The sequence below is a fragment of the Burkholderia sp. 3C genome (assembly GCF_054589155.1).
The window spans coordinates 89,628-145,456 of the sequence record NZ_BAAILN010000044.1; the positions used below are offsets into that span (position 1 = coordinate 89,628).

At 68.8% G+C, this 55,829-nt stretch carries 55 protein-coding genes (1 of these 55 only partly in view); 29 read left to right on the forward strand and 26 right to left on the reverse strand.

Features of this window, described 5'->3' with window-relative positions; translation table 11 throughout:
* The first annotated feature begins 47 nt into the window (after positions 1–47).
* Positions 48–416 (forward strand): NUDIX hydrolase, encoded by a 369-nt coding sequence (locus tag ACYP33_RS06810; RefSeq protein WP_414444518.1) that lies wholly within the window; start codon positions 48–50, stop codon positions 414–416.
* A gap of 20 nt (positions 417–436) precedes the next feature.
* Here ACYP33_RS06810 and ACYP33_RS06815 read toward each other — a convergent pair whose 3' ends face one another.
* From ACYP33_RS06815 to ACYP33_RS06845, 7 genes are all read right to left on the reverse strand, one after another.
* Positions 437–1,117, reverse strand: coding sequence for a flavin reductase family protein (locus ACYP33_RS06815; RefSeq protein ID WP_414449907.1), 681 nt, complete (start codon positions 1,115–1,117; stop codon positions 437–439).
* A gap of 166 nt (positions 1,118–1,283) precedes the next feature.
* Positions 1,284–2,006, reverse strand: coding sequence for a class II aldolase and adducin N-terminal domain-containing protein (locus ACYP33_RS06820; protein WP_459620563.1), 723 nt, complete (start codon positions 2,004–2,006; stop codon positions 1,284–1,286).
* Between the two features lie 79 nt (positions 2,007–2,085).
* Positions 2,086–2,949, reverse strand: a complete 864-nt coding sequence (locus ACYP33_RS06825; RefSeq protein WP_459620565.1) for an amino acid ABC transporter ATP-binding protein — start codon at positions 2,947–2,949, stop codon at positions 2,086–2,088.
* Positions 2,950–2,963: 14 nt separating this feature from the next.
* A complete protein-coding gene (locus tag ACYP33_RS06830) occupies positions 2,964–3,626 on the reverse strand; it encodes an amino acid ABC transporter permease (protein WP_414444514.1) in 663 nt (220 codons plus the stop codon).
* A gap of 39 nt (positions 3,627–3,665) precedes the next feature.
* Entirely contained in the window at positions 3,666–4,316 is a 651-nt protein-coding gene (locus ACYP33_RS06835) for an amino acid ABC transporter permease (RefSeq protein ID WP_414449910.1), read from the reverse strand.
* A gap of 19 nt (positions 4,317–4,335) precedes the next feature.
* On the reverse strand, positions 4,336–5,163 hold the full coding sequence (locus ACYP33_RS06840; protein WP_459620567.1) for a transporter substrate-binding domain-containing protein: 828 nt from the start codon (positions 5,161–5,163) through the stop codon (positions 4,336–4,338).
* 136 nt (positions 5,164–5,299) lie between these two features.
* Positions 5,300–6,331, reverse strand: coding sequence for a LysR family transcriptional regulator (locus ACYP33_RS06845; RefSeq protein WP_459620569.1), 1,032 nt, complete (start codon positions 6,329–6,331; stop codon positions 5,300–5,302).
* 72 nt (positions 6,332–6,403) lie between these two features.
* On the opposite strand from ACYP33_RS06845, the gene ACYP33_RS06850 reads away from it, so the two are divergent.
* From ACYP33_RS06850 to ACYP33_RS06895, 10 genes are all read left to right on the forward strand, one after another.
* Positions 6,404–7,198, forward strand: coding sequence for a phytanoyl-CoA dioxygenase family protein (locus ACYP33_RS06850; protein ID WP_459620571.1), 795 nt, complete (start codon positions 6,404–6,406; stop codon positions 7,196–7,198).
* Positions 7,199–7,373: 175 nt separating this feature from the next.
* Positions 7,374–8,312 carry a LysR family transcriptional regulator gene (locus tag ACYP33_RS06855; protein ID WP_414444509.1) on the forward strand — a complete coding sequence of 313 codons (939 nt, stop codon included), beginning with the start codon at positions 7,374–7,376 and terminating at the stop codon, positions 8,310–8,312.
* Positions 8,313–8,413: 101 nt separating this feature from the next.
* Positions 8,414–9,568: an aromatic ring-hydroxylating oxygenase subunit alpha gene (locus tag ACYP33_RS06860; RefSeq protein ID WP_459620574.1), complete on the forward strand. Its 1,155-nt coding sequence runs from the start codon at positions 8,414–8,416 to the stop codon at positions 9,566–9,568.
* Positions 9,569–9,648: 80 nt separating this feature from the next.
* A complete protein-coding gene (locus ACYP33_RS06865; protein WP_459620576.1) occupies positions 9,649–10,836 on the forward strand; it encodes an ABC transporter ATP-binding protein in 1,188 nt (395 codons plus the stop codon).
* Positions 10,836–11,918 (forward strand): ABC transporter substrate-binding protein, encoded by a 1,083-nt coding sequence (locus ACYP33_RS06870; RefSeq protein WP_459620578.1) that lies wholly within the window; start codon positions 10,836–10,838, stop codon positions 11,916–11,918. The genes ACYP33_RS06865 and ACYP33_RS06870 overlap by 1 nt, the downstream gene beginning before the upstream one ends.
* 88 nt (positions 11,919–12,006) lie before the next feature.
* Positions 12,007–13,266 (forward strand): ABC transporter permease, encoded by a 1,260-nt coding sequence (locus ACYP33_RS06875; protein ID WP_459620580.1) that lies wholly within the window; start codon positions 12,007–12,009, stop codon positions 13,264–13,266.
* Positions 13,267–13,285: 19 nt separating this feature from the next.
* On the forward strand, positions 13,286–14,113 hold the full coding sequence (locus tag ACYP33_RS06880) for an ABC transporter permease (RefSeq protein ID WP_414449918.1): 828 nt from the start codon (positions 13,286–13,288) through the stop codon (positions 14,111–14,113).
* Between the two features lie 243 nt (positions 14,114–14,356).
* Positions 14,357–15,382, forward strand: coding sequence for a cell division protein ZapE (gene zapE / locus ACYP33_RS06885; protein WP_459620582.1), 1,026 nt, complete (start codon positions 14,357–14,359; stop codon positions 15,380–15,382).
* Between the two features lie 108 nt (positions 15,383–15,490).
* Positions 15,491–15,928, forward strand: coding sequence for a DUF2471 family protein (locus ACYP33_RS06890; RefSeq protein ID WP_459620584.1), 438 nt, complete (start codon positions 15,491–15,493; stop codon positions 15,926–15,928).
* 187 nt (positions 15,929–16,115) lie between these two features.
* Positions 16,116–17,375, forward strand: a complete 1,260-nt coding sequence (locus ACYP33_RS06895) for an MFS transporter (RefSeq protein ID WP_459620585.1) — start codon at positions 16,116–16,118, stop codon at positions 17,373–17,375.
* Positions 17,376–17,815: 440 nt separating this feature from the next.
* Here the strand turns inward: ACYP33_RS06895 and ACYP33_RS06900 are convergent, their stop codons facing one another.
* Positions 17,816–18,457 (reverse strand): GntR family transcriptional regulator, encoded by a 642-nt coding sequence (locus ACYP33_RS06900; protein WP_414444500.1) that lies wholly within the window; start codon positions 18,455–18,457, stop codon positions 17,816–17,818.
* A gap of 106 nt (positions 18,458–18,563) precedes the next feature.
* On the opposite strand from ACYP33_RS06900, the gene ACYP33_RS06905 reads away from it, so the two are divergent.
* Both ACYP33_RS06905 and ACYP33_RS06910 read left to right on the forward strand, forming a co-directional pair.
* On the forward strand, positions 18,564–19,040 hold the full coding sequence (locus ACYP33_RS06905; protein WP_459620587.1) for an OsmC family protein: 477 nt from the start codon (positions 18,564–18,566) through the stop codon (positions 19,038–19,040).
* Positions 19,041–19,140: 100 nt separating this feature from the next.
* Positions 19,141–20,088 carry a hypothetical protein gene (locus tag ACYP33_RS06910; protein WP_459620589.1) on the forward strand — a complete coding sequence of 316 codons (948 nt, stop codon included), beginning with the start codon at positions 19,141–19,143 and terminating at the stop codon, positions 20,086–20,088.
* A 22-nt stretch (positions 20,089–20,110) separates the two neighbouring features.
* Here ACYP33_RS06910 and dctA read toward each other — a convergent pair whose 3' ends face one another.
* Positions 20,111–21,472: a C4-dicarboxylate transporter DctA gene (gene dctA / locus ACYP33_RS06915; protein ID WP_459620591.1), complete on the reverse strand. Its 1,362-nt coding sequence runs from the start codon at positions 21,470–21,472 to the stop codon at positions 20,111–20,113.
* Positions 21,473–21,652: 180 nt separating this feature from the next.
* Positions 21,653–22,819 carry a mandelate racemase/muconate lactonizing enzyme family protein gene (locus ACYP33_RS06920; protein ID WP_414444496.1) on the reverse strand — a complete coding sequence of 389 codons (1,167 nt, stop codon included), beginning with the start codon at positions 22,817–22,819 and terminating at the stop codon, positions 21,653–21,655.
* Positions 22,820–22,917: 98 nt separating this feature from the next.
* On the opposite strand from ACYP33_RS06920, the gene ACYP33_RS06925 reads away from it, so the two are divergent.
* Positions 22,918–23,877 (forward strand): LysR family transcriptional regulator, encoded by a 960-nt coding sequence (locus tag ACYP33_RS06925; protein WP_459620593.1) that lies wholly within the window; start codon positions 22,918–22,920, stop codon positions 23,875–23,877.
* A gap of 36 nt (positions 23,878–23,913) precedes the next feature.
* Here the strand turns inward: ACYP33_RS06925 and ACYP33_RS06930 are convergent, their stop codons facing one another.
* The gene (locus ACYP33_RS06930; protein WP_459620595.1) at positions 23,914–24,876 is read right to left on the reverse strand and encodes a 2-hydroxyacid dehydrogenase; all 963 of its coding nucleotides are present in this window, start codon (positions 24,874–24,876) and stop codon (positions 23,914–23,916) included.
* A 290-nt stretch (positions 24,877–25,166) separates the two neighbouring features.
* Here ACYP33_RS06930 and ACYP33_RS06935 point away from each other — a divergent pair, with 290 nt between their 5' ends.
* From ACYP33_RS06935 to ACYP33_RS06950, 4 genes are all read left to right on the forward strand, one after another.
* Positions 25,167–25,937, forward strand: coding sequence for an SDR family oxidoreductase (locus tag ACYP33_RS06935; protein ID WP_459620597.1), 771 nt, complete (start codon positions 25,167–25,169; stop codon positions 25,935–25,937).
* Between the two features lie 105 nt (positions 25,938–26,042).
* Positions 26,043–27,329, forward strand: a complete 1,287-nt coding sequence (locus ACYP33_RS06940) for an MFS transporter (RefSeq protein ID WP_459621055.1) — start codon at positions 26,043–26,045, stop codon at positions 27,327–27,329.
* A 34-nt stretch (positions 27,330–27,363) separates the two neighbouring features.
* Positions 27,364–27,753, forward strand: a complete 390-nt coding sequence (locus ACYP33_RS06945; RefSeq protein ID WP_459620599.1) for a VOC family protein — start codon at positions 27,364–27,366, stop codon at positions 27,751–27,753.
* Between the two features lie 47 nt (positions 27,754–27,800).
* A complete protein-coding gene (locus ACYP33_RS06950) occupies positions 27,801–29,183 on the forward strand; it encodes a citrate synthase (RefSeq protein WP_459620601.1) in 1,383 nt (460 codons plus the stop codon).
* A 54-nt stretch (positions 29,184–29,237) separates the two neighbouring features.
* Here ACYP33_RS06950 and ACYP33_RS06955 read toward each other — a convergent pair whose 3' ends face one another.
* The 12 genes from ACYP33_RS06955 to ACYP33_RS07010 all read right to left on the reverse strand — a co-directional run bounded on the left by ACYP33_RS06955 (position 29,238) and on the right by ACYP33_RS07010 (position 42,070).
* Positions 29,238–30,359, reverse strand: coding sequence for an NAD(P)/FAD-dependent oxidoreductase (locus ACYP33_RS06955; protein WP_459620603.1), 1,122 nt, complete (start codon positions 30,357–30,359; stop codon positions 29,238–29,240).
* A gap of 226 nt (positions 30,360–30,585) precedes the next feature.
* On the reverse strand, positions 30,586–31,986 hold the full coding sequence (locus ACYP33_RS06960) for a dihydroorotase (RefSeq protein ID WP_459621057.1): 1,401 nt from the start codon (positions 31,984–31,986) through the stop codon (positions 30,586–30,588).
* A 37-nt stretch (positions 31,987–32,023) separates the two neighbouring features.
* Complete coding sequence (locus ACYP33_RS06965; protein ID WP_414444488.1) at positions 32,024–32,584, reverse strand: gamma carbonic anhydrase family protein; 561 nt, start codon at positions 32,582–32,584, stop codon at positions 32,024–32,026.
* Entirely contained in the window at positions 32,581–33,201 is a 621-nt protein-coding gene (locus ACYP33_RS06970) for a 6-pyruvoyl trahydropterin synthase family protein (protein ID WP_414451976.1), read from the reverse strand. Before ACYP33_RS06970 ends, ACYP33_RS06965 begins: the two co-directional genes overlap by 4 nt.
* A 131-nt stretch (positions 33,202–33,332) precedes the next feature.
* Positions 33,333–33,719 carry a Fur family transcriptional regulator gene (locus ACYP33_RS06975; protein WP_459620606.1) on the reverse strand — a complete coding sequence of 129 codons (387 nt, stop codon included), beginning with the start codon at positions 33,717–33,719 and terminating at the stop codon, positions 33,333–33,335.
* A 125-nt stretch (positions 33,720–33,844) separates the two neighbouring features.
* Positions 33,845–34,816, reverse strand: a complete 972-nt coding sequence (locus ACYP33_RS06980) for an alpha/beta hydrolase (RefSeq protein ID WP_459620607.1) — start codon at positions 34,814–34,816, stop codon at positions 33,845–33,847.
* A gap of 133 nt (positions 34,817–34,949) precedes the next feature.
* Positions 34,950–36,263 (reverse strand): Nramp family divalent metal transporter, encoded by a 1,314-nt coding sequence (locus ACYP33_RS06985; protein WP_414449935.1) that lies wholly within the window; start codon positions 36,261–36,263, stop codon positions 34,950–34,952.
* 115 nt (positions 36,264–36,378) lie between these two features.
* Complete coding sequence (locus tag ACYP33_RS06990; RefSeq protein WP_414449936.1) at positions 36,379–36,651, reverse strand: hypothetical protein; 273 nt, start codon at positions 36,649–36,651, stop codon at positions 36,379–36,381.
* Between the two features lie 110 nt (positions 36,652–36,761).
* Positions 36,762–37,742 (reverse strand): XdhC family protein, encoded by a 981-nt coding sequence (locus ACYP33_RS06995; protein ID WP_459621059.1) that lies wholly within the window; start codon positions 37,740–37,742, stop codon positions 36,762–36,764.
* 80 nt (positions 37,743–37,822) lie between these two features.
* Positions 37,823–40,303 carry a c-type cytochrome gene (locus ACYP33_RS07000; protein WP_459620610.1) on the reverse strand — a complete coding sequence of 827 codons (2,481 nt, stop codon included), beginning with the start codon at positions 40,301–40,303 and terminating at the stop codon, positions 37,823–37,825.
* Positions 40,293–40,796: a (2Fe-2S)-binding protein gene (locus ACYP33_RS07005; RefSeq protein WP_459620612.1), complete on the reverse strand. Its 504-nt coding sequence runs from the start codon at positions 40,794–40,796 to the stop codon at positions 40,293–40,295. Before ACYP33_RS07005 ends, ACYP33_RS07000 begins: the two co-directional genes overlap by 11 nt.
* A 122-nt stretch (positions 40,797–40,918) precedes the next feature.
* Positions 40,919–42,070, reverse strand: a complete 1,152-nt coding sequence (locus ACYP33_RS07010; RefSeq protein WP_414444481.1) for an FAD-dependent monooxygenase — start codon at positions 42,068–42,070, stop codon at positions 40,919–40,921.
* 288 nt (positions 42,071–42,358) lie between these two features.
* Here ACYP33_RS07010 and ACYP33_RS07015 point away from each other — a divergent pair, with 288 nt between their 5' ends.
* From ACYP33_RS07015 to ACYP33_RS07035, 5 genes are all read left to right on the forward strand, one after another.
* Entirely contained in the window at positions 42,359–43,111 is a 753-nt protein-coding gene (locus tag ACYP33_RS07015) for a maleate cis-trans isomerase family protein (RefSeq protein ID WP_414449940.1), read from the forward strand.
* 11 nt (positions 43,112–43,122) lie between these two features.
* Positions 43,123–43,959, forward strand: coding sequence for an alpha/beta hydrolase (locus ACYP33_RS07020; RefSeq protein WP_459620614.1), 837 nt, complete (start codon positions 43,123–43,125; stop codon positions 43,957–43,959).
* 47 nt (positions 43,960–44,006) lie between these two features.
* A complete protein-coding gene (locus tag ACYP33_RS07025; protein WP_414449942.1) occupies positions 44,007–45,047 on the forward strand; it encodes a 2,5-dihydroxypyridine 5,6-dioxygenase in 1,041 nt (346 codons plus the stop codon).
* A gap of 25 nt (positions 45,048–45,072) precedes the next feature.
* A complete protein-coding gene (locus tag ACYP33_RS07030; RefSeq protein ID WP_414449943.1) occupies positions 45,073–45,753 on the forward strand; it encodes an isochorismatase family protein in 681 nt (226 codons plus the stop codon).
* A gap of 82 nt (positions 45,754–45,835) precedes the next feature.
* On the forward strand, positions 45,836–48,115 hold the full coding sequence (locus tag ACYP33_RS07035) for a xanthine dehydrogenase family protein molybdopterin-binding subunit (protein WP_459620617.1): 2,280 nt from the start codon (positions 45,836–45,838) through the stop codon (positions 48,113–48,115).
* Between the two features lie 18 nt (positions 48,116–48,133).
* Here the strand turns inward: ACYP33_RS07035 and ACYP33_RS07040 are convergent, their stop codons facing one another.
* Positions 48,134–48,577 (reverse strand): MarR family winged helix-turn-helix transcriptional regulator, encoded by a 444-nt coding sequence (locus ACYP33_RS07040; protein ID WP_414444475.1) that lies wholly within the window; start codon positions 48,575–48,577, stop codon positions 48,134–48,136.
* 497 nt (positions 48,578–49,074) lie between these two features.
* Between ACYP33_RS07040 and ACYP33_RS07045 the strand changes: the two genes are divergently transcribed.
* Positions 49,075–50,382, forward strand: a complete 1,308-nt coding sequence (locus tag ACYP33_RS07045) for an MFS transporter (RefSeq protein ID WP_459620619.1) — start codon at positions 49,075–49,077, stop codon at positions 50,380–50,382.
* Positions 50,383–50,674: 292 nt separating this feature from the next.
* On the opposite strand, the gene ACYP33_RS07050 is transcribed toward ACYP33_RS07045, so the two are convergent.
* Both ACYP33_RS07050 and ACYP33_RS07055 read right to left on the reverse strand, forming a co-directional pair.
* Positions 50,675–51,001 (reverse strand): DUF4148 domain-containing protein, encoded by a 327-nt coding sequence (locus tag ACYP33_RS07050; protein WP_414449946.1) that lies wholly within the window; start codon positions 50,999–51,001, stop codon positions 50,675–50,677.
* A gap of 213 nt (positions 51,002–51,214) precedes the next feature.
* Positions 51,215–52,081, reverse strand: coding sequence for a LysR family transcriptional regulator (locus ACYP33_RS07055; RefSeq protein WP_459620622.1), 867 nt, complete (start codon positions 52,079–52,081; stop codon positions 51,215–51,217).
* 150 nt (positions 52,082–52,231) lie between these two features.
* Between ACYP33_RS07055 and ACYP33_RS07060 the strand changes: the two genes are divergently transcribed.
* The 5 genes from ACYP33_RS07060 to ACYP33_RS07080 all read left to right on the forward strand — a co-directional run.
* Entirely contained in the window at positions 52,232–52,666 is a 435-nt protein-coding gene (locus tag ACYP33_RS07060) for a VOC family protein (RefSeq protein WP_459620624.1), read from the forward strand.
* A gap of 58 nt (positions 52,667–52,724) precedes the next feature.
* The gene (pxpB, locus tag ACYP33_RS07065) at positions 52,725–53,537 is read left to right on the forward strand and encodes a 5-oxoprolinase subunit PxpB (RefSeq protein WP_459620625.1); all 813 of its coding nucleotides are present in this window, start codon (positions 52,725–52,727) and stop codon (positions 53,535–53,537) included.
* Positions 53,534–54,484 (forward strand): 5-oxoprolinase subunit C family protein, encoded by a 951-nt coding sequence (locus tag ACYP33_RS07070; protein WP_459620627.1) that lies wholly within the window; start codon positions 53,534–53,536, stop codon positions 54,482–54,484. The genes pxpB and ACYP33_RS07070 overlap by 4 nt, the downstream gene beginning before the upstream one ends.
* On the forward strand, positions 54,474–55,268 hold the full coding sequence (locus tag ACYP33_RS07075) for a LamB/YcsF family protein (RefSeq protein WP_459620629.1): 795 nt from the start codon (positions 54,474–54,476) through the stop codon (positions 55,266–55,268). Before ACYP33_RS07070 ends, ACYP33_RS07075 begins: the two co-directional genes overlap by 11 nt.
* Before the next feature lie 61 nt (positions 55,269–55,329).
* On the forward strand, positions 55,330–55,829 hold the 5' portion of the coding sequence (locus ACYP33_RS07080; RefSeq protein ID WP_459620631.1) for an MFS transporter. The gene runs 832 nt beyond the window's last position; 500 of the gene's 1,332 nt are visible here — the first part of the coding sequence; its start codon is at positions 55,330–55,332; its stop codon lies beyond the right edge, outside the window.

Below are 55,829 nucleotides of genomic sequence, written 5' to 3' on the forward strand. Positions count from 1 at the left end.
GCCGAATCTACCTCGCCGGCCACCGTCGCCAGACCAAACGAACAACGATGAAAGAACGCGCCACCGTCTTGTGCCGCCGCGCCAACAAGATCCTGCTGGTCACCCGCCCGCGTTCGCGCTGGGCCTTGCCCGGCGGCACGATCCACGCCGGCGAGAGCCCGCTGGACGCCGCCGCCCGCGAGCTGTACGAGGAAACCCATCTCGACGGCCTGGTGCTGCACTACGCGTTCCAGTTCGGCGGCCTGAACAAGCGCCATCACGTCTTCATCGCCGACGTGCCGCGCGGCCGCAAGGCCATCGCCAGCAACGAGATCACCGGCGCGCGCTGGTTCGGCCGCACCCGCTTCGCCTCGCTCGCGGTCAGCGTGCCGACCCGCAAGATCATCGAACTCGTGCAGAAGATGTCGGTGCGCTGAACGCGCCGCTCAGTTGCCACTCAATTGCCGCTGTGCCCGAACGCCTCGCCCATCTGCTCGGCTTCCTCGGGCGACTGCGGGCGCAGCAGCTCGAACATCGAGGCCGGCTCGATCACCGCGTAATCGCCCGGCCCGCCCGCGCGCAGCACCGGCCGTGCCTCGGCGGTGCGATACACGCCGTCGCGCAGCAGCTCGCGGCGGATATGCACCGCCACCACCTCGCCCAGCACCAGCCACGTGCCCAGCTCGCCGCCGGCCGCATCGGCCAGGCGCACGATCTGCGTCTTGCGGCATTCGAAATGCACCGGGCTGGCCGCCACGCGCGGCGCCCGCACCCGCTGCGACGGCGCCAGTTCGAGCCGCGCCACGTCGGCCTCGCTCACGCCGCGCGGCAGCGGCGCGCAGCTGATGTTCATCTGCTCGACGAGCGCGCGGGTGGTCAGGTTCCAGACGAACTCGCCGGTCGCGTCGATATTGGCGACGCTGTCCTTCCAGCCGAGGCTGGCGAAGCCGACGATCGGCGGGCGGTAGTTGAAGCCGTTGAAGAAACTGTACGGCGCGAGATTCGGGCGGCCCTCGGCGTCGACGCTGGAGATCCAGCCGATCGGGCGCGGCCCGACGATCGCGTTGAACGGATCGTGCGGGAGGCCGTGGCCCGAGGCGGGTTCGTAATAGTGGTAGGAATCGTCGGAGGCGGACACGGAAGCTCCTGGCAAGGATGGCGGTGAGGGATGGCGGTAACATCGGCGGCGGCCGGATGGCCGTCGCACAGTTGACCGCAACACTACCGGAATCGCCGCCGGCCTGCAGCGCCCGCCACCGTCTCCGTCCCGACGTCCGCTGGCCCCCCCCCTCGTCCCGTCGCCCTCAATCGCGGTAGGACGGCGCTTCGTCGTCGAGGATCTTCTTCATCTCCTCGAAATGCGCGATCGAGAAATCGCGGATGCCTTCCCAGTCGCGCGCCGTACGCTCCGCCACCGCATCCGACAGCACGTTGATCGGCCGGCCGGTCGCATAGGCGTGCACGAGGATCTGGCAGGCGCGTTCGAGCGTGTACAGGTCGTCGAACGCCTCGCCGATCGTCTCGGCCGTGACCAGCACGCCGTGATTGCCCATCATCAGCCGCGACTTGCCGTCGAGCATCGCGACCAGGCGCGCGCCCTCGTCGTCGGAATCAGCCATGCCCGAGAACGAGGTATCGAGCGCGACGCGCCGGAAATAGCGCGCGGTGTTCTGCTCGATCGGCAGGATGGTCGGATCGGCGAGCGTCGCGATCGCGGTGGCGTAGATCGGATGCAGGTGCATCGCCACCCGCACCTGCGGCAGCCGCTGGTGCAACTGGCCGTGGATCGCCCAGGCCGTGGGATCGACGCTGCCGTCGGCCACGCAGGACGGATCGTCCGCGTCGAGCAGCACCAGGTCGCTGGCCTTGATCCGCGAAAAATGCTGCCATTTGCGGTTCATCAGGAAGCGGCGGCCGTCGCCCGAGACGGCGACGCTGAAATGATTGGCCACCGCCTCGTGCATGCCCAGACGGGCGAAGCAGCGGAACGCGGCGGCGAGATCGATACGGAGCTGGGTTTCGGTCATGACGGGGGGCTCGGTGGAATCGAGAGAATCGAGAGAATCGGGGGATTCGGAGGAATCGCCGAAGCCGGCGCCGCGCTGCTCAGGCGCCATCGGCAACCGCCGCAACAGCGGGCGCCGCCTCGTCGCCGGACCAGAACGCATTGCGATCGACGTAGTTCTGCAGGAACTGGCGCAGCCGCGGGTTCTCCGAGCGGCGGAACAACTCGCGCGGATGGCCCTGCGCGGCGATGCGCCCCTGGTCGATGAACACGACGGTATCGGCCATCTGCGCGGCGAAGCCCATCTCGTGCGTGACGACGGCCATCGTCATGCCGTCGCGCGCGAGCTGCTTCATCACCTGCAGCACCTCGCCCACCAGTTCGGGATCGAGCGCCGAAGTCGGCTCGTCGAACAGCATGATGGTCGGCTCCATCGCCAGTGCGCGCGCGATCGCCACGCGCTGCTGCTGGCCGCCCGACATCTTCGACGGGCGCGCGTCGGCACGATGCGACAGCCCGACCATCTCGAGCATCGCGGCGGCGCGGCGCGCGGCCTCGTCGCGCGACAGGCGCCGCACGCGCAGCAACGCCTCCTGCACGTTGCCGAGCGCGCTCATGTGCGGCCACAGGTTGAACTGCTGGAACACCATCCCGACGTTGCGGCGCACGCGGTTGATCTCGGCCTGCGAGGCGCGCACGCGCACACCGTCGCGTTCGGTGTAGCCGAGCAGCTCGCCCTCGATCCGCACCGCGCCGTGGTCGTAGGTTTCGAGCCCGGCCAGGCAGCGCAGCAGCGTGCTCTTGCCGGAGCCGGACGGCCCGACGATGCAGACCACTTCCGATTTCGCGATGCGCAGATCCACGCCGCGCAGCACGTCGGTGTGGCCGAAGCGCTTGTACAGGCCGTCGACGGCGATCGGCGGCGCGGCCGCGTCGGGCGGGGAACACTCATCGGGTACGCGCATGCGTGCCTCCGGGGTCAGGCGAACATCCGGCCGATACGCCGCTCGGCGAGCGCACCGGCCCACGTCGCGAGTTCGACCAGCAACAGATAGCAGACCGACAGCGCGAGCAGCGTCTCGACGAACGCGAAGCTCGCCGAACCGATGCCGGTCAGCACGAAGGTCAGCTCGGGCACCGTGACGATCGACAGCACCGCCGTCTCCTTGCTCAGCACGATCGTCAGGTTGGTCAGCGCCGGCAGGATCAGCGCGAGCATCTGCGGCAACTGAATCCGCACGATCGCCTGCCAGCGCGTCAGGCCCAGGCAGGCCGCGGCCTCGAGATGCCCGGGCGGAATCGCGGCGAACCCCGAGCGGAACGCCTCGGTGAAATACGCGCCCGCGTACAGCGCAAGGCTCGCGATGCCGGCCGGCAGCGGATCGAGCGTGAGCCCGAAGGCCGGGCCGCCGTAGTACAGCAGGAACAGTTGCACGAGAAACGGCGTGCCGCGAAACAATTCGATGTACACACGAATCGCGGCACGCGCGCCGCGCCCGCCGAGCTGCTGCGCGAGCGCCGCCGCGAAGCCGAGCGCCAGGCCGATCGCGACGCTCGCGATCCACGCGCCCACCGTGATCGCGAGGCCGCCGCCGATCTGCGGCAGGTTGTGGGTGATGACGGCGGGGTCGAACGTCGACATGCGCGAGCCTCCGTGGCGTGGGGTGGCGTGACGCGGCGTTCAGCCGGCGCGCAGGCGCCGCTCGGCGCCATGCGCGACCAGCGCGAGCGCGCCGCACAGGATGAAATAGATCAGGCCGGCGGCCGCATAGGCCTCCAGCGGCTGGTAGGTGCTCGCGGCGATGTTCTGCGCGGTGCGCGTGATCTCGGCCACGCCGACCACCGAAATCAGCGAGGAGGCCTTGATCAGCAGCACCATCTCGTTGGTCAGCGAAGGCAGCGTGAGACGCACCACCTGCGGCACCTGGATGCGCCAGAGACGATCGGCGGCCGACATGCCGAGCATGCGCGCGGCCTCGATCTGCCCCGGCGGCAGGTTCTCGAAGCCGCCGCGCAGGATCTCGGCCACGTAGGACGCCGCGCACAGCGAGACGGCGCTGACCGCCGCCACGCCCGGCGACACGTTGATGCCGACGAACGGCAGCAGATAGAACACCAGCAACAGTTGCACGAGCAACGGCACGCCACGGAAAAAACGCACGTACACCGTGCCCGCGATCCGCAGCGCGGCCCACGGCGCGAGCCGCGCGCAGCAGACGGCCAGCCCGATGAAGAAGCCGAGCACGAGGCCGGCGGCCGACACGCCGAGCGTCATCAGGGCCGCATGCGCCAGCAGCGGCAGCCCCGCGAGGAAGGTGGTCAGGCTGAACATGGCGGGCCGTCCGTCGCGCTCAGAAGCTCGGCGTCGGCATCGTCGACGGCAAGTCCACCGCCACCCCGAACCACTTCTTCTGCAGCGCTGCGAGCGTGCCGTTCTGGTTCAGCGTGACGAGCGCCGCGTTGAAGGCGGCGTTCAGCGGCGCGCTGTCGGCATCCTTGCGCATGCAGTAGGCGAAGTAGACCTTCGCGCCGAAGGCCGGCTGCACCACCGCGAACATCGCCGGGCGCTGCTTGGCGACATAGGCGACGTTGGTCAGCGAATTCGCGACGGCCGCGAGACGCCCGGCGGCGAGATCCGCGTAGGCCTGGTTGTTGTCGACGTACTCGCGCACGGTCGGCGGTTTCGGCAGCGTCGCCACGTAGGCCTTCAACTGATCGAGCTGCGCGCTGCCCTTGCCGGCGCCCACCACCTTGCCGGCGATATCGGAGGACTGCTTGAGGCTGCCGTCACCCGCGCGCTTGAGCAGCGCGTCGGTGCCGTCGGCGATCGGCAGCGTGAACGCGTAGCGGCCCATGCGCGCCTTCGTCACCGTCAGCGGCCCCGCCACCATGTCGAACTTGCCGGCGTCGAGCCCCGGCAGCACGCTCTCCCACGGCAGATCGACGAAGCGCACCTTCACGGCCATCAGCTTGCCGACCTCCGCGAACAGATCCTTGTTGAAACCGGCTTGCTGGCCGTTCTCGAGAAAATCGAACGGCGCGAACTGCATCTCGGTGCCGACCACCAGCTCGCCGTGCTGCTTCACGCGGGCCAGCAGATCGTCGGCATGCGCGGCGACGGCGCCGGCGCTCAGCGTCAGCGCGAGCAACAGCGATTTCCAATGACTGAAACGAAACATGAGACGCTCTCCGAATGAATTGGACGAAGGCCGCGGCACGGTGCGCCGGCACCGGCCCGTGTCGACCGCGAGACCAATTTATTCGGCCAATATCCCGAGAAAAATATGGTTTTTCGATGTAGGCGCAAGCTTTTGGCTATGCAGCCTCGACGCTCGCCAGCGCGGCGCCCTCGCCTTGCGGCGCGTCGTCATGCCCGGCCAGCGCCTGCGCGCAGTACTCGATGAAGGCCTGCGTGAGCGGCGTGGGCGGCGCGCCGGCCAGCGTCGCGGCCACGATCGTGGTGGACGCGAGACGCCCGGCCAGCGGCCGCGCCACCACGCGCCGGCCGTCGTAGGTGAGGTCGGCGGCCGGACGCGTGACGAGCAGCGCGAAGCCCGCGCCGTGCCCGACCAGGCCGCGCACCATCTCGATCGACGGCGAGGCGAACGCCACCGTCGGCGCGAGCCCCGCCGCCTCGAACAGGCCGAGGAAATAGCGGCGGCTCGGCTCGACGTCGAGCAGGATCATCGGCGCGTCGCACAGTTGCGCGAGCGTCAGCATGGGGCAGGCGGCGAGCGGATGATCGGCCGCGAGCAGCACGTAGGGCCGCCCGCTCGCACGCAGCGGGGTGCGCACGAGATCGTCGCCGAGCGCCTGGTCGTAGACGATCGCGAGGTCGTAGCGGCCCTTGCGCAAGGCCTCGACAAGCTCGGGCTGTTCGCCGTCGCCGATCCGGAACCGCACGCCCGGATGCCGCGCGCGAAACCCGGTGATCAAACGCGGCAGCAGCCACGGCGCCATCGGCTCGTAGCAGCCCACGCTGATCTCGCCGCCCGCCAGTTCGTGCCCGGCCAGCGCGTTCTGCTCGAACGCGTGCACGCTGCGCAGCAGCGCCACCGCGTCGCGATGAAAGCGCTCGCCGGCCGGCGTCAGCGTGATGCCCTGCGCGTGGTGGCGGATGCACAGCTGCACGCCGAAGCGTTCCTCCAGCCCGCGAATCGCGCTGGCGATCGACGGCTGTGCGATGAACAGCCGCCGCGACGCCTGCGCGGCGCCGCCATGCTCGACCGCCGCCACGAAGTAGCGGAGCTGGCGCAGCGTGAACTTGGCGCCGGCCGCCACCCAGGGCCCGGCCGCGGCGTCGATCGGCAAGCCATGATTTTCTTCGTCATCGCGGATAAATTTCATCGTCGTTTCTCCCGAATGTTCCGTGCCACGATCAGCCTCACCGATCACCGTCCTTCTTGTGGAGCAACCCCGATGCCGACCGATGAAACCCGACAGGCCTTTGCGCGCGACGGCGCCGTGGTGGTGCGCGGCGCCTTCTCCGACTGGATCGACACGCTGCGCGACGGCGTCGCGCAGAACGAGCGCGAGCCCGGCCCGTATTTCCGCAACTATTCGCCGGGCCGGGAGCACGGCCGCTTCTTCGGCGATTACTGCAACTGGCAGCGCATCGCGCCGTTCCGCCGCTTCGTCGAAGCCGGCCCGGCGGCGGCCGTGGCGCGCGCGTTGATGGGCTCGCGCCGCGCGCGGATCTTCCACGAACACGTGCTCGTCAAGGAAGCCGGTTCCGAGCGCATCACGCCCTGGCATCACGACGAACCGTATTACTGCGTGAGCGCCGCGCAGTCGGTCAGCCTGTGGATTCCGCTCGACCCGGTGCCGCGCGACACCTGCGTCGAGTTCGTCGCCGGCTCGCACCGCTGGGGCAAGCTGTTCCGGCCGCGCAAGTTCAGCGGCGTCGATTACGACCACGATTCGGCGCGGCTCGAACCGATGCCCGACATCGACGCCAATCGGGACGCCTACACGATTCTCGGCTGGGATCTGGAGCCGGGCGACGCGATCGCATTCGATTTCCATACCGTGCACGGCGCGCCCGGCAACGCCTCGTCGCAGCGCTCGCGGCGCGTGGTGTCGTGGCGCTGGCTCGGCGACGACGCGGTGTATGTCGAGCGCGGCGGCGAAACCTCGCCGCCCTATCCGGAACTGGCGGCCACGCTCAGGCACGGCGATCCGCTGCCCGAACAGGCGTTTCCCTTCGTGGGCTGAACCGGCCCGCCCGTCATGCCGGCCGCCTCGCGAAAAAATGTACGTCGCGGCCTTCCCGGACGAAAACACATTTCAAATATGCACCGCATGGTTTTTGGCTATGCAGAATGACGCTGTCGCCGCACGGTCGGCGCACCCTCTTCCCGTAGATCGTGGTCCGACCGGAGCCGGCGTCATGGAAACCATCTCGTTGCGGTATTCGCTGCGCCAGTTGCGCTATTTCGTCGTGACGGCCGAAATGCTGTCGTTTACGGCCGCCGCACGGCAACTGCATATTTCGCAACCGTCGATCTCCACCTCGATCGCCGAGCTCGAAGCCTCGTTCGGCGTGCAGTTGTTCATCCGGCACCATGCGAGCGGCCTGTCGCTGACGCCCGCCGGCCGCGACATGCTCGGGCAGGCGCGCAATCTTCTAAAGAATGCCGAGGAGCTGCAAACCACCGCGCGCGAGATGGATGGCGGCATGTCGGGCACCATTTCGCTCGGCTGCCTGGTGTCGCTCGCGCCGCCGGTGCTGCCGGCGATCATGAGCCGCTTCGTGGCCGACAACGCGGGCATCGGCTTTCGCACCTCGGAGGCGCATCAGGACGATCTGCTGAACGCGCTGGCCGACGGCACGCTCGACATCGCGCTGACCTACAGCCTCGATCTGACCGACGACATCGCCTTCACGCCGGTCGTCTCGCTGCCGCCCTATGCGCTGCTGCCGCCGCAGCACCGGCTCGCGCGCGGCCGGCAGGTCGCGCTGGCGGACCTGCTCGACGAGCCCTATGTGCAGCTCGACCTGCCGCACAGCCGCGAATATTTCGCCGCGCTGTTCGATCCGCTGGGCCGCCGCCCGGTGCCGACCTACCGCTCGGCGCAACCCGAAGTGGTGCGCGGGATGGTGGCGAACGGGCTCGGCTTCAGCATCCTGAACTTCCCGCTGCGCTCGACCAGCACCGTCGACGGCGCCACCTTCGTGATCCGTCCCTTCCGCGACACCGTGATGGCGACCACGCTCGGCATCGCCATGTCGCGCAGCATGAAGCCGCGCCAGCTCATCACGCGCTTCGCTCAGTTCTGCGAACAATGCATTCCCGAATTGCATGGCCAGGTGCCCGTCGCTGCATAGGAAAAAACTGGCTGTTACATCCAAAAAGAATATTTTGGCTGTCAATTTGACTTGTTAGATTCGTGACCATTGCATAGCGCCGCAGCCGCTTCGGAGGTCAGATGAACCGCACCACGCCCGCCCCCGGCCCGTCCAGCCTCGACGAGATCGTCCGGAACCTGCGCGCGAACTGCGAGCGCGAGTTCGGCGACGCACGCGCGATGCCGCCCGCCGTCTACACCTCGCCGGCCTTTCTCGACCGCGAGCAGGAAGCCATCTTCCGTCACGACTGGCTCTGCGTGGGCCGCGCCGGCGCGCTGCCGAACCCGGGCGACTATCTGACGGCCGACATCGGCGGCCAGCCGGTCGCGGTGCTGCGCGGCGAGGACGGGACGCTGCGCGCGATGTCGAACGTCTGCCTGCACCGGATGTCGGTGCTGCTCGAAGGGCGCGGCAACACGCGCCGCATCGTCTGCCCCTATCACGCCTGGAACTACGACCTCGACGGCGCGCTGCGCGGCGCGCCCCTGATGGATCGCCAGCCCGGCTTCTGCAAGGATCAATACCGGTTGCCGGCGGTGCGCTGCGAGGTCTGGCAGGGCTGGATCTACCTGACGCTGAACGCCGGCGCGCCGGCCGTGGCCGAGCAGTTGAAGGAACTCGACGCACTGGTGGCCGACTACGACATGAGCGCCTACGTCGAGACCTTCTACGAGGAGCACACCTGGGACACCAACTGGAAGATCCTCGCGGAAAACTTCATGGAGAGCTACCACCTGCCGATGCTGCATCGGGCCACGGTGGGGCCGCATTCGAAGCTCGAGGAAATGGAATGTCCGCCGGGGCTGCCGGCCTTCAACTACCACTGGATCACCAAGGAAGCGTCGCTGCCGATCGGCAACGCGCATCCCGACAACACGCGGCTCGAAGGCCACTGGCGCAAGACCACCGCGCTGCTGGCGATCTACCCGACCCACCTGATCACGCTGACGCCCGGCTATTTCTGGTACCTGGTGTTGCAGCCGCTCGGCGTGGATCGCGTGCAGATCCGCTTCGGCGGCGGGCTCGCGCCGGAATTCATCGCCGATCCGAAGGCCGGCGAATACATGGCGACGCTGAAGGCCCTGCTCGATGAAGTGAACGCCGAGGACCGGCGCGGCGTGGAAGCGGTGTTCCGCGGCGTCCATGCGCCGCTCGCGGCGCCGGGCCACCTGAGCCACCTCGAACGGCCGAACTACGACTTCGCGCGTTACCTCGCCTCGCGCGTGGCCGCCTGAAGCGGCGGCACGGCAAACGAGAGGTCCCGATGAACCCCGGCCGCGCGCAAGCGAGGCCGTCCAGCCCTCACAGTCAGACGATGGCCAGCCAACCCTATATTTCGTTCGTCGGCGTCAGCAAATCCTACGACGGCCTGCAATCCGTGGTGGACGGGCTCGATCTCGACATCGCGCGCGGCGAATTCGTCGCGCTGCTCGGGCCGTCCGGCTCCGGCAAGACCACCACGCTGATGATGCTCGCCGGCTTCGAGACGCCGACCGACGGCTCGATCCTGCTCGACGGCCGCCGCCTCGACGACAAGCTTCCGCACCAGCGCGACATCGGCATGGTGTTCCAGAACTACGCGCTGTTTCCGCACATGACGATCGCGCAGAACGTGGCGTTTCCGCTGTCGGTGCGCAAGGTCGGCCGCGCCGAGCAGAAGGCGCGCACGCTGCGCGCGCTCGAAATGGTGGAGCTGTCGCATCTGGCCGCGCGCCGGCCCGCGCAATTGTCGGGCGGCCAGCAGCAGCGCGTGGCGCTGGCGCGCGCGCTGGTGTTCGAGCCGAGCGTGGTGCTGATGGACGAGCCGCTCGGCGCGCTCGACAAGCGGCTGCGCGAAACCATGCAGTACGAAATCATGCGGCTGCATCGCGAACTGGCGCTGACGATCGTCTACGTCACGCACGATCAGGCCGAGGCGCTGACGATGTCGAACCGCGTCGCGGTGTTCTCCGACGGACGCATCCAGCAGGCCGCCTCGCCCAGCGAACTCTACGAAGATGCCCAGAACGCGTTCGTCGCGAACTTCGTCGGCGAGAACAACGGCCTGACGGGCCGGGTGGCCGCCATCGACGGCGGCTTCGCCACGCTTGCGCTGGCCGACGGCACCGCGATTCGCGGCCGCTGCGGCAGCGGCGTCGAAGCCGGCGACACGGCGATGCTGGCGCTGCGCCCCGAACGCGCCCGGCTGGCCGACGCGGCCACGCTCGCCACGCCGCCCGACGATACCAACGTGGTGCTCGCGAACGTGCACGAAGTGGTGTATTGCGGCGACCACCACCGGATCCACGCGCGCACGCCCGACGGCCAGATGCTGGTCGTCAAGGTGGCGAACACCCGGCTCGTCGATCTGCCGCCGGTCGGCTCCGCCGCCGCGATCGCCTGGCGCCGCGACGACTGCAAGGTGCTGGCCGCCGCGGCCGCGCCGCGCCAGCCCGTGGCCGACGCCGCCGCCGCGTCCCCGTCTTCTTCCCCTGCCCTGCCCCTCGCTCCCGGAGTCAACTGATGAAAACCACACGCACCGTTGTCCGCAGCCGCCTCGCCGCGGCCGCCGCCGTCGCCGCTGTCGCTGCTGTCGCCGTTTCCGCGCTCGCCACCGTGCCGGCGCACGCGGCCGACACGCTGTCCGTCGTCACCTTCGGCGGCGCCTACGAATCGGCCGCGCGCCACGCGTGGTTCGAGCCGTTCACGGCCAAGACGGGCACGCAGTTCACGACCGAGTCGTACGACGGCGGCCTCGCCAAGCTGCAGGCGATGGAGCAGGCCAAGAACCCGACCTGGGATCTGATCGACATGGAAACCAACGATGCGATCAACGCCTGCGACGAAGGCCTGCTCGAAAAGTTCGACAGCAAGACGATCGGCAAGACCAGCGACTTCCTGCCCGGCTCGCTGCGCGAATGCGCGGTCGCGGCGATGGTGTGGTCGACCGTTTATGCCTATGACACGAGCAAGCTGAAGACGCCGCCGACCAGCATCGCCGATTTCTTCGACCTGACGAAATTCCCCGGCAAGCGCGGCCTGCGCAAATCGCCGAAGGTCACGCTCGAATGGGCGCTGATCGCCGACGGCGTGGCGCCGAAGGATGTCTACAAGGTGCTCGGCACGCCGGCCGGCGTCGATCGCGCGTTCAAGAAACTCGACACCATCAAGTCGAGCATCGTCTGGTGGGAAGCCGGCGCGCAGGCGCCGCAGTTGCTGGCGGACGGCGCCGTGTCGATGGTGCAGGCCTACAACGGCCGGATCGACAGCGCCGTGCATCAGGACAAGAAGCCGTTCAAGATCGTCTGGGACGCGCAGTTGTACGACTACGAATGGTGGGCGGTGCCGAAGGGCGCCAAGCATGCGGCGCTGGCCAAGCAGTTCATCGTGTTCTCCTCGCAGCCGAAGGCTTATGCGGACCTGACGAAGTACATCGCCTATGCGCCGCCGCGCAAGGATTCGCTGCCGCTGATCGACAAGGAGCGGCTGGCCGACATGCCGACGGCGCCTGCGAACTTCAAGCGCCCGCTGCAGATCGACGCGAACTTCTGGGCCGACAACGGCGACGCGCTGAACAAGCGTTTCCAGGTCTGGCTGACGCAGTAAGCGAGATTCCGCCGACGGTGTAACACGGCGCGTCGCGGTTCGTCCCATTTCGTCTCGTTTGGTCGCGCGACGCGCAGGAGTCCCAACCATGAAGCTATCCCCGCAGCCGACGACACCGGCCGGCGCCCCGCTCGCGGCCGGCCGCGTCGAGAAATACCGGCAGGCGCGCCGCAAGGCCGCCTTGCAGGCGCTGCTGCTCGCGCTGCCGCTGCTGGTGTTCCTGCTCGCCACCTTCATCGCGCCGATCGCGATCCTGCTCGCGCGCGGCGTGCGCAACCCCGAGGTGCCGCACGCGATGCCCGCGCTCACCCAGGTGCTCGACCGCTGGGACGGCCAGGGCGTGCCCGGCGAGCCGGCCTTCGCGGCGCTGGCGGCCGGGTTGAAATCGGCCTCCGAGAGCGGCAGCCTCGGCGAAGTAGCGCGGCGCATGAATTTCTATCAGCCGGAATTCCGCAGCCTGCTGCTGAAATCGGCGCGCCATGTGAAGGAGAACGAAACGGTTGCCGCCTGGAAACCGGTGCTGCTCGACGCCGACGAACGCTGGGGGCAAGCCGAGACCTGGCGCCTGCTCAAGCGCGCCGCTTCCGCCTGGACGCCCGACTATCTGCTCAACGGCATCGACGCGCAGGTCTCGCCGTCGGGCGCCGTCACCCACGTACCGGCCGACAGCGCCGTGTACCGCGCGGCGTTCCTGCGCACCGTGTCGATCAGCGCGACCGTCACGCTGCTGTGCCTGCTGCTCGCCTACCCGGTGGCGTGGATGCTCGCGAACCTGCCGCCGAAGCAGGGCAACCGGCTGATGCTGTTCGTGATCGTGCCGTTCTGGACCTCGCTGCTGGTGCGCACCACCGCCTGGTACGTGCTGCTGCAGCCGAGCGGCGTGGTCAATCAGGTGCTGCTGTCGCTGCACCTGATCGACGCGCCGCTGCAACTGATCTTCAACCGCGCCGGCGTGCTGATCGGCATGACGCACGTGCTGCTGCCGTACATGATCCTGGCGATCTATTCGGTCATGAAAAGCGTGCCGCCGATCTACCTGCGCGCGGCGCAATCGCTCGGCGCACATCCGGTGGTGGCGTTCGTGCGCGTGTACATGCCGCAGACGCTGCCCGGCGTGGGCGCGGGCTGCTTCCTGGTGTTCGTGCTGGCGCTCGGCTACTACATCACGCCCGCGCTGCTCGGCGGGGCCGGCGACGAGATGATCAGCCAGTTGATCGCCTCGCAGACCAACGACCTGCTGAACTGGGGCCTGGCCGGCGCGCTGTCGGCCTACCTGGTGATCTTCACGGCGGTGTTCTATTTCATCTTCAACCGGCTGGTCGGCGTCGACCGGCTGCGCTTCGGTTGAACGCCCACGGAGGCCCCTCGTGCAACTGACGAACAGCATTCCATCGGTGCGACTCGCGAAGCTCGGCACGCGCCTGCATTGCGCGCTCGTGCTGGCGTTTCTGGTCGCGCCGATCCTGGTGATCATCCCGCTCTCGTTCAATTCGGGCTCCTACTTTTCGTACCCGATGGAGGGCTTCTCGCTGCGCTGGTACGCGCAGGCCTTCGGCAGCGCCGACTGGCAGCGCGCGTTCGCCAACAGCATCGGCATCGGGATCGTTTCGACGCTGATCGCCACCAGCCTCGGCACGCTCGCCGCGCTCGGGCTGGCGCGCGAGAATTTTCCGCTGCGCTCGCTGATCATGCCGCTGCTGATCTCGCCGATGATCATCCCGATCGTGGTGGTGGCGGCCGGCTTCTACCTGATCTTCGCACCGCTCGGCCTGGTCAATTCCTATACCGGCGTGGTGCTCGCGCATGCGGCGCTCGGCACGCCGTTCGTGGTGATCACCGTGACCGCCTCGCTGCTGTCGTTCGACCAGAGCCTGCTGCGCGCCTCGGCCGGGCTCGGCGCGCCGCCTTGGGTGACGTTCCGGCGCGTGACGCTGCCGCTGATCCTGCCCGCCGTGGCGACCGGCGGCGTGTTCGCGTTCGCCACCTCGTTCGACGAGGTGATCGTGATCCTGTTCATCGGCGGCCCCGACCAGCGCACCGTGCCGCGCCAGATGTGGAGCGGCATTCGCGACCAGATCGACCCGTCGATCCTGGCCGTGGCGACCGTGCTGATCGTGTTCGCGATCGCGCTGTTCTCGTCGATCAACTGGCTGCACGGGCGCGCGCGGGCTTCGGCGGCGGCGGCTGTGGAGTAAGCAAGGCTCGGAGGGTTCGGGGACGGCGGGGACGGCGGAAGCTTCGGTGGCTTCGGTGGCTTCGGTGGCTTCGGTGGCTTCGGTGGCTTCGGTGGCTTCGGTGGCTTCGGTGGCTTCGGTGGCTTCGGTGGCTTCGGCGGCTTCGGCGGCTTCGGCGGCTTCGAGCAGGCCTCGCCGCCGCCGGCTGTGGCAGACTGTCGGCCGTTTTCCACACGCGTGCGGCCCGAGCGGCCGCCGACCTTCATGCCGACGCTGCCCGCCTGGCTCACCGCCGAACTCGCCCGCCGCCGCCTGACGCTCGACGCCGACCAGTCGGCCGCCGCCGCGCATCTCGACGCGCTGCTCGCGGGCCGGCTGCCCGAGGCGACCATCGGCGCGTATTGCTACGGCCCGCCCGGGCGCGGCAAGAGCCTGCTGGCCGCGCTGTTCCATGAAGCGTGGCCCGGCCCGCGCGTGCGCACCCATTTCCATGCGTTCCTGCGCGACGTGAACCGCCGGCTGGTGGCCGCGCCGCCGTCCGACGACAAGCTCGGCGACGTGCTCGCGCAATGGCTCGGCGAGAGCCGCCTGCTGTGGTTCGACGAGTTCCACGTGCACGACATCGCCGACGCGCTGATCCTCGCCGCGCTGCTGCGGGTGGCGATCGCGCGGCGCGTCTATCTGCTGTTCACGTCGAACCAGCCGCCGGCCGGGCTGCTGCCCGACCCCGAGTTCCATCACCGCTTCGAGCCGACCATCGCGCTGCTGAACGCGCACTGCCTGATGCTGCCGTTCGAGGGCGCGGTCGATTACCGGCGCGTACGCGAGCCGGCGGGCGCGGCGGCCGCTGAAACGGCCGCGTCGGCATTCACGCACGACGACACCACCATCGCCGCGCTGTTCGCCCGCCACGGCGATGCGGTGGCCGCGTGCGACACGATCGTGCCGATCGCCAACCGCCCGCTCGCGGCCCGTGCGGCCGGCGCCCACACGCTGTTGTGCAACTTCGACGCGCTCTGCGCGCAAGCCCGCTCGCATCTCGACTACCTCGACATGGCCGCGCGCTACCGCGTGCTGATCCTCGACGCCGTCGCGCTCGACGCAGAGACGCCGCGCGCCGTGCTGCAACGCTTCGTCTGGCTCGTGGATATCGTCTACGACCACCAGGGCCTGCTGGTCTTCCTGCACGACGCCGATTTCGAACCGCGCACCGGCGCGCGGCCCGACGTGCACGGCATCGAACGGATGTGGTCGCGCATCAGCGAAATGCGCGCCACACGGAACGCCTGACTCCGGCCCCATCTTCGTCAACGCTTGCCGGATAAATCGCCTCCGCGATTGCAAGCGCCAAAAAGACTGTATATATTCACAGTACCCGATCACCCGAAGAGGGCTTTCATGACGACGATGTCCGACCTGAGCCAAGCCAGCCAACCCGCCGCACGCCCCGATTCCGACTGGCTGGTCGACGATTACGAACTCGAGCAGATGGAATCGCTGCGCCTGCGCCATCGCGCCACGCAGGATCTCCAGCAAGTGCTGGTCGCGCTCGCGCGCCGCGCGTTCGGCCCGCGTCGCGGCAGCCCGTTCGGCGAGCTGCGCGGCCCGAGCTGGGCGATGCTGCTGGCCATCGAGGCGCGTGCATTCAACGATCCGGGCCTGCGCGCCCGCCACGATCCGGCCCTGCTGGCCTCGCTGCCGCGGCTGGCCGCGCGGCGCGGCATCGAGGAAGCACTCGACGCCGAAGCCAACCTGCGCAGCGACGACGAGGACACCCCGTTCGTGATCGGCGTGGCCGCCGCGCTGCTCGGCGCGAACGAGGAGATGGCCGACTGAGGCGGCCCGCGTCGTATCGATGGCCCCGCTGCCCCGCCTTCACGCAGGCAGGTAGTGCCGATACCGGTATCCCCGGACGTCTGTTTGCGCGCCGCCACGCGGCGTAGGATCGTCAGCGCGTTGCCGCCGCCCACCCGCGGCGGCCCGCCACGACGTCCACCGACTCCCACGATACCGAGGCACCGCGATGAGCCGTTCCGTTCCCCCCGCCGCGCCGGCGCCCGCCGAAGACGGCCACGCGCACTGGCGCCGCAATCTCGCCGTCTGCGTGTTCGGCTCGTTCACCACCATCGTCTCGATGACGCTGCTGCTGCCGTTCCTGCCGCTCTACGTCGAGCAGCTCGGCGTGCACGACCCGGCCGCGATCGTGCAATGGTCGGGCGTGGCGTACGGCGCCACGTTCTTCACAGCCGCGCTCACCGCGCCACTGTGGGGCCGCCTCGCCGACCGCTACGGCCGCAAGCTGATGCTGATCCGCGCGAGCCTCGGCATGACCATCGTGATGTCGCTGATGGGCATCGCGCACGACGTCTGGCAGCTCGTGGCGTTGCGGCTCGCAGTCGGCCTGCTGGGCGGCTATGCGTCGGGCTCCACCGTGCTGGTCGCCACGCAGACGCCGAAGGCGCGCTGCGGCTGGGCGCTCGGCGTGTTGTCGTCCGGCATCATGGCCGGCAGCATCGCCGGCCCGCTGCTCGGTGGCTGGCTGCCGTCGGTGATCGGCATCCGCGCCACGTTCCAGTTCTCCGGCGCGGCGATCGGCGTGGCGTTCCTCGCCACCGTGTTCCTGATCAAGCGCGACCGCCCCGCCGCAGCCGGGCGCGGCGCGGCCGACAAGCCGGGCTGGGGCGCGCTGCCCGATAAACGGCCGGTGGTGGCCATGCTCGTCACGGGCGCGCTGCTGATGCTGGCCAACATGTCGATCGAGCCGATCATCACCGTGTACGTCGCGCAACTGGTGCCCGCGCAGCAGGTCACGTTCGTCGCCGGCCTCGTGATGTCGGGCGCGGCGCTCGGCAGCATCCTGTCGGCCTCGCGGCTCGGCAAGCTGGCCGACCGCATCGGCCACTGGAACGTGATCGTCGGCTGCCTCGCGGCGTCGGCCGTACTGCTGATTCCGCAGGCGTTCGTCACGCAGGGCTGGCAGCTCGTCGCGCTGCGCTTCGCGATGGGCATCGCGCTCGGCGGCCTGCTGCCGTGCGTGGCCAGCGTGATTCGCCACAACGCGCCGCCCGCCGTGGCCGGCACCATGCTCGGCTATTCGACCTCGTCGCAATACGTCGGGCAGGTGGCCGGGCCGCTCGCGGGCGGCTACTTCGGCGGCCATTACGGCATGCGCTCGACGTTCTTCGCCACCGCCGCGATCATGGCGGCCGGCGCGATCGGCAACGCGATGATGCGCACGCGCGTGACGCGCTCGGGCGACGCCACGGAAGCGGCGGTCGAATGAACGGGTGGCGGCTGCGTTCGCTTGCAGCCGCTCGCGTTCAGGACACCGCCACTACCCCGCAGCACGAAACGGGTGGCGGCCCTGTTCACTCGCGACCGCCCGCGTTCAGGACACCGCCACCACCCGCAGCACGAAACGGGCGGCGGCCATGTGCGCTCGCAGCCGCCCGCGTTCAGGACGCCACCATCACCCGCAACACGAAACGGGCGGCGGCCATGTTCGCTTGCAGCCGCCTGCGTTCAGGACGCCACCATCACCCGCAAGACGAAACGGGCGGCGGTCATGTTAGCTCGCAGCCGCCCGCGTTCAGGACGCCGCCACCATCCGCAGCACGAAACGGTCGGCAGCCATGTTAGCTCGCAGCCGCCCGCGTTCAGAACGCCACCATCACCCGCAAGACGAAACGGGCGGCGGTCATGTTAGCTCGCAGCCGCCCGCGTTCAGGACGCCGCCACCACCCGCAACACGATCGCCTTGGCCGATTCGAGATGCGCAGCCGTCATCGCGCGCGCGCCGCGCGCATTGCGCTCGCGGCACGCCTGCAAAATCGCCTCGTGTTCCACCTGGAACGACGGCGTTTCGGCCAGCAGCCGGTTCTGCAAGCGCTCGTAGCGCTCGACCTGGCCGCGTAGTGCACGGATCGCCTGCAACTGGCGGCCGTTGCCGCAGCCCGCATACAACAGTTCGTGGAACTCGCGATTCAACTCCCCCTGACGCAGCGCGCTGCCGGCCTCGCCCAGCAGCCGGTGCACCAGCTCGGCACGCGCCAGCGCTTCGTCGTCGGCGCGCTTGACGCTGCGAAAGATCGCATCGCCTTCGAGCAGCACGCGCAGCCCGTAGATTTCCTCCACGTCGTGCGCATCGAGCATGCGCACCACCGCGCCGCGATTGCGGAAACTTTCCACCAGCCCTTCGTGTTCGAGCTGCTGCACGGCCTCGCGCAGCGGAATCCGGCTGATGCCGAAGCGCTCGGCCAGATCGCGCTCGACCAGCCGCGCGCCGCTCGCCAGCTCGCCGCTGTTGATCAGTTCGCGCAGCGACGCCGCAATCACGTCGGCGGTCGAATCGAGTTTCGCTTCCATCCTGGCTCCGGGTTCAATTTGGAATAATGGTATACCAAATGGGATTCCGGTGACACAATGACGCCGATTCGGACACCATGGCTTTTCAACCCGGCGAGAGGATTCGATGGCATACGGCAAGCACCATTACCGCGTGGCGGTGCAGTGGACAGGCAACCGCGGCAGCGGCACCTCGGGCTATCGCGACTATGGCCGCGATCACACCATCCGCTCGGGCACGAAGCCCGAGATCGCGGGCTCGGCCGACGCGGCGTTTCTCGGCGACGCGGCGCGCTGGAACCCGGAGGATCTGCTGCTCGCATCGGCCTCGGCCTGCCACAAGCTCTGGTATCTGCATCTGTGCGCGGATGCCGGCATCCGCGTGCTGGCTTACGAGGACGACGCCGAAGGCACGATGCTCGACAGCCCCGAGCAAGGGCGCTTCACCGAAATCGTGCTACGCCCGCGCGTGACGATCCGCGCCGGCGACGATGCCGAACGCGCGCACGCGCTGCATCACGCGGCGCATGAGAAATGCTATGTGGCGAACTCGGTCAATTTCCCGATCCGGTGCGAGGCGACGATCGAGGTGGCGGCACAGTGAGCGCCGAGTGAACGCAGGCCGGTAACGGCAAGCGAAGCGGCGCGCATCGCCGGCATGCATCGCATGTCACAATCGCCGCTCCTTCCCTTCGCCTGCCGCCATGCTCCGTCCGATCCCGTCGCTCGCCGCCCTGCTCGTGTCCGCCACGTTCTCCGTGATGGCCCACGCCGACACGCAGTATTTCCACAAGACCCTGGCCGGCCAAATCGGCGGCCGCTACGCGTTCACGATGGATCTGAAGAACGTCGACGGCACGCTGACCGGCAATTACCACTACGCGGGCAAGCAAAACAACCTTTACCTGAACGGCAAGATCGACGCGGCGGGCAACGTCACGCTCGATGAAACGCCGTCTTCAGGCAAGCGCAGCGGCACGTTCACCGGCAAGCTGAACGGCGGCACGTTCGACGGCACCTGGACCTCGGCCGACGGCGCGCGCCGTCTGCCGGTGAACGCGCATCAAACCGCCGAAACCGTGATCGGCTCGAAACGCGAGCTGCTGACGCAGGCGGTCGGCACCTATCCGCTCGACACCGTCAGCGGCTCGGGCGGCGCCAACAGCATGTGGGATACCTGGCGCGCGAAAGGCGGATGGACGTCGAACGTCTCGGGCATCGAGAACGCGCGTCGTGCATTCTCCACCGTCAAGCTGACGGCGGCGGACCGCAAACGCCTCGACAGCATGACGATCACCGTCGATGCCGCGCTCACCACGCGCCTGAACGTCGACGGCAAGACGGTGCTGACGATTCCGTACCGCGACGCCGGCATGCAGTACGACATCGGCAAGCCGCACGACGGCACGGCGGCCGACGACCTGAAGGGCCTGTCGCCCACCACCACCGTGCACGACGAGCATCTGTACCTGCTGGCCAGCGACCGGCCCGACTGGCTGCCCGCGCTGTCGGGCAGCTTCAATGCCTACGGCGACGATGTCGCGCTCGCGACGGTGAACTACGACGTAATCGGCAAGACGTTCCAGGTGTTCCTGCGCGACAGCCTGTGCTGCGGCGGCACCGGCTTCACGTTCGCCCGAAAACCGCACTGACCGCGCCGCAGCGAGGCATCGCTCAATGCACGCCGTGATGCGCCGCCGGCAAACCCGGCGTGCCGCGTCCGGCTTCCGCTTCGCCCGGCTCGGCGGCCGATGCTTCGGGCTCCTCTTGATAGCGCCGGTCGAGCACCGCGCGCGCCCGGTCGAGATCGAGCGCGCCTTCCCAGCGCGCCACCACCACCGTCGCCACGCCGTTGCCGATCAGGTTCGTCACGGCGCGCGCCTCGTTCAGGAAACGGTCCACGCCGAGCAGCAGTACGAGCCCCGTGACGGGAATCTGCCGCATCGTCGCCAGCGTCGCGGCCAGCGCCACGAAGCCCGCGCCGGCCACCCCGGCCGAGCCCTTCGAGGTCAGCAGCAGCACGCCGAGCACCAATAGCTGATCGCCGAGCGACAGGTGGATGTTCATGGCCTGCGCGACGAACAGCGCGGCCATCGTCAGGTAGATCGCCGTGCCGTCCGCGTTGAACGTATAGCCGGTCGGCAGCACCATGCCGACCACCGGCCGCGCACAGCCCAGGCGCTCCATCTTCATCAGCATCTGCGGCAGCACCGCCTCGGTGGAAGCCGTGCCGAGCGTGATCAGCAGCTCGTCCTTGATGTAGCGGAGATACTTCCAGAGCGACAGCCCGCACAGCCGCATCACGAGGCCGAGGCCCAGCGCGACGAACAGAACGGACGTCAGGTACAGGCACAGCATCAGTTCTCCGAACGATGCCAGCGTGCCGATGCCGTACTTGCCGATGGTGAACGCCATGCCGCCGAACGCACCGATCGGCGCGGCCACCATGACGATCCGCACCACGCCGAACATGCCCTGCAGGAACATGTCGAGCATGTCGACCAGCGGCGCGGTGCGCGGGCCAAGCTTGGCCAGCGCGATCGCGAAGATCACCGAGAAGAAGATGATCGGCAGGATTTCGCCCTTGGCGAACGCGCCGACGATGCTGCCCGGCACGATGCTCATGAAGAATTCGAGCATGCCGTGCTGTTGCGCCGCGTGGGTGTAGGTGGCGATCGAGGCGGCGTCGAGCTGCGCCGGATCGATGTTCATGCCGGCGCCGGGCTTCACGACATTGACCACCACCAAACCGATCAGCAGTGCGAACGTCGAGGCCACCTCGAAATAGAGCAGCGCCTTCACGCCGACCCGCCCGGCCACGTGCAGGTCGTTCATGCGCGCGATGCCCACCACCACCGAGGCGAAGATGATCGGCGCGAGCGCCATGCGGATCAGCTTGATGAACAGGTCGCCGAGCGGCTTCAATTGCGCGCCGATGTCGGGATAGAAGTGGCCCACGATCACGCCGGCAACGATGCCGATCAGGACCTGGACATACAAACGCGATAGCGACTTGCGGATTCTCGTTACGAGCATGGCTGTCTCCTGGGCATGCCGTCGTCTGACTGGGTCGGGCACACGCGCGATGACGCCGTGCGCCGCTGGTGTTGTTTTCGTATTGTTATCGTCGCGAGGGGCCGCCGCCGTGGCGCACCCCTCGCGATGTGCTGCATGAATCGCCGCGCTTGCCGCGCGGCGCTTGCCCGGTGGCTGCGCTTACTCGGCCAGCTTGCGCATCTCGACGATCAGGTCCGCCTTGCCCTCGAAGCCGATGCCCGGCAGGTCCGGCATGGTGATGTAGCCGTTGTCGACCTTGACGCCGTCGGGGAAGCCGCCATAAGGCTGGAACAGGTCCGGATACGATTCGTTGCCGCCGAGGCCGAGGCCGGCCGCGATGTTCAGCGACATCTGGTGGCCGCCGTGCGGGATGCAGCGCTTGGCCGACCAGCCGTGCTGATGGAGCATCTCCAGCGTGCGCAGGTATTCCACCAGGCCGTAGCTCAGTGCGCAGTCGAATTGCAGCCAGTCGCGGTCGGCGCGCATGCCGCCGTAGCGGATCAGGTTGCGCGCATCCTGCATCGAGAACAGGTCTTCACCGGTGGCGATCGGCTTGTCGTAGTAGTTGCGCAGCGTGGCCTGCAACTCGTAGTCGAGCGGGTCGCCCGGCTCCTCGTACCAGAACAGGTCGTATTGCGACAACGCCTTGGCGTACTGCACGGCGGTGTCGAGATCGAAGCGGCCGTTGGCGTCCACCGCCAGCTTCTGGCCGTCGCCGAGCACGCTGAGGATCGAATCGATGCGGCGCAGGTCCTCGTCGAGCGACGCGCCGCCGATCTTCTTCTTGACCACCGTGTAGCCGCGGTCGAGATAGCTGCGCATCTCGTCCTTCAGCTTGCCGTGATCCTGGCCCGGGTAGTAATAGCCGCCGGCCGCGTACACGAAGATCTTGCGATCGGGCTGGCCGTTGCCGTAGCGGTCGGCCAGCAACTGGAACAGCGGCTTGCCTTCGATCTTCGCCACCGCATCCCACACGGCCATGTCGATCGTGCCGATCGCCACCGAGCGCTCGCCGTGGCCGCCCGGCTTTTCGTTCTGGAACATCGTGGCCCAGATCTTGTGCGGATCGAGGTTGTCGCCGGCGTCGTTGACGAGCGAGGCCGGATCGGCTTCGAGCAGGCGCGGAATGAAGCGCTCGCGCATCAGCGTGCCCTGGCCGTAGCGGCCGTTCGAATTGAAGCCGTAGCCGATCACCGGCTTGCCGTCGCGGATCACGTCGGTCACCACCGCCACCAGGCTCAGCGTCATCTTGCTGAAATCGATGTAGGCATTACGGATGGGGGAGCTGATCGGGACGGTTTTTTCCCGGATTTCGACGATTCTCATGCGGATGTCTCCTGGCAGGCACGAATAACGGACGACGCATCATAGCGCCGCCGTCGCGCGCTAGAATTCACCCTGTTTCATTTCATCATTCACCTAAAGTGAAAACCGATTCCACCTCCGATTTCGCGTTCTTCGTGCAGCTCGCCAAGCTCAGGAGCCTGTCGGGCGCGGCGCGCTCGATGGGCCTGACGCCGCCGGCCGCCACCAAGCGGCTCGGCATCATCGAGGAACGGCTGGGCGCGCGGCTCGTGAACCGCACCACGCGCAGCGTGAGCCTGACCCCGGAAGGCGAAACCTACGCACGCTACGCGGCGCGCATTCTCGATCAGGTGCGCGAAATGGAGGACGCGATCGCCGGCACGCCGGCCGATCCGCACGGGCGGCTGCGCGTGAACGCCACGCTCGGCTTCGGGCGCACCACCATCGCGCCGCTCGTCTCGGAGTTCGCCAAGCGCTATCTGCACGTGGACGTGCAGTTCGTGGTGACGGATCGCCCCGTCGATCTGGTGGAAGGCGGCTTCGACATGGCGATCCGCTTCGGCGAGCTGCCCGACAGCCGGCTGCGCGCGCGGCGGCTGATGAGCAACCGGCGCTTTCTGTGCGCCTCGCCCAAATACCTGGAGCGCTGCGGCACGCCCACCCGCAAGGAAGACCTGATCGCGCACCGCTGCATCATTCACACCCAGAACGACGATGCCTACGGCGTGTGGAAATTCATCCAGGACGATCATCTGGAAGCGCTGAAGGTGAACGGCTCGCTGTCGAGCAACGACGGCGACATCGTGCTGCGCTGGGCGCTCGACGGGCACGGCATCCTGATCCGCTCGGAATGGGATCTGGCCAAGTATCTGCAAAGCGGGCGCCTGCAACTGGTGCTGCCCGAGCTCGTGCTGCCGTCGGCCGATCTGTACGTCTACTACCCGGGCCAGCGCAACGAAACCACGCGGGCGCGCGCGTTCATCGATTTCCTCGTCGATCACTTCCAGGCGCCGTTCGTGCCGATCGAACTGGCGCAGATGCGCGCCGAGGCCAGGAAACCGGCGCGCAAACGGAAATAGGCCGCACGCGCGGCCCATCCCGATGCCTGGAAGTCCTTACAGCCGGTTCGGCGCGGCGCGGCCGTCGAGCACGGCGGCCACGTTGTCGAGCGCGGTGTAGCCCATCTGGTCGCGCGTCTCGATCGTGGCGCTGGCCATGTGCGGGGTCAGGAACACGTTGTCGAGCGTGGCGAAGCGCGAGTCGATGTTCGGCTCGTTGTGGTACACATCCAGCCCCGCGCCGAACAGATGCCCCGAAACGAGCGCAGCGTACAGCGCATCCTCGTCCACCAGCCCGCCACGCGCCGCGTTGACGAACACCGCGCCCTTCGGCAGCAGCGCGAACTCGCGCGCCGTCATCAGCGGCGCGCCGCCGCCCGGCACGTGCAGCGTCAGCACATCGCAATGCGGCAGCATCGCGTCGAGGCTCGGATAGAACTGCGCGCCCGCCTCCACCGCCGCATCGGCCTGCCGCATGTCGGTGTAGGCGATATGCATGCCGAAACCGCGCGCGCGTTTCGCCATCGCGCGGCCGATCCGGCCGAAGCCGGCCACGCCGAGCGTCTTGCCGTTCACGCGCATGCCGAGCATCTCGGTCATGCCGAACGACTTGCCCCAGCCCTGCCGCACGATCCGTTCGTACTCCGATGCGCGCCGGCACGCGGCCAGCACCAGCAACATCGCGAAATCGGCCGTGCATTCGGTCAGCGCGTCGGGCGCATTGCTCACGGCGATGCCGCGCGCGAGCGCCGCCGCCACGTCCATGTGATCGACGCCAGCGCTGGCGTTGGCGATGATCTTCACGCTCGGCGGCAGCGCGTCGATGTGTTCCTTCTGCAATCCTGATTTCTTGCCGATCAGCACGGCGGGCGTCTGATACCGGGTGCAGAAATCGACGACCGAGGCGGCATCCATGTCGGAGTCGGTCACGAATGCGTTGAACTCGGTGCGGGCGCGATCGGCCACGGCGGCCGGCACGCGGCGGGCGACCAGCAGCTTCGGGTTGGGTTGGGCGGACATGGTGTTTTCCTTTGGTCGAAATCCGGGCACAGCCTACGAGGCCGGTTCGGCGAAGGTCAATGTTGATTCTATCGATCAACATCTGGGCGATATGCCGTGCACGGAACCCGCCGTGGCGCGGCACCGCCCGACTGCAAGCCCTGCACGCCCGCCTCAAGGCTCAGGAAAACCCTGATGACGGCACGCCCCGGCAAGCCGCAGCATGTTGATTGGAAGAATCAAGATTGCCGGTGCTTCCGGGCGGATGCAATTCTGTTCTCGTCCCTACCGACCATCGACGAGATCGCGACATGCACCCAGACACGCAAGCCCGCCCCCGTATCGCCGCCGTCACCGGCGCCGGCTCCGGCATCGGCCAGGCCGCCGCCGTGGCGCTGGCCCGCGCCGGCTTCACGGTCGCCCTGCTGGGCCGCCGCGCCGAGGCCCTTCAGGAAACCGAAGCATTGATCGACGCGGCCGGCGGCCGGGTGCGGGCGTTCCCCACCGACGTGGCCAACGAAGCCTCGGTCGAGCGCAGCTTCACCGCGATCGCCGCCGAATTCGGCCGCCTCGACGTGCTGTTCAACAATGCGGGCCGCAACGCGGGCGCCGTGCCGCTCGACGACTACACGCTCGAATTCTGGAACGACGTGCTGGCCACCAACCTGACGGGCGTGTTCCTGTGCGCCCGCGCCGCGTGGCGCCTGATGAAACAGCAGGACCCGCAGGGCGGGCGCATCATCAACAACGGCTCGATCTCGGCACACTCGCCGCGCCCGAACACGATCGCCTACACGTCCACCAAGCACGCGGTGCTCGGCATCACCAAGTCGCTCGCGCTCGACGGCCGCCCGTATCGCATCGCCTGCAGCCAGATCGATATCGGCAACGCGGCCACCTCGCTGACCGAGCGCATGAACCAGGGCGTGCTGCAGGCCGACGGCCGCGTCGCGCCCGAGCCGCGCCTGGACGTCGTGCACGTGGCCGATGCCGTGGTGCAGATGGCGAAGCTGCCGCTCGAGGCGAACATTCTGAACATGACGATCATGGCCAGCGCGATGCCGTTCGTCGGCCGCGGCTGAACGGCGCGCAGCGAAGCCAAGCCTCAAAGCCGGACCCACGACAACAAGATCCGGCTCACGAACAGGAGACACGACATGAAGACAGCCGAGGACGCACCGGTGGCGATGCACGACTACGCCAGCCGCACGAGCGCCGCGAAACGCACCAAGGTCCGCTATTCGATCCTTTCGATGTTGCTGGTGGCCACCATCCTCAACTACGTCGATCGCTCCGCGCTCGGCATCGTCGCGCCGGCGCTCTCGAAGGATCTCGGCATGACGCGAATCCAGATGGGCGAACTGTTCGCCGTGTTCGGCGCGGCCTATTCGTTCGCACTGCTGCCGGCCGGCATCCTGGCCGACGTGCTCGGCTCGCGCGTGGCCTATGCGCTGTCGCTGTTCGGCTGGTCGCTCGCCACGCTCACGCAGGGCTTCTCGAACGGCTACCGGATGCTGCTCGGCGCGCGCCTGGCGATGGGCGCGCTCGAAGCGCCGGCGTTTCCGTCGAACGCGCGCGCCGTCACGCTGTGGTTCCCGGTGCAGGAGCGCGGCTTCGCCACCAGCGTCTACGTGATGGGCCAGTACATCGGCACGCCGCTGTTCGCGGGCCTGCTGCTGTGGATCTCGACAGCCTTCGGCTGGCGCGCCGTGTTCTTCGTGACGGGCGGCTTCGGCATCCTGTTCAGCGCGATCTGGTATCGCATCTATCGCGATCCGGCGCGGCACGGCTCGGTCAACGCGGCCGAACTGCAACACATCAACGAAGGCCGCACGGCGCAGCCGCCGCGCACGCGCTTCGACTGGCGCATGGCGCTGCGCCTGCTCGGCTACCGGCAGATCCTCGCGATCTGCCTCGGCAAGTTCTGCAACAACACGCTGCTGGTGTTCTTCACGACCTGGTTCATGACCTATCTCGTCGAGGAGCGCCACATGTCGATGATCAAGGTGGGCTTGTTCCAGGCGCTGCCGTTCGTCGGCGCGACGCTCGGCATCCTGATCGCGGGCTTCCTGTCGGATTTCTTCATTCGCCGCGGCGTGTCGATGTCGGCCGCGCGCAAGGCCCCGCTCGTGATCGGCACGTTCCTCGGCGCCTCGGTCGCGCTGGTCAACTTCGTGCATTCGAACGAAGTGGTGATCGCGATCCTGACCGTGGCGTTCTTCGCGCAGGGCATCGGCTCGATGTCGTGGGCCGCGGTGTCCGAGATCGCGCCGAAACAGTATGTGGGCCTGACCAGCAGCATCACCAGCCTCGCGGCCAATATCGCGGCCGTCACCACGCCGCTGATGATCGGCTATGTCACGCAGCACACCGGCAACTTCTTCTGGGCGCTGAACCTGATGGGCGCGATCTGCCTGCTCGGCACGCTGTCGTACTCGCTGCTGCTCGGCAAGCTCTCGCGCATCGAACTCTGATCCTTATCGTCACTCTCACGACCTGCTCCGCACCATGATCGAATTCAAGTGGGACCACCTCCAGCTCGCGTCCACCGACGCCGAAGCCACCGCCGCCTGGTTCGCGCGCTGCCTGAGCGCCGAGATCGTGCGCCGCCCCGGCCGCGTCGACCTGCGCCTCGGCGACATCAACCTGTTCATCACCAAGCTCGCGCAAGCGGCCGAGAGCGGTGCACCGGGCGCGGCGCGCGAGGGCATCGATCATTTCGGAGTCCGGGTGGATGATCTCGATGCCGCGTTCGCGCACCTGCTGGCCGAGGGCGCGGAGATCGTCGAGCCGATCAAGCAGATCCGCGCCGGCGTGCGCGGCTGCTTCGTGAAGGCGCCGGGCCAGATCGTGGTGGAGATTCTCGAACGCCGCCCGGCGGAAATGACATTCAACTGAGAGCGGTCTATAGTCGGGCGCATCCTCTCAAGCCTCTGCACACCGCCATGTCGAACTGGATCACGCTCGCCGAAGCGACCCGCCAACTCGGCGTGCGGGCGCAAACCGTCTACGCCTACGCGAGCCGCGGCAACATCGCCGTCATGCAGGACCCGCACGATCCGCGCCGCAGCCTGTACCGGGCCGAGGACGTGATCGCGCTGTGCCGCAAGAAGCAGGTCGGACGCAAACGCGCGGCGCTCGCGGCCGGCACCATCTTCGGCGCGGAGCCGTGCATCTACAGCGGCCTGACCACGTTCTCGCGCGGCCGGCCGTGGTATCGCGGCCGCGACTGCATTCAACTGGCCGACAGCGCCACGCTGGAAGACGCCGCCGCGCTGCTGTGGAATTCGCCGTCCGCCGTGTCGTTCGCGTTCGACGATGCGGCGCTGCCCGACGGCGAGCGCGGGCGGCGCTGCGCGTTCACCACGCTGGCCGCGCTGGCCGCCAACGGGCATTCGACGCTGGGCCGCCTCGACAGCGCGCTGCATGCCGAGGCGGGGCGCCTGGTGGCGATCGTGTCGCTGGCGTTCGGCGCCAGCGCGGGCGCGGGCGCGGGTGCGGGCGCGGGTGCGGGTGCGGGTGCGGGTGCGGGTGCGGGTGCGGGTGCGGGTGCGGGTGCGGGTGCGGGTGCGGGTGCGGGTGCGGGTGCGGGTGCCGATGCCGGTGCCAAGCGCGGCGATGGCAACGCATCGGGCCGGACCCACGAACGGCTCGCGGCGGGCTGGGGGCAGGACGCGGCCGGCGCCGACCTGATCCGGCGCGCGATGGTGCTGGTGGCCGATCACGAGATCACCAGCTCGGCGTTCGCCGCGCGCATCACGGCATCCACCGGTGCGCCGCTGGCCGGCTGCCTGCTGACCGGGCTGACCACGCTGTCCGGCCCGCTGCACGGCGACGCGTCGCGGCGCGTGCGGGCCGTGTTCGACGACGTCGAACGGCTCGGCGCCGAACACGTGGTGGGCCACCATCTCGGCTCGGCGATTCCGGTGCCGGGCTTCGGCCATCATCTCTACCCCGACGGCGACCCGCGCGCCGAAGCGCTCCTGAGCCGGCTCGATCCGCCGCGCGAACTGGGCGCGTTCATCGACAAGGTCACGGCGCTGACCGGCCTCAAGCCGAACATCGACGTGGCGCTGGCGATTCTGTCAGCACAACTGAAGTTGCCGGCCGATGCCGCATTCGGGCTGTTCTCGATCGCGCGCAGCGTGGGCTTGCTCGCGCATTGCATCGAGCAGTTGCGGGTGGGCAAGGTGATCCGGCCGCGCGGGCGTTATACGGGGCCGGCGCTGGAAGACGAGCACCTGCGCCCTGCCGCCGTCGACGACAAGGCCTATACGGCCGGCACGCTGGAGAAGAATCGCGTGTTCAAGCTGAAGACGGCGGGCTGAGGGCGGAAGATTGCTTCGGTACCCTTACAACTGGTGCACCGACCTCACGCTGCATCACGCCGCATCGAGCCGCGCCAGCACCTCGTCGGCGATCGCGAGCGAAGCGGTCAGCCCCGGCGATTCGATCCCGTACAGATTGACGAGGCCGGGCACGCCGTGTTCGCGGGCCGACTGGATCATGAAATCGGCGCTGCCGCCGTCGGGCGCGTCGAGCTTGGGGCGAATGCCCGAATAGGCCGGTTGCAGCGCCGCATCGGGCAGCGCCGGCCAGTAACGTCGGATCGCCTCGTAGAAGCGCGCGGCGCGGCCCGGATCGACGCGGTAATCGATCGTGTCGATCCATTCGACGTCCGGCCCGAAACGCGCCTGGTTCGCCAGATCGAGCGTCAGATGCACGCCCAGGCCGCCCGGCTCCGGCACCGGGTAGATGAGCCGCGAGAACGGCGCGCGCCCCGACAGCGAGTAATAGTTGCCCTTGGCATACCGCGCGCGCGGAATCGATGCGGGTGGCAGGCCGTGCAGCGCCCCGGCCACCGCCTGCGCATACAGGCCGGCCGCATTGATCACGCGCCGCGCGCGCAGGCGCATCGGTTCTGCGCCGCCGGTTTCGAGTTCGATCAAGGAGTGGCCGCCATCATGCAGCACCTGCCCGCCGATCACCGGCGAGCAATACGCGATCGCGGCACCGGCGCGCTCGGCGTCGCCGAGCAGCGCGAGCATCAGCGCATGGCTGTCGACGATGCCGGTCGACGGCGATTCGAGCGCGGCCACGCAGTGCAGCGCGGGTTCGAGCGCGCGCGCTTCGGCGGCATCGATGCGGCGCAAATCGGTCACGCCGTTGGCGCGCGCGGCGGCCTCGACGGCGGCCAGCGCGCCGCGCTGCGCGTCCCGGGTGGCGACGATCAGCTTGCCGCAACGGCGGTACGGCACCTGCCGCGCCTCGCAATACGCATACAGCAACCGCCGCCCCTCGACGCACAGCCGCGCCTTCAGCGATCCGGCCGGGTAATAGATGCCCGCGTGGATCACCTCGCTGTTGCGCGAACTCGTGCCGGTGCCGATCGCCGTCTCGGCCTCGACGATCACCGTTTCCCAGCCGCGTTCGGCGCAGGCGCGCGCTACCGCCAGCCCCACCACGCCCGCGCCGATCACGACGCACTCCACCGTCTCCGTCATTCCGCCCGCTCCCGGTTCGTCCCGCTCCGGCCCGCGCCTGCGCGTCGCTCACCCGCAGGCAGGGCGGGCGGCGCAGGCGTGACAGTCGGGCCGGCATTTCGTTATCGGCAGACAGGAGGATAGCGCAGCACCGCCGTGCTTCGGTGCCGTGCCGAAAAACGGAAAGCACTGCGAAAGGAAAAACGGGTGCCGCCTGAAAGGCGACGCCCGCCGGCCGGCATGGCGGTCAGCCGGCGTGCTGGTCGAGAAACTTGAGCGGCTGGCCCGCAGGCGTGCCCACCAACACCTCGTCGCGCATCACGGGCTGGCCGCGCAGCACCGTTGCGACCGGCCAGCCCTGGCACGCCATGCCATCGTAAGGCGTCCAGCCCGAAACGCTGGCGATCCAGTCGTCGCGAATCGTGCGGCGCGCACCGAGATCGACGATCGAGAAATCGGCGTCGTAGCCGAGCGCGATGCGCCCCTTGCCCTCGATGCCGAACAGCCGCGCCGGCCCGGCGCCGGTCAGATCGACGAGCCGCTGCAGGCTCAAGCGCCCATGCGCAACGTGATCGAGCATCACCGGCAGCAAGGTCTGCACGCCGGTCATGCCGCTCGGCGAGCCCGGATACGGCCGCGCCTTTTCCTCTAGCGTATGCGGCGCGTGATCGCTGCCGATCACGTCCACCACGCCGTCGCGGATCGCCTGCCACAATGCTTCGCGATGCGAAGCGTCGCGCACCGGCGGGTTCATCTGCGCGAGCGTGCCGAGCCGCTCGTAGCAGCCCGGCGCTTCGAGCGTCAGGTGATGCGGCGTGACCTCCACGCTGACGCGGCGCTTGTGCTGCGCGAGAAACGCCATCTCCTCGGCCGTCGACACATGCAGCACATGCAGCTTGCGGCCGGTTTCGGCGGCCATCGCCACCACCCGGCGCGTCGCCATCAGCGCGCTCTCGGGGTCGCGCCAGTGCGGATGATCGCGCACGTCGCCGCTGGCCTCGACCAGCGCGCGCCGCGCGCGCAACCGCGCCTCGTCCTCGGCGTGCACCGCCATGCGGCGGCGGCCGTTGCGCACGATCCGGCGCAGCACGGCATCGTCGTCGGCCAGCAGGTTGCCGAACGAGCTGCCCATGAACACCTTGACGCCCGCGCAGCCGGGCAGCGTTTCGAGCACGGCCAGCCGCTCGGCGTTGATCGCCGAGCCGCCCAGATAGAACGCGTGATCGCACCAGGCCCGGCCGCGCGCCAGTTCGAGCTTGTCGCGCAAGTCGGAGGCCTCCAGCGTCAGCGGCTGCGTGTTCGGCATCTCGAACACGGCCGTCACGCCGCCGAGCACCGCGCCGCGCGTGCCGGCCTCCAGCGTTTCCTTGTGCGTGAGGCCGGGGTCGCGGAAATGCACCTGCGTATCGATCACGCCGGGCAGCACATGCAGCCCGCCGGCAGCGAGCCGGTCGTCGGCGTGCCAGCTCGACGCGAGATCGCCGAGCGCCACCACGCGCCCTTGCACGCAGGCGATATCGATGCGCTCCGCGCCGTTCGGCGTCAGCACCGTGCCGCCCTCGATCAGCAGATCGGCATGGCGCCGCGCGAGGCGCTCGGCGATGTCGCGGCGCTCGGCCACGGCGTTCGACGCGCTCGATGCACGCATAGCGCGAGCCCGCTTCGCGGCGGGCAGCAGCGTCACGTCAGAATTCATTCTGGATCTGCTTGTAGCCGCGCACCAGCGCGTTGTTGGTGCGCGCCACGTCCTCGGAGAACTCGCTCGCATCGGGCGTGACCTGCGGGTACGAGGCCAGATCGGTCTCGGGGCCGATCCGCTCGGTGGACGGTACATGGAAATACGGCGGCAGCTTGCAGCCGTCCACCACCGCGTTGAAGCGCACCACGCAGCCGTCTCCCACCACGCAATTGAACAGCACGCTGTTGAAGCCGATGAACACGCCGTTGCCGATTTCGCACGGGCCGTGCACGATGGCACGATGCGCGATCGAGGTGCGCTCGCCGATCCGCACCGGCGCGCCGGACTTCGAGTGGATCACCACGCCGTCCTGAATATTCGAATGCGCGCCGATCACGATCGGCTCGATCTCGCCGTTCGCATCGATCTCGTCGGCGCGGATCACCGCATACGGGCCGATGAAGACGTTCGCCTCGACGATCACGAGGCCGCACAGGATGGCGGTGGAATCGACGAAGGCGTCGGGATGAATGCGCGGCAGGTCGCCGCGCGGGTTCTTGCGGATCATGGTTGCGTGAGCCTCGATGTCGAACGATGAAGGGGCGCGGCCGGCGGCGGATTGGCGGTGCGCGCGCCGCGCAGCAGCCGCGAGAACAGTTGCGGGTCACGCCACTCGGCGCGCACCGCCGCGGAAAATTCGATATCCCGAAGATCGATCGGCCCCATCGCGGAGTTGTGGGCGTCGTCGCGAAAACACTGCGCGTAGCCGGTATCGGTCTCGTGGACGATCACCGAATGCAGCCGCACGTCGGCCTCGCCGTTCGCCATGTCGGTGGCGGCCAGCATCGCGTCCACCAGCAGGAAGAACACGCGCGAGAACTGCTCGGCGCTCGGCGACACGGGCAGCAGCACCCAGCGTGCCGAATGACGGCACATTGCCGCGAGGTAATCGGGATCGTCGCCGCGCCAGAGCGTCATGGCGTGATCGAACCCGTCGATCAGCTCGCGCACGCCGCCCTTGAGCAGGCCGAAGTCATACACCATCTGGCCGCGATCGAACGCGTGCGCCTCCAGCAGCAACTCGACGCGATACGAGTGACCGTGAATCGAGGTCGCGCAGCGTTGCGTGGTGCAACCGCGCACGATATGGGCGTTCTCGAAGCGGAACAGCTTGCGGATCAGCATCGGGGCCCCCGCGTCGGGGCCGGTGAAGCAAAACGCCGACACGTCGAAAATGATTCGCATAACGAATCAGCAGGCATCGCAAGGTTCGACATGAAAGCGGGCAAGAAAAGGTGAATCGGAAGCGGCGCGAATCAGTCGGCCGTGGCCGTGCAATCGACGCAGCGCCCGCGAATCTCGATCGCCGCGTGGCTCGGCACGAAATCGTGGCGGCCGGTCAGGTGCGCAAGGCGCTCGCCGAGCGATGCGTCGGCGTACTCGCCGATGCGGCTGCAGCGCTCGCAGATCGTAAACACGCTGACCGCATCGCCGCGCACCGCCGTGCGCGGCAGGTAGGCGTTCAGCGTTTCGAGGCGGCTCACCTCGCCGGCCTCGACCAGCCGCGCCAGCGCCCGATAGACCTGCGCCGGCGCGTTGAAGCCCGCCTCGCGCAACCGGTCGAGCAAGGCGTAGGCGCCGAGCGGCGCACCGGCGCGCCGCAGGGCATCTAGGACGAGTTGCTGTTTCCGGGTCAGGGACATGGCGGATTCGGGGCGACCGGATGCGGCCAGAGTCTCGATGGCTGAAAATGTTACGATATAACGTATCATTTCACAAGCAAAAAGCGGCGCGCCGAGGCATACCGTTTCGTATGCCTTATCTTGGTTCAGGTGGTCGGCGGGCACTCGATCAAGGCGCGCGCCGCCGCCAACGCTTGCGCCACATCGCCCGCCGATGAACCGATCGCCTGCCGCAGCGTCGCGAAACCATGAATATTTCCCGCCGCCTCGCGGAACGCCACCGGCACGCCCGCCTCCACCAGCGCGGCGGCATAGGCGCGGCCTTCGTCGCGAATCGGGTCCGCGCCCGCCGTCATCACCACGGCCGGCGGCATCCCGGCCAGATCGCCGCGCATCGGTGCGGCGCGCATGTCGGCCGGGTCAGCGCGATAGGCGTTGGCGGAAAACGCGAGGCTGCCGCGCGTCAGCAGATAGCCGTCGCCGAACCGGTCGAGCGACGCCGTGACGCGGCCCGGATCGGCCAGCGGATAGAACAGCAATTGCAGAATCGCGGGCACGGCGGCGGGCCGGTCGCGCAATTGCATTGCCGTCACGATCGCGAGATTGCCGCCCGCGCTGTCGCCGGCAAACAGCAACGCGCGCACCTCGCGACCCAGTTCGGCCGGGCTGCCCGCGGCCCAGCGCGCGGCCGCCTCGGCGTCGTCGGGCGCGGCCGGCCAGGGATGCTCGGGCGCGAGCCGGTAGTCGACCGACAACACCGGCAGGTCGAGCGTGCGCGCCAGTTCGGCGCACAGGCTCGCATGCGTCTGCACGCTGCCCATCACGAAACCGCCGCCGTGGAAGAACATCAGCAAGGGTCCCGGCGCACGCTCGGCGCGGCTGTCGAACAGGCAGGCGCGAATCGGGCCGGCCGGGCCCGGAATCGCGACCTCGCGCAACACGGCCAGCGTGCCGACCGGCAATTCGGTGACCGATTTGGAGGCGGCGTAGCCGTCGCGCAGCGCGTCGAGGCCGGCCGGTTGCAGCGCGGCGCCGTGCAGGCCGCCGAGGAAGGCGGCCACGTCGGGGCGGATCAAGGAATCCGGCGAGGAAGCGGATGAAGAGACGGACGAGGACATCGAGGCAAGGCTCCGGTGCTGCGCGGTGGCGAAAGCGGCAACCGCAGGCACGCAGCCGCCGCGCCGCCATGATCGACGCAGCACGGCCCGGCGCGAAGGTTCACATATCGCCCGGGCCGATGGACCACTTTACTCAGCCGACCACGCCCGTCACGAGCAGCAGGTTGGTGCCGCAGATCACCGCGAACAGCGCCCACGCGAACAGCTTCGCGCCCCACCCGATCGCATACCCTTGCATCAGTTTCGCATCGCTGACCGAACGAATCAGCGGCCACATCGCGAACGGCAATTGCAGGCTCAACAACACCTGACTCCACACCAGCAGCTTGCCGACCGAGCCGTCGCCGAGCAGCAGCACGCCGGCCAGCGCCGGTGCGAGCGCGAGCCCGCGCGTGATCAGGCGGCGCTGATAGCACGGGATCTTGACGTGCAGGAAGCCGTCCATGATGACCTGCCCGGCGATCGTGCCGGTCAGCGTGGAGCTTTGCCCCGAGGCCAGCAGCGCGATGCCGAACAGGATCGCGGCGGCGCCGCCCACCAGCGGCGTGATCAATTGATAGGCCTGCTCGATGTCGGCCACGCCGGTGTGTCCAGCCGCATGGAACGCCGCGCCCGCGAGGATCAGGATCGCCGCGTTCACGCACATCGCCACCAGCAGCGAGCACCAGGTATCCACCCGCACCATCGCGAGCGTGTCGAGCACGTGGCCGCGCGCGCCGCCCGTCACGCGGCGCGTCTGCACCACCGACGAATGCAGGTAGAGGTTGTGCGGCATGATGGTCGCGCCCACGATGCCGAGCGCCAGCACGATCGCATCCTTGCGGTCGTGGCCCGGATCGCCCGGGATCAACCCGGCCGCCACTGCGTGCCAGTCGGTCGGCACCATCGCCACCTGCGCCACGAAGCAGCACGCCATGGTGCCGATCAGGCCCAGCACGATCGCCTCGATCTGGCGAAAGCCCTTGCCCTGCATGCCGAGCACGATCAGCGTGTCGAGCGCCGTCAGCACGATGCCCCAGGCCAGCGGCACGCCGAGCAGCAGCTTGAACGCGAGCGCGCAGCCGAGCACCTCGGCGATGTCGCAGGCAATGATCGAGATTTCGGCCGTGACCCATTGCAGCCATTTGCCGAACGGGCCGTAGCGCTCGTAGCTGATCTGCGCGAGGTCGCGCCCCGCCACCAGCCCGAGCCGGGCGGCCAGCATCTGCAGGAAGATCGCGGCGAGGCTGGAGAACGCCACCACCCACAACAGCGAATAGCCGAACTGCGAGCCGGCCTGGATGTCGGTCGCCCAGTTGCCCGGGTCCATATAGCCGATCGCCACCAGCAGGCCCGGCCCGAAAAAGCGGCGCAGCCGCGCGAACCACGGGGCACGCGCATCGATGGTGATGCTGCCCTTCACTTCGGCGGGGCAGAACGGGGCGGTCGGAATGGTCGGCAGCGGCATCGGGTCGGCAGGATAGGAGGCGCACACGCCGGCCAGACGGCACGGCGAACCCGGTGCATTGTACTGAGGCTGGAAAAAACCGGCCGGGATCGTTCGTCCCGGCCGGGTGCGGCGGCTAGAGTTGCGCTTCGACCACGGCGCGGCTGCGGATCGCGCGCTCGATCAGTTGCTCGCTGCCGACCTTGCGGATCGCGTCGTCGAGCAGGCCTTCGGGCGTCTCGGTGGCGAGCTTCAGGATGCCCGACCAACCGCGCGCGTCGAGCACCACCAGCGTTTCCATCGAATCGGCCCGGCTCACCAGCACGCGCTGCAAGGCCGGCCCGGCGCCGAAGCTGGCGCACAGGGCAATCGTTTCATCGCCGAGTGGGTAGTCGAATTGTTTGATCATGGCGTACCGCCGCTGCTGTGGGCCAAAGGGGACGCGCTGTCGCACGCCGCATGACTCACATGCTATGCAGCCCGAATTAAATCGGGCTTAAAGGGAAGGCCCCGGAACCCTCAAGCATCCCGAAGCATCCCCTGCCCCGCCTTGCCCGCTTCGACATCGCGCAAGCCGGCCACCGGCACGCGATGGCGGCGCGCGGTCAGGTCGGCGACGATCGACACGGCGATCTCGGGCGGCGTGCTGCCGCCCAGGTGAAGCCCGACCGGCGCATGCAGCCGCGCAAGCTGCGCATCGTCGAGATCGAACAGCTTGAGCCGCTCGCGACGCGCGTCGCTGTTGCGGCGCGAACCGATCGCGCCCACGTAGAAGGCCGGCGTGCGCAGCGCCTCGATCAGCGCGAGATCGTCGAGCTTGGGATCGTGGGTCAGCGCGATCACGGCGGTGCGCGCGTCGGGCTGCATGGCCAGCACGGTGTCGTCGGGCATGGTGCGCACGCGCGACACGCCCGGCAGCGGCGGCGTCGCGTAATCGTCGCGCGGGTCGCACAGCGTGACGGCATAGCCGAGCGGCACGGCCATCGCGGCCACGTAGCGGCTCAGTTCGCCCGCGCCGATCAGCAGCAGCCGCCAGGCCGGGCCGAACGGCGCGACCAGTTGCCGGCCGTCGAACGCGGGCGCGGCGGCATCGCCGTCGATCGCGGCGAGCGTCGCGCGGCCGCTGGCCAGATCGAGCGTGCGCGCCACCACCTGCCCGGCGCGCAATGCGTCGAGCAGCGCGTCGAACCCGCTGGCCGGGCCGAGCGTTTCGCGCACCAGCCGCAGCGTGCCGCCGCATGGCAGCCCGAAGCGATGCGCGTCGTCGGCGTTCAGGCCGTATTCGACCACGCCCGGCAGCGGGCCGGGCGGCCCGTCGCGGCGCAGCGATTCGGCGAGATCGTCCTCGATGCAGCCGCCCGACACCGAACCGCAGATCCGCCCGTCACCGCGCATCGCCATGATCGCGCCGACCGGGCGCGGCGCCGAACCCCAGGTGCGCACCACCGTGTAGAGCCACACGGCATGGCCGGCCGCGCGCCACGCGCCGGCCGTCTCCAATACTTCGCGCTCCGAACCATGCCAGCCGGTGCCGTCGTGGTGGCCCCGGCCGTCGGTGGAGAGAAACCGGTCCGCCGCGTTCAATGTGCCGCTCCTTGCGCGCGAATCCGCGCCGATGCCGCTTCGAGATCGCGCCACGCCGGTTGGTCCGGCGCGTAGCGCTTGCGGATATAGGCGGCGAGTTCGGCCATCTGGCGGTCGTCGAATTCGTCGCGGAAGCCGGGCATGTAGCCGAGCGCGGCGGTGGCCGGCTGCGCGATGCCGTTCTGCAGCACGCGCAGCAGGTTGTCGGGGTTGGCGTGGCTGACGCTGGTGTTCAGCCCCATCAGCGGCCGCACGCCGAAGTGCCCCACCCCGCCCGATTCGGCGTGGCAGACCGCGCAGGCCGCCTCGAACGTGCGCCGGCCGTTCTCCATGCCGAGCGTGGACACCGTTTCCGCGCCGCGCGAAGCCACCGCGGCCGCGGCGGCCGTGGCGGTGGCGTCGTCCACATGCGGCGACAGCGACGCGAGGTAATGCGCCATCGCCCGCACGTCGCCCTCGGGCAACTCGGCCAGGCCCGCCACGACCGGCGCCATCGGCCCGACCGCCACGCCGTGCTCGGGCGAAAAGCCGGTGCGCAGGTAGCGGAACAGCGCGTCCTCCGTCCACGGCACCGGCGCGGCGTGCGAGGCGGCCACCAGCGCGGGCGCGTCCCAACCCTCGGCGCTGCCGCCCGTCAGATACGCGAAGCCGCCCTTTTCGGCGCCGAGCGCGTTGCGCGGCGAATGGCAGGCGCTGCAATGGCCGGCGCCATCCACCAGATACTTGCCGCGATTCCACTGCGCCGAGCGCGCCGGGTCGGGCGCGTATGGCGCGTCGTCGTGATAGAGCCAGTTCCAGCCCGCCACCAGGCGGCGCTGATTCATCGGGAACGGCAGCCGGGTGGCCGGCGGCGCGGCCTTCACGGCCGGTTGCGACATCAGATACGCGTAGAGCGCCAGCAAGTCCGGCTCGCTGAGTTTGGCGAACGCCGTGTACGGGAACGCCGGGTACAGATGGCGGCCGTCGCGCGAGATGCCCTCGCGCATTGCGCGCGCGAACGCCGGATAGGACCACGAACCGATGCCGGTTTCCGGATCGGGCGTCAGGTTGGTCGAATAGATCGTGCCGAACGGCGTTTCGAGCGGAAAGCCGCCCGCGTTGGTGCGCCCGCCGGGCGCGGTGTGACAGACGGCGCAGTCGCCCGCGATCGCCACCAGCCGCCCACGTTCGATCGTGTCGGCGCTCCAGACCTGCGCGCCCGAAGCCGAGCCGGCCGGAATCGGTGCGATCGGCGCGGGGCCGGGCAGCAGCGCGCCGGCCAGCCCGATCAGGCCGCCCACCACGCCGCCGATGCCGCCGCCCTTGAGCCAGCGCCGCCAGCGCGCCTGCGGCGACGGTTGACGGCTCACCACGGCGCGATAGCCCTCGTGCGTGGCCAGCGCCGCGCGCACCGCGCGCGCATCGAACGGCGGCGCGCGAAAGCGCACGCCCGTCGCGTCGTAGAGCGCGTTGGCGATCGCCGCGGCGGCCGGCGCGGCAGCGCGTTCGACGCGCTCACGTTCGGCATCGTCGAGCGCGGCGAATTCGGTGGTCAATTGCGAGGCGTCGGTCTCTCCCGCCGGCGCGGCCACCAGTTCGTGCGCCAGCGCCGTATCGGCGGCGCTTTCGTCGTAAGCGCTACGTGCCGTATGGCGCACACCGAGCACGCGCGAGACCGCCGCCTCGATCTGCGCGGCGGCCAAACCCGCGCCGCGCGCGCCGTCCGCGCCAGGTTCCCCGGCACCCTGCCCGGCCACCACGCGGCGCAGCGCGATGTCGCCGGTCGCGGGGTTCACGTCGATGTCGACGACCCAGGCCGTCCAGTCGGGGCGTGTATCGAGCGGGCGGGCCGGATTGGATAGTTCGTTATCTGAAACATCGGCGTCGTCGGGCGCAGCCTGCCGCTGCCCGTCGAACGCAAAACCGCGCCCACGCAACCAGGGCGATGCCGGCAACGTGGCCGCCGGCGCCTGCCATTGCGCACGCTCGGTCACCATGCGGATCACTTCGTGCGCGCCGGCATCGCCGACCGGATCGAGATGGCGCAGCCGCAGCTCGACCGGATCGACGTGCAACTCGGTCGCGCATTCGTCCACGCCCGATTCGCGCGCGAACGCATGCGCATGGGCCGGAATCCGCCGCGCCGGGTCTTCCACCTCGACGCGCGCCTCGGCATGGCGATAGACGAACGGCAGCGGCACGTCGCCGGCCAAGCCGCTCGCCGGCACCGGGCGCGAACGCGCGTCGCCCTCGGCCGACGCGAGCCGCGCGCGGTATTGCCAGCTCGCCAGCGTGCCCTGCGCGGACAGGCCCGCATCGACCGACAACGTCGCGCTCAGGCCATCGCCGGCCGGCCAGCCGTATTCGGCGCGCCGATGCGAGACGAGCGGCAACGCACGCGCCGGCGCTGGGTTCGCGATAGCCGGGCGCGGGCCGGCGACGCTCGCCACGTCGTGCTCGCCCTCGCCTTCGTGACGGACTGCCGGATCACCGTTCATGGTCGTGTTGCAGATAGCGCGCCGCGCGATGCACGGCCCGCACGATCTCGAGATGGGTGCCGCAGCGGCACAGATTGAAACGCAGCGCGTCGTGGATCGCCGCGTCGTCGGGGGCGGGATTGCGGTCGAGCAGCGCCTTGGCGCTCATGATCATGCCGTTCAGGCAGTAGCCGCACTGGGCCGCCTGTTCGTCGATGAACGCGCGCTGGATCGGATGCGGGGCCTCGGCCGTGCCGAGCCCTTCGAGCGTGACGACCTCGTGACCGCAGACCGCGCCGGCCGGCACCACGCACGAGCGCGTGGCCTGCCCGTCGACCAGCACCGTGCACGCGCCGCACTGGCCGAGGCCGCAACCGTATTTCGGGCCGTTCAGCTCGAAATCGTTGCGCAGCACCAGCAGGAGGGGCGTATCGGGTGCGGCGCCGGGCGCGCTGCGCTCGTCGCCGTTGACGCGGAGCGCGAGCGGCCCCGCCGATTGGCCGGAATGCGACATGACTGACCCGATTCAAGATGCCGACGCGCGACGGGCGCGAACCGGCAGGCAACCTCGCGCGGCCGGGCCGCGCGATGCCGTTATACCTCGCCGAAATTCCGGCCGGGGCGAAGCCGTGCCGATCAGCTCGCCACGGCTTCCTTGGCGGGCGCTTCGAGCGGCACGTCGAACACGTCGTAGCCGAACACCCAGGCCGGGTCCTCGTTGGTGCGCAGCCAGGTGTTGTTGTGCGACACCAGTTGCACCTTCGAGGCGCGCGCGGCGCGGTTCGCCTCGTACAGCGCGAACGCGTTGGTGTAATCGGCCACGCCCACTTCGTCGAGGCAGCGCGCCAGCATCGCGGCATCCTCGATCGCCATCGCCGCGCCCTGCGCCATGTGCGGCTTCATCGGATGGCAGGCATCACCGAGCAGCACCAGGCGGCCACGGCTCCAAAGCGGCAGCGGATCGCGTTCGAGCAGCGGCCATTTGGTGATCGACGGCGACACGTCGATCAGATGCTGGATGTCGGAGTGGAAACCGGCGAACGCCTCGCGCATCTCGTCGCGGCTGCTGTCGACCATCGACACGCCGGCCGGCCACTCGGCCTGCGGCACGCCGGTTACGTAGTAGTACTCGTCACGCGCTTCGGTCACGTAGTAGACCATCATGTGGCGGTCGCCCGACCACCACTTGACGCACATGTCGTACGGCTTGTTGTTCAGCAGCGAGGCCGGGAACACGGCGCGGTGCGCGACGTAGCCGGTGTAGCGCGGCGGTTCGGCGCCGAGCAGGTGCTCGCGCAAGCGCGAGTTGACGCCGTCCGCGCCGATCGCGATGTCGGCCGTCTCGACCGTGCCGTCGTCGAACGTCAGGCGCACGTCGCTGCCGGTGTCCTCGATCGTCGTGAGCTTCTTGCCGAACACGATCGTGCCCGGCGTGACGGCCTGCGTCATCAGCGCGTGGAAATCGCCACGGTGCACCGTCAGGTAGCTCGCGCCGTAGGTCTTCAGTGCGAAATCGCCGAGCGGGATTTGCGACATGACCTCGGCCGTGATGCCGTCGCGGCTGTACCAGAAATCGGGATGCGAACCCATCGCTTCGAGTGCGTTCTCGCAGCCGATCTTGCGCATGATCTTCATGACGTTCGGGCCGAGGTGGATGCCCGCGCCGAGGCGCGAGAACGACGGCGCCTGCTCGTAGAGCTTCACGTCATAGCCGCTGCGTTGCAGCAGCGCGGCGGCGGCGGTGCCGCCGAGGCCGGCGCCCACGATCGCGATACGGGGTTGCTTCATCGGAATCTCCTGTTCTGAGTGGCCGGCGGCAGGACCGTCGCGGCGGCGGATGGGTTAGGGTTAAATCAAGCGTACACACTGCAAAATATTCGCACAAGCGAAAATTTTCAGGCACCGCCACGCAGCATATCCCGCACCAATAATGCACATTCATGCTGCATACAAGGGATTTCCCGGGGGTTCGGGAGGTTTTTGATACGTTGTGAAATTCAAACGTACACGCTAGACTTTGCTTCACTTTCGGCAACCGCCCCCGCGCCGCTGCCGCTCATCGCCCAAGGAGCCAAGATGACCCGAACCTTCCGCATCGGCCAGATCGTGCCGAGCTCGAACACCACGATGGAAACTGAAATTCCCGCGATGCTGCGGCTGCGCGAATCGATTCGCCCCGAGCGCTTCACGTTCCATTCGAGCCGGATGCGCATGAAGAAGGTGGTCAAGGAGGAACTGGCCGCGATGGACGCCGAATCGGACCGCTGCGCCGTCGAGCTGTCGGATGCGCGCGTGGACGTGCTCGGTTATGCCTGCCTGGTCGCGATCATGGCCATGGGCCACGGCTATCACCGCGTCTCGCAGGAGCGCCTGACACGTCACACCGCCGAGAACGGCGCGCAGGCGCCGGTGCTGACCAGCGCGGGCGCGCTGGTCGACGCGCTGAAGGTGATCGGCGCGAAGAAGATCGTGGTGGTGGCGCCCTACATGAAGCCGCTGACCGAACTGGTGGTGGACTACATCCGTAATGAGGGCTACGAAGTGATCGCCTGGCGCGCGCTCGAAATCCCCGACAACCTCGACGTGGGCCGCCACGATCCGGCGCGCCTGCCCGACATCGTCAAGTCGCTGCCGTACCAGGACGCCGATGCGATCGTGCTGTCGGCCTGCGTGCAGATGCCGTCGCTGCCGGCCGTGGCCAAGGTCGAGGCGATGACCGGCAAGCCGGTGATCACCGCCGCGATCGCCACCACCTATTCGATCCTGCGCGAACTCGATCTAGAACCGATCGTGCCCGGCGCCGGCGCGCTGCTGTCGGGCGCCTACTGAACGGAGCCGCGATGACCTCGACCTACCTGTATGGCGCGAACGTGCATGCCAACGGCATCCGCCAGCACTACCTGCGCTACGGCGGCGCCACCGGCGAGCGCGCCGGCCGCCCGGCCGTGATTCTGATTCCCGGCATTACCAGCCCGGCGATCACCTGGGGCTTCGTCGGCGAGGTGCTCGGCGCGCGTTTCGACACCTACGTGCTCGATGTGCGCGGCCGCGGCCTGTCGTCGGCCTCCGACACGCTCGACTACAGCCTCGACGCGCAGGCGCACGACGTGGCGGCGCTGGCCGCCGCGCTCGGGCTCGAGCGCTTCGCGCTGGTCGGCCATTCGATGGGCGCGCGCATCGCCGCGCGCGCCGCGCTGCATATCGAGCATGGCCTCGCCTCGGTGGTGCTGGTCGATCCGCCCGTGTCCGGCCCGGGCCGCCGTGAGTACCCGGGCAAGCTGCCGTGGTATGTCGATTCGATGGCGCTGGCCCGCGCCGGCACCGACGCCGAAGGCATGCGCGCGTTCTGCCCCACCTGGACCGAAGAGGAACGCCGCTTGCGCGCCGAATGGCTGCACACCTGCGACGAGCGCGCCATGCTGGCCTCTTACGAAGGATTCCATACCGATGATTTCCACGCCGACGCCGCGCAACTGCGCGTGCCGTCGCTGCTGATCACCGCCGAGCGCGGCGACGTGGTGCGCGACGAGGACGTGGCCGAGCTGCAACGCGCCACGCCGGCGATGGGCCACGTGCGCGTGCCCGACGCCGGCCACATGATTCCGTGGGACAACGCGGCCGGCTTCTACGCGGCCTTCGGCGATTTCCTCGGCGCACCGCTCGCGGCGAGCGCCTGAGCGCCCGACGAAACCGAACCGCCCGACCTCTTGCAACGGAGCCGACCATGCCGATTAACGACGCCCAACTGATCGACGCGTGGAAACACGTGCTGACGCTGTCCCGCCTCGAAGCGGGCCAGACCGTGACGATCCTGACCAGTACCGCCACCCATCCGCAAACGCTGCAATGCGCGCTGATCGCCACGCAGCAGATGGGCGCGATCGTGAACCGCCTCGACCTGCCGCCGGTGAACGGCGACAAGGCGTTCAGCCGCGATTCGCTGGCCTATCTCGGCACCACGCCGCTCACCGGCAATCGCGCCGCGATCGCCGCGCTGAAGGAAAGCGACCTGGTGCTCGACCTGATGACGCTGCTGTTCTCTCCCGAACAACACGACATCCTCAAATCGGGCACCAAGATCCTGCTGGCGGTCGAGCCGCCCGAAGTGCTGATGCGCATGGTGCCGACCGAGGCCGACCGCACGCGCGTGCTGGCCGCCGCCGCGAAAATCTCCGCTTCGCGCGAGATGCGCGTCAGCTCGCCGGCCGGCACCGCGCTGGTGTGCCCGCTCGGCGATTTTCCGCCGACCGCCGAATACGGCTTCGTCGACGAGCCGGGCCGCTGGGATCACTGGCCGAGCGGCTTCGCGCTGACCTACCCGAACGACCGCACCGCGCACGGCACCATCGTGATCGACCGCGGCGACATCCTGCTGCCGCAGAAGCACTATGTATCCGAACCGATCGCGCTGACCGTGGAGAACGGCTACGCCACACGCATCGAGGGCGGCGTGGACGCCGCGCTGCTGCGCGACTACATGGAAACCTTCAACGACCCCGAAGGCTATGCGATCTCGCATATCGGCTGGGGCCTGCAGCCGCGCGCGCGCTGGTCGACGCTCGGCCTGTACGACCGCGAGGCCACCATCGGCATGGATGCGCGCGCGTTCGAGGGCAACTTCCTGTTCTCGCTCGGGCCGAACAACGAGGGCGGCGGCAGTCGCACCACCACCTGCCATATCGACATCCCGCTGCGCCACTGCACCGTCCAGCTCGACGATCAGGTCGTGGTGCGCGACGGCCGCGTGCTGTTCCCGGCCGCCTGAACCGCTTTATCGAGGATTCCCAAGCATGTCCAGCTCACTTGAACTGTCGCATCACGCCGAAAGCGGCGTCTATCGCCAGCAGGGTTTCGGCACGCCGCTCGCGCCGGCCGGCAACGTCGGCCTGCTGATCGTCGACCTGGTGGTCGGCTTCGCCGATCCGGCCACGTTCGGCGGCGGCAACATCCCGGCCGCGATTGCCCGCACCGAGCAGGCGCTCGCGATCGCCCGCGCGCGCGGCTGGCCGGTGGCGCACAGCAGGATCGTCTACGCCAGCGACGGCAGCGACGACAACGTGTTCTCGCTGAAGGTGCCCGGCATGGCCACGCTGCACGAGGATCACCCGAACAGCCAGATCGTGCCGGAACTGACCCCGGCCGCCGGCGAACTGGTGGTGCGCAAGCAGGTGCCGTCGGCGTTCTTCGGCACGCAACTCGCGCCGTGGCTCACGCAGCGCGCGGTGCGCACGCTGCTGGTGGCCGGTGCCGTGACCAGCGGCTGCGTGCGCGCCAGCGTGGTGGATGCGATGTCGTTCGGCTTCCGTCCGTTCGTGCTCGCCGATTGCGTGGGCGACCGCGCGATCGCGCCGCACGAAGCCAACCTGTTCGACATGGCGCAGAAGTACGCGGCCGTGCTGCCGCTCGACGACGCCATCGCCGCGATCGACGCCGCTCAATTGGCCCAATCGGCCCAGGCCGCGCGTGGTTGACCGGCCGTTTTTGGCCGTCTAGATTGCCGGATGCGGGCGCACGCGCCCGCCGCCTTTCCCCTCTTCAGCGGACCCCGCGCCCGTGAACCGTTCCGAACTGCTCGCACGCGACGGCTGCCTGGCCGTGATCCGCCGCCCCGCTCCGCCCGTCAAGCCGGCCCCCGGCCAGCCCGGCAGTTTGTCGTCCTACACGCCCGACGTGCCGGAAGTGTTCGTCGCCGTGCTCGACGACGGGCGCGTCCTCGCGTTCAACGGCCACGTCGATCTCGGCACCGGCATCCGCACCTCGCTCGGCCAGATCGTGGCCGAGGAGCTGGATCTCGCGCCGGCCCAGGTCTCGATGCAGCTCGGCCACACCGCCGCGACGCCGAACCAGGGGCCGACCATCGCCAGCGCCACCATCCAGATCTCGGCCACGCCGCTGCGCGCGGCCGCGGCGCAGGCGCGGCGCAAGCTGCTCGAACTGGCGGCCGCACGGCTCGATGCGCCGCTCGACACGCTGAATACCGACCGCGGCTTCGTGTTCGTCGGCAATCCGAACGATGCCGACGCGCCGCGCCTCGCTTACGCCGAACTCGTGGCCGGCGCGCGCCTCGCGCTCGAACTCGACCTCAAGACCCCCGTCAAGGACCCCGCCACCTATCGCGTGATCGGCCGCTCGGCGCCGCGCGTGGATTTGCCGGCCAAGGCCACCGGCCAACTGACGTTCGTGCACGACATGCGCGTGCCCGGCATGCTGCACGGCCGCGTGATCCGCCCGCCCTACAGCGGCCTCGACAGCGGCCCGTTCGTCGGCCACTTGCTGGCCGGCGTCGAGCGCGAATCGGTCGCGCACCTGCCCGGCATCGTCGCCATCGTGACGCGCGGCGATTTCGTGGGCGTGGTGGCCGAGCGCGAGGAACAGGCGATCCGCGCCGCGCGCGAATTGCGCGTGCGCTGGCACCCGTTGCCGCCGCTGGCCTCGTTGGCCGACCCGGGCGCGGCGATCGCCGCCGCGCCGGCCACGCGCCGCCCGCTGCTCGACGAAGGCGACGTCGAGGCCGTGCGCAACGAAGCCGACACGATCACGCTGTCGCGCACCTATGTGTGGCCGTACCAGCTTCACGGCTCGATCGGGCCGTCGTGCGCGCTGGCCGACTATCGCGCGCCGGGCGACGGCCGCATCACCGTGTGGTCCGGCACGCAGAACCCGGTCACCTTGCGCTACGACCTCGCCACGCTGGCGGGCCGCGACGAAGCCGACATCGACATCGTGCGGATGGAAGCGGCCGGCTGCTACGGCCGCAACGGCGCCGACGACGTGTGCGGCGACGCGCTGCTGCTGTCGCAGGCCACCGGCCGCCCGGTGCGCGTGCAACTGACGCGCGCCGACGAACATTTGTGGGAACCGAAGGGCACGGGGCAGGTGGTGAACGTGACGGGCACCGTGAGCCGCGACGGCCGCCTGCTCGGCTACGACTTCACCACGCGCTACCCGTCGAACGACGCGCCGCTGCTGGCCTCGCTGCTGACCGGCGCGGTGCCCGCCACGCCGCGCGTGTTCGAGATGGGCGACCGCACCGCCGTGTCGCCGTACGACAGCCCGAACCGCCGCTTCGTTTGCGAGGATCTCGCGCCGCTGGTGCGCTCGTCGTGGTTTCGTGGGGTGTCCGCGCTGCCGAACTCGTTCGCGCACGATTCGTTCGCCGACGAATGCGCGGCGCTGGCCGGTGTCGATCCGCTCGAATTCCGTCTGCGCCATCTGTCCGACACGCGCGCGGCCGAACTGCTGCAGGCGATCGCCACGCGCGCGGGCTGGGTGGCGCGGCCACGCCATGCCGCGCCGTCGGACGAACGCATCGTACACGGTCGCGGCATCGCCTATGCGCGTTACGTGCACAGCCGCTTTCCCGGATTCGGCGCGGCGTGGTCGGCGTGGATCGTCGACCTGACGGTGGACCGCATGACGGGCGAGGTGCGCGTGGAGCGCATCACGGTCGGTCAGGACACCGGAACGATGATCAACCCCGATGGCGTGCGCCATCAGATCCACGGCAACGTGATTCAGGTGTTGAGCCGCTCCCTGAAGGAGCGCGTGCGCTTCGTCGACGGCAAGGTGGCCACGCGCGAATGGGCCAGCTATCCGATCCTGACGTTCCCCGAACTGCCGGCCGTGGACGTTGTGCTGATGCCGCGCCAGGGCGAACCGCCGCTCGGCGCGGGCGAATCGGCGTCGGTGCCCGGCCCCGCCGCGCTCGCCAATGCGATCCACGACGCGACCGGCGTGCGCTTCTGCGCGCCGCCGTTCAATGCGGAAACGATACGGGAAGGATTGCGCGCGGCGGGCCGCCTGATCGAGGCCGAAACGGCGCCGGCGCGTTGATTTGAGAAGGCGCGGAGCTTATTCGGCGTCGCCCTGCAGCATCTTGTCGAGCAGGTATTGCAGCGCGACGCGCTCGCCCACGTTCAGCGCGCCGTAGGTGCGCTCGGTCACCTGCTTGGCGAATGGCACGGTGCGATCGATCAGCGCCGAGCCCGAAGCGGTCGCGCGCACCATCAGCTTGCGGCCGTCGCTCGGATCGGGCATCACCTCGATCAGCGAACGTGCCTTGAGGCGCTCCACCACGCCGCGGATGGTCGCCTGATCGATCGCCGTGGTCTTGACGATGTCGTTCAGCGAACAGCCCTTCTTTTCCTTGACGGTGCAGAGCGTGACGAACTGCGCCGCGGTCAGGTCGGAATCCGGAATCGCCTCCTGGAAAATCGCGACATGACGCTGATACGCGCGCCGCAACAGGTGGCCGATCTGGTCGTGAAAGTCATACGAATCTTTGGAGGACGACATGAACGGCAGCGGCCCGAAGGCCCGAAATCGAAAGACGGGAAGTGTACACCCTCGACTTTTGGATTTTCGGCCAAACCGGCGCGCCACCTCGAATCGATCAAACCTCCCATCGCCGAGCCGCATTTCAAGCCGTGCCAGCACGATCGCCGTATTTCGACCTGCGGGCAGGCACGAAAGATGCATGATTTCCCCATACATCAATTCATGATGTACACGCTTCATTTTCATGCGTAACCGCACAATCGGAGTGCAACGGAATGGGCACTTTCCGTGCGCGCCGCACCGTTCCGGCATGGATGAAAACACCTAGTAATTCAGGGCATCCCGCGACGGACAAGCGTTTCCGAAACGGCTTTGGCGAGCACCTCGAAGCCGGGCAATTTTGTAGTGTGTACGCTCATTAAATGGCGTGATATACAGAATCCGGGCGTCATCGCGCAAGTGACCGCGGCGACCGGCTTCCACCCAACCCGACCTATTCGACCAGGGGCAGTCCCATGTCAACCACTCATCCGAACGCGGCCTTGTCGGCCGACACGGCGCAGCACGCGGCGCTCTACCGCAAGGTCACGATTCGCCTCGTCACGATCTTCTGTCTCTGCTATTTCGCGGCCTACCTGGACCGCATCAACATCGGTCTCGCCAAGCTGCAGATGCTCGATGCGCTGAAGTTCAGCGACAGCATCTACGGGCTCGGCGCGGGCCTGTTCTTCGCGGGCTATATTTTGTTCGAAGTCCCGAGCAATCTGGTGCTGCAACGCGTGGGCGCCAAGCTCTGGATCGCGCGGATCATGATCACCTGGGGCATCCTGTCGGGCGCCACGCTGTTCGTGCACACGCCGATGCAGTTCTATATCGTGCGCTTCCTGCTCGGCGCGGCCGAGGCCGGCTTCCTGCCGGGCGTGCTGCTCTATCTGACGCAGTGGTATCCCGACGCGCGCCGCGCGCGGATCGTCGCGCTGTTCATGGTGGGCCTGCCGCTGTCGAGCATGATCGGCAGCCCGATCTCGGGCTGGATCATGCGCTCGTTCGACGGCGTGCACGGCATGGGCGGCTGGCAGTGGCTGTTCCTGCTCGAAGCACTGCCGTCGATCATCCTCGGCTTCGCCGTGCTGCGCTGGCTGCCGAACACGATCGAATCCACGCCGTGGCTCGACGCCGGCGAGAAACAGGCGCTGCGCGCGAACCTCGACAGCGATCCGGAAGGCAACAAGAGCCATGCACTGGCGCGCGCCTTCACCGATCCGAAGGTCTGGGCGCTCGGCATGATCGACCTGTGCGTGCTGCTCGGCCTGTATGCCGTCAGCTTCTGGCTGCCGACCATTCTGCGCGACACCGGCGTGAAGGACACCTATCAAATCGGCTGGCTGATGGTGATCCCCAACGCGGCGGCCGTGCTGGCCACGCTGTATTGCGGCGCCAGCTCGGACCGCACCCGCGAGCGCCGCTGGCACATCGTGGTGCCGTTCGCCGTGGCGGCCGTGTCGCTGGCGATCGCGGCGTCGTCCTCGCACGGCACGCTGATGACGCTGGTGCTGTTCTCGCTCGTCAACGCCGGTGCGGCGGCGGCGATGCCGGTGGTGTGGTCGCTGCCGTCGATGTTCCTGAAGGGTGCAGCGGCCGCGGGCGGCATCGCGTTCGCCTGCTCGCTGGCGAACCTGGGCGGCTTCGGCAGCACCTACTTCATCGGCTGGCTGCGCGACACGTTCCATTCGCAAAGCGCCGGGCTGTACGGCTTCGCCGTCTGCATGCTGGTGGGCTGCGCGCTGGCGCTGGCCTATCCGAAGCAGCTCGTGAACCGCTGATCGAATAAAAAAAACGGGCGGCGAAAGCTCGCCGCCCGCACAACACACTCTCACTTCAACCACCGATACCACACACACGTACTACACCGTTTCGCTACGGGAACGACAGGGACGACAGGTACAACGGGGGACTTCAGTTACAACCCAACACCGGCTTGCTGCGGTACTGCCTGCCACTCGCTACGTACTGCCGGTTACCACCTTTCACCGCACGTCGCGCGGCGCCTCGAACCCGATCATTTCGCATGACTGAACGATCGGGGAGCGCCTGCCGCGACATATTCCGCTTCGCTTACGGATGGGCGTACATCGCGTTCCAGTCCGCCTTCGAGACGCCACGGCCGGCCGGGCTGCCCGATTGAACCCGGTTGCTCACGCCACCGTAGCCGCTCGTGTCGCCGCCGTTCATCGCGGCGACCTTGCGTTCCGCGGCCTGAATGTCGTCCGGGTAGTTCGGATCGGCGCCGGCGCCGGGACGCCAGCCGGCCTTTTCCAGTTGCACCAGTTGGGCGCGCACTTCGGCACGCGTCACGGGGCCGTTCGATTGGGCCTGGGCAAATGAAGCAACGGGCACGACGAGCGCGGCGGCAACGGCAACAGCTTGAATAAGGTTCTTCATGATCGATACCTCCTGGGTTTGTGCATTCGGTCGACTGTGTTGCTCAACCGATGGACGAAGTGTAGGCCGGTCGATCCCTAGGGTTAACACCTAAATCGTGATTACAGAGTTCCTCGATTCAGAACAATAAGGCGCGAGGCCCGGTGTAGTAAGGCTCCCAGCCCGATTCACCCGTGCCGTTGCGCTCGCCAGCCTTTCAATGCTTTCGGAACCTCACGCGCCGGCGGCCGCCGCGACGCATTCGGCGAACGTCGTCACCGCCGCCGGCCGCTCGCCCGCCGCGCGTTCCACGTAGCCGATCTCGCGCGCCGGCACCTCGCCGTCGAGCGGCAGCACCGCCACCGTCTTCGGAATCCGCAACGCCGCGGCCTGCGGCACCAGCGCCACCCCTACCCCGCGCCCCACCAGTTCGACGATCGCCTGCAGTTCGTCGAGTTCCACCACGTCCTGCACGTTGATGCGCTGCTTGCGCAGCCAGCGCTCGACCAGCCGCCCGCCGAACGAATTGCGGTCGTAGCGCACGAATGGCTCGCTCTTGAGCAAGGCGCGCCAATCGTCGTGGCGCTGCGCGCGCGGCACGAGCAGCGCGAACGGCTCCTGCGTGAGCGCGCGCCAGCGCAGTTCGGCCGGCAGCGCGAACGGCGGCTTGATCAGCACCGCACCGTCCACCTCGCCCGAATCGACCTGCGCCAGCAGGTTCAGCGACACGCCCGGGATCACCCGCACGCGCCAGCCCGGCGCGCGCTCGCGAAACAGCGCGATGGCCTGCACCAGCAGCAGCGTCTGCGCCGAAGCGATCGCGCCGATCCGCAGCAAGCCGGTGTCCTGCTCCGCGCCGCCCTCGTCGGCCAGCCGCGCGTAGGCGGCCAGCAATTCCTCGGCGCGCTCCACGGTGCGCCGCCCGGCCGCGTTCAGCGTGGCCGAGCGCCCGGTGCGGTCGAACAGCGCGAAGCCGAGTTCGTCCTCCAGCCGCTGGATCTGCGCGCTGACCGCCGACTGCGTCAGCCCGACCTGCGAACCGGCGCGCGCGAACGTGCCGTAGCGCACCACGGAAAGAAAGGTTTTCAGCTCGCGAATCATGGTCGATTAATCAAAAAAATTTGAGGTAAGTCACAAAATATATCGTTTTCCAGCGAATTTTGTCATACCTAGACTGTTTCTCATGCCGCGTGACACGGTTGGCGAATCCGCCGCCGGCACGCTCCCCACTGGCTCGATACGGAATACGCCATGAGCAATACGACCCTTTCCCAGCCGCCGTTCCATCTGGCGTTCCCGGTTCACAGCATCGCCAGCGCGCGCGAGTTCTACGGCGATCTGCTCGGTTGCCCCGAAGGCCGCAGCTCGGCCGAATGGGTGGACTTCAATTTCTACGGACACCAGATCGTCGCCCACCTCGCGCCCGACGAATGCGGCCATCGCCACACCAGCGCCGTGGACGGCGACGCCGTGCCGGTGCGCCACTTCGGCGCCGTGCTGTCGATGGCGCAATGGGAAGCGGCAGCCGACAAGCTGAAGGCCGCCGGCATGAAGTTCATCATCGAGCCGCACGTGCGCTTCAAGGGCGAAGTGGGCGAGCAGGCCACCATGTTCTTCCTCGACCCGTCGGGCAACGCGCTCGAATTCAAGGCGTTCGCGAACATCGAATCGCTGTTCGCCAAGTAAGCGCGACGCGGCGGGGCCGTGCGCCCTCGCCGGTTTTCCCACACCTCCGGCCGCTGCCATGACCCGCCCCACTGACGACGATCGCCCCGCCCCGGCCGCCGCCGAGCCGTTGACCGAGGTTCGCTGGACGCTCGCGCCCTCGGGCGAGCGCCTGCTGATGGTCGATCTGCACGCGCCAGACCTGCGCCGCGCCAATCTGGCCGCGCGTCATGCGGCGGCGGCCATCGCGCAGGCGCGCCTGCCGTTCGTGGTGGATATCGTGCCGGCGATGGCCACGGTCGGCATCCATTACGCGCTCGAACGGGTGCCGTTCAAGCGCGCCGATGCCTCGCCGTACGCAGTGGTGGAGCGGCTGATCGGCGCGTGCCTCGACGCGGCCTGGCAAGGCGGCGACGCCACGGCCGATGCCGCGCGGCAAGCGAACGCGTCGAGCCGCATCGTCGAGATTCCGGTGTGCTACGGCGGCCTGCACGGCCCCGATCTGGCGTGCGTCGCGCAGTCGTGCGGCCTGTCGGAATCCGAACTGATTCGCCTGCACAGCGACACGCTGGTGGACGTCATGATGCTCGGCTTCGCGCCGGGCCACCCGTATCTCGGCCTGTTCGATCCGGCGCTGGCGGTGGCGCGGCGCGCGACGCCGCGCACCTCGGTGGCGTCCGGCTCGGTGGGCCTCGCCAACCGGCAATCGGTGATCTATCCGACCGTGCTGCCGGGCGGCTGGAACGTGATCGGCCGCACCCCGCTCGCGCTGTTCGACGCCGAGCGCGACGCGCCCTGCCTCGTCACGGCCGGCGACCGCGTGCGCTTCGTGCCGATCGACGAGGACACGTTTCGGGCTGCCAACGAACACGCCCCGAGGAGAGCCGCATGACGATCGAAGTGATCCGCCCCGGCGCGCTGTCCAGCTTTCAGGATCTCGGCCGCACCGGTTACCAGCATCTCGGCGTGCCGGCCAACGGCGCAATGGACGAACACGCGCACCGGCTCGCCAACGCGCTGGTCGGCAACGCGCCCGGCGACGCCACGCTCGAAATCACGCTGACCGGCCCGACGCTGCGCTTTCATCGCGCGGCGGTGATCGCCGTATGCGGCGCGGATCTCGATGCCTGGCTCGACGACCAACCGCTGCCGCGCGATCGTGCGACGGTCGCGCCGGTGGGCAGCACGCTCGGCTTCGAGCGCCGCCGCAGCGGCGTGCGCGCGTATCTGGCGGTGCGCGGCGGCTTCGCGCTGGCCACGCCGATGGGCAGCGCCAGCACCGCGCTGCGCGCCGGCTACGGCGGCCTGCGCGGCCGCGCGCTGCGCCGTGGCGACACGCTGGCGATGCGCGAACGCTATCCGTCGTTCCGCGAACGCGACGGCTTCGGCCCGGTGTTCGCCGACGGCGTGCTGCGCGAGGCTGGCGAACCGCTGCGGATCGTGGCCGGCCGCGAATGGGCGCGCTTCACCGGCGACGCGCACGCCACCCTGCTCGGCAGCGCCTATCGCGTGTCCGCGCAATCGGATCGGATGGGCTACCGGCTCGAAGGCGCGCCGCTCGCGCTGGCCGCGCCGTTCGAGGCCGCCTCGGAAGCGCTCGCGTTCGGCACCGTGCAGGTGCCGCCCGACGGCCAGCCGATCGTGCTGATGGCCGACCGCCAGACCACCGGCGGCTATCCGAAGATCGCGCAGGTGTGCGCGGTCGACCTGCCGCGCCTCGCGCAAGCCTCGCCCGGCGAGGCGCTGCGTTTCGAGCGGATCGAACTGGCCGACGCGCAGCGCCTCGCGCTCGCGCAGGCACGCGGCTTCGCCGCCTGGGAGCAAGGCCATGCGCACTGAACTCGATTTCAACAGCGACCTGGGCGAGAGCTTCGGCATCTACCGGCTCGGCGACGACGCCGCGGTGCTGCCGCATGTCAGCTCGGCCAATATCGCCTGCGGCTTCCACGCCGGCGACCCGCGCACCATCGCGCGCACCGTGCAGGCGGCCCGCGCGGCCGGCGCGGCGATCGGCGCGCATCCGGGCTTCCCGGATCTGCCCGGCTTCGGCCGCCGCGACATGCAACTGAGCGCCGACGAGCTGTACGCGATCACCGTCTACCAGGTCGGCGCGGTCAAGGCGTTCGCCGAGGCGGCCGGCGTGCGGCTCGCGCACGTCAAGCCGCACGGCGCGCTCTACAACCTCGCCGCGCGCCGCCGCGAGATCGCCGAGCCGATCTGCGCGGCGGTGCGCGATGTGGACCCCGCGCTGGTGTTCTACGCGCTGGCCGGCTCGGTGATGGTGGACGCCGCGCGCGACGCGGGCCTGCGCGTCGCGCAGGAAGTGTTCGCCGACCGCACCTACCAGGACGACGGCTCGCTGACGCCGCGCGGCGACCCGCGCGCGTTGATCGCCGATGCGGACACCGCGATCCGCCAGGTGTTCAGCATGCTGCGCGACGGCGTGGTGCATTCCGTGAACGGCGTGGCGATCCCGATCGAACCCGACACGCTCTGCATCCACGGCGACCAGCCCGGCGCGGCCGCGTTCGCGCAGCGGATTCGCGCCGCGCTCGACGCGGCCGGCATCGCGGTGCGGCCGCCGGCATTCGATCCTCACGGCGCGCTCGCCGTCACGCACTAGTTTCATCGCTTCGCCCGATCCCCATGCCGGCACCCCGGCCAGCCATTAATCAGGAGTCCAGATGTTGAACGCAAGCACGGCAGAGCTTCAGGCGGCGCCGCTGGAACCGGACGCATCCGGCGCCACCGCCCGCGCGATCGCACGCAAGGCCGCGCTGGCGGCAGCGGCCGGCACGGCGATCGAATACTACGAATTCGGCGTGTACGGCTACATGGCGGCGCTGATCGGCCCGCTATTCTTTCCGGCCGACAACCCCACCGCCGCGCTGCTGTCGATCCTCGCGATCTTCGGCAGCGCGTTCCTGATGCGGCCGATCGGCGGCATCGTGCTGGGCCGGCTCGGCGATCGCGTCGGCCGGCGCGCCGTGCTGCTGGTGACGGTGATCGGGATGGGCGTCGCCACCGCGGCGGTCGGCCTGCTGCCCACCGCGGCCACCGCCGGCGTGGCCGCGCCCATCGCGCTGCTCGCGGCGCGGCTCGCGCAGGGCTTCTTCTCGGGCGCCGAAGTGACGGGCGCGGCGGCCTATCTGGCCGAATCCGCACCGCGCGGCCGGCGCGGCTT

Coding starts and splice junctions, on each gene's coding strand:
- ACYP33_RS07070 (WP_459620627.1), top strand. CDS start 53,534: ATGACGATCGAAGTGATCCGCCCCGGCGCGCTGTCCAGCTTTCAGGAT.
- ACYP33_RS07045 (WP_459620619.1), top strand. CDS start 49,075: ATGTCAACCACTCATCCGAACGCGGCCTTGTCGGCCGACACGGCGCAG.
- ACYP33_RS07055 (WP_459620622.1), bottom strand. CDS start 52,081: ATGATTCGCGAGCTGAAAACCTTTCTTTCCGTGGTGCGCTACGGCACG.
- pxpB (WP_459620625.1), top strand. CDS start 52,725: ATGACCCGCCCCACTGACGACGATCGCCCCGCCCCGGCCGCCGCCGAG.
- ACYP33_RS06820 (WP_459620563.1), bottom strand. CDS start 2,006: ATGACCGAAACCCAGCTCCGTATCGATCTCGCCGCCGCGTTCCGCTGC.
- ACYP33_RS06935 (WP_459620597.1), top strand. CDS start 25,167: ATGCACCCAGACACGCAAGCCCGCCCCCGTATCGCCGCCGTCACCGGC.
- ACYP33_RS06840 (WP_459620567.1), bottom strand. CDS start 5,163: ATGTTTCGTTTCAGTCATTGGAAATCGCTGTTGCTCGCGCTGACGCTG.
- ACYP33_RS06830 (WP_414444514.1), bottom strand. CDS start 3,626: ATGTCGACGTTCGACCCCGCCGTCATCACCCACAACCTGCCGCAGATC.
- ACYP33_RS06965 (WP_414444488.1), bottom strand. CDS start 32,584: ATGATCCGCAAGAACCCGCGCGGCGACCTGCCGCGCATTCATCCCGAC.
- ACYP33_RS06920 (WP_414444496.1), bottom strand. CDS start 22,819: ATGAGAATCGTCGAAATCCGGGAAAAAACCGTCCCGATCAGCTCCCCC.
- ACYP33_RS07005 (WP_459620612.1), bottom strand. CDS start 40,796: ATGTCGCATTCCGGCCAATCGGCGGGGCCGCTCGCGCTCCGCGTCAAC.
- ACYP33_RS06835 (WP_414449910.1), bottom strand. CDS start 4,316: ATGTTCAGCCTGACCACCTTCCTCGCGGGGCTGCCGCTGCTGGCGCAT.
- dctA (WP_459620591.1), bottom strand. CDS start 21,472: ATGCTCGTAACGAGAATCCGCAAGTCGCTATCGCGTTTGTATGTCCAG.
- ACYP33_RS06825 (WP_459620565.1), bottom strand. CDS start 2,949: ATGCGCGTACCCGATGAGTGTTCCCCGCCCGACGCGGCCGCGCCGCCG.
- ACYP33_RS06985 (WP_414449935.1), bottom strand. CDS start 36,263: ATGCCGCTGCCGACCATTCCGACCGCCCCGTTCTGCCCCGCCGAAGTG.
- ACYP33_RS06980 (WP_459620607.1), bottom strand. CDS start 34,816: ATGTCCTCGTCCGTCTCTTCATCCGCTTCCTCGCCGGATTCCTTGATC.
- ACYP33_RS06870 (WP_459620578.1), top strand. CDS start 10,836: ATGAAAACCACACGCACCGTTGTCCGCAGCCGCCTCGCCGCGGCCGCC.
- ACYP33_RS07015 (WP_414449940.1), top strand. CDS start 42,359: ATGACCCGAACCTTCCGCATCGGCCAGATCGTGCCGAGCTCGAACACC.
- ACYP33_RS06865 (WP_459620576.1), top strand. CDS start 9,649: ATGGCCAGCCAACCCTATATTTCGTTCGTCGGCGTCAGCAAATCCTAC.
- ACYP33_RS07040 (WP_414444475.1), bottom strand. CDS start 48,577: ATGTCGTCCTCCAAAGATTCGTATGACTTTCACGACCAGATCGGCCAC.
- ACYP33_RS06960 (WP_459621057.1), bottom strand. CDS start 31,986: ATGCGTGCATCGAGCGCGTCGAACGCCGTGGCCGAGCGCCGCGACATC.
- ACYP33_RS06955 (WP_459620603.1), bottom strand. CDS start 30,359: ATGACGGAGACGGTGGAGTGCGTCGTGATCGGCGCGGGCGTGGTGGGG.
- ACYP33_RS07000 (WP_459620610.1), bottom strand. CDS start 40,303: ATGAACGGTGATCCGGCAGTCCGTCACGAAGGCGAGGGCGAGCACGAC.
- ACYP33_RS06895 (WP_459620585.1), top strand. CDS start 16,116: ATGAGCCGTTCCGTTCCCCCCGCCGCGCCGGCGCCCGCCGAAGACGGC.
- ACYP33_RS06855 (WP_414444509.1), top strand. CDS start 7,374: ATGGAAACCATCTCGTTGCGGTATTCGCTGCGCCAGTTGCGCTATTTC.
- ACYP33_RS06890 (WP_459620584.1), top strand. CDS start 15,491: ATGACGACGATGTCCGACCTGAGCCAAGCCAGCCAACCCGCCGCACGC.
- zapE (WP_459620582.1), top strand. CDS start 14,357: ATGCCGACGCTGCCCGCCTGGCTCACCGCCGAACTCGCCCGCCGCCGC.
- ACYP33_RS06845 (WP_459620569.1), bottom strand. CDS start 6,331: ATGAAATTTATCCGCGATGACGAAGAAAATCATGGCTTGCCGATCGAC.
- ACYP33_RS06850 (WP_459620571.1), top strand. CDS start 6,404: ATGCCGACCGATGAAACCCGACAGGCCTTTGCGCGCGACGGCGCCGTG.
- ACYP33_RS06975 (WP_459620606.1), bottom strand. CDS start 33,719: ATGTCCCTGACCCGGAAACAGCAACTCGTCCTAGATGCCCTGCGGCGC.
- ACYP33_RS06860 (WP_459620574.1), top strand. CDS start 8,414: ATGAACCGCACCACGCCCGCCCCCGGCCCGTCCAGCCTCGACGAGATC.
- ACYP33_RS06905 (WP_459620587.1), top strand. CDS start 18,564: ATGGCATACGGCAAGCACCATTACCGCGTGGCGGTGCAGTGGACAGGC.
- ACYP33_RS06950 (WP_459620601.1), top strand. CDS start 27,801: ATGTCGAACTGGATCACGCTCGCCGAAGCGACCCGCCAACTCGGCGTG.
- ACYP33_RS07050 (WP_414449946.1), bottom strand. CDS start 51,001: ATGAAGAACCTTATTCAAGCTGTTGCCGTTGCCGCCGCGCTCGTCGTG.
- ACYP33_RS06875 (WP_459620580.1), top strand. CDS start 12,007: ATGAAGCTATCCCCGCAGCCGACGACACCGGCCGGCGCCCCGCTCGCG.
- ACYP33_RS06990 (WP_414449936.1), bottom strand. CDS start 36,651: ATGATCAAACAATTCGACTACCCACTCGGCGATGAAACGATTGCCCTG.
- ACYP33_RS07010 (WP_414444481.1), bottom strand. CDS start 42,070: ATGAAGCAACCCCGTATCGCGATCGTGGGCGCCGGCCTCGGCGGCACC.
- ACYP33_RS06810 (WP_414444518.1), top strand. CDS start 48: ATGAAAGAACGCGCCACCGTCTTGTGCCGCCGCGCCAACAAGATCCTG.
- ACYP33_RS07075 (WP_459620629.1), top strand. CDS start 54,474: ATGCGCACTGAACTCGATTTCAACAGCGACCTGGGCGAGAGCTTCGGC.
- ACYP33_RS06900 (WP_414444500.1), bottom strand. CDS start 18,457: ATGGAAGCGAAACTCGATTCGACCGCCGACGTGATTGCGGCGTCGCTG.
- ACYP33_RS06930 (WP_459620595.1), bottom strand. CDS start 24,876: ATGTCCGCCCAACCCAACCCGAAGCTGCTGGTCGCCCGCCGCGTGCCG.
- ACYP33_RS07060 (WP_459620624.1), top strand. CDS start 52,232: ATGAGCAATACGACCCTTTCCCAGCCGCCGTTCCATCTGGCGTTCCCG.
- ACYP33_RS06910 (WP_459620589.1), top strand. CDS start 19,141: ATGCTCCGTCCGATCCCGTCGCTCGCCGCCCTGCTCGTGTCCGCCACG.
- ACYP33_RS07025 (WP_414449942.1), top strand. CDS start 44,007: ATGCCGATTAACGACGCCCAACTGATCGACGCGTGGAAACACGTGCTG.
- ACYP33_RS06970 (WP_414451976.1), bottom strand. CDS start 33,201: ATGCTGATCCGCAAGCTGTTCCGCTTCGAGAACGCCCATATCGTGCGC.
- ACYP33_RS07020 (WP_459620614.1), top strand. CDS start 43,123: ATGACCTCGACCTACCTGTATGGCGCGAACGTGCATGCCAACGGCATC.
- ACYP33_RS06940 (WP_459621055.1), top strand. CDS start 26,043: ATGCACGACTACGCCAGCCGCACGAGCGCCGCGAAACGCACCAAGGTC.
- ACYP33_RS06945 (WP_459620599.1), top strand. CDS start 27,364: ATGATCGAATTCAAGTGGGACCACCTCCAGCTCGCGTCCACCGACGCC.
- ACYP33_RS07030 (WP_414449943.1), top strand. CDS start 45,073: ATGTCCAGCTCACTTGAACTGTCGCATCACGCCGAAAGCGGCGTCTAT.